50 protein-coding genes (2 of these 50 cut by a window edge) are annotated in these 57671 nt (G+C 43.6%); 27 read left to right on the forward strand and 23 right to left on the reverse strand.

The features are described 5' to 3' along the window. The 3 genes from DDT91_RS03420 to DDT91_RS03430 all read right to left on the reverse strand — a co-directional run. Window positions 1-640, reverse strand: the start of a protein-coding gene (locus DDT91_RS03420; protein ID WP_187174731.1) for a serine hydrolase. The gene continues 1235 nt to the left of window position 1, outside the view; 640 of the gene's 1875 nt are visible here — the first part of the coding sequence; it begins with the start codon at window positions 638-640; the stop codon falls past the left edge of the window. 11 nt (window positions 641-651) lie between these two features. Beyond that, complete coding sequence (locus DDT91_RS03425) at window positions 652-1710, reverse strand: serine hydrolase (RefSeq protein WP_187174732.1); 1059 nt, start codon at window positions 1708-1710, stop codon at window positions 652-654. Between the two features lie 123 nt (window positions 1711-1833). After that, window positions 1834-2403, reverse strand: a complete 570-nt coding sequence (locus DDT91_RS03430) for a Crp/Fnr family transcriptional regulator (protein ID WP_187174733.1) — start codon at window positions 2401-2403, stop codon at window positions 1834-1836. Between the two features lie 434 nt (window positions 2404-2837). Between DDT91_RS03430 and DDT91_RS03435 the strand changes: the two genes are divergently transcribed. The 9 genes from DDT91_RS03435 (at window position 2838) to DDT91_RS03475 (ending at window position 12966) form a co-directional block, all read left to right on the forward strand. Next, window positions 2838-3041: a DUF2281 domain-containing protein gene (locus DDT91_RS03435; RefSeq protein ID WP_187174734.1), complete on the forward strand. Its 204-nt coding sequence runs from the start codon at window positions 2838-2840 to the stop codon at window positions 3039-3041. Continuing rightward, window positions 3041-3427, forward strand: a complete 387-nt coding sequence (locus DDT91_RS03440; RefSeq protein ID WP_187174735.1) for a type II toxin-antitoxin system VapC family toxin — start codon at window positions 3041-3043, stop codon at window positions 3425-3427. Before DDT91_RS03435 ends, DDT91_RS03440 begins: the two co-directional genes overlap by 1 nt. A 494-nt stretch (window positions 3428-3921) precedes the next feature. Next, window positions 3922-6321, forward strand: a complete 2400-nt coding sequence (locus tag DDT91_RS03445; protein ID WP_187174736.1) for an ABC transporter permease — start codon at window positions 3922-3924, stop codon at window positions 6319-6321. A 181-nt stretch (window positions 6322-6502) separates the two neighbouring features. Further along, a complete protein-coding gene (locus tag DDT91_RS03450; RefSeq protein ID WP_187174737.1) occupies window positions 6503-7156 on the forward strand; it encodes a hypothetical protein in 654 nt (217 codons plus the stop codon). An 83-nt stretch (window positions 7157-7239) separates the two neighbouring features. Further along, complete coding sequence (locus DDT91_RS03455; RefSeq protein WP_187174738.1) at window positions 7240-7785, forward strand: VanZ family protein; 546 nt, start codon at window positions 7240-7242, stop codon at window positions 7783-7785. Window positions 7786-8026: 241 nt separating this feature from the next. Then, window positions 8027-9706, forward strand: coding sequence for a hypothetical protein (locus DDT91_RS03460; RefSeq protein ID WP_187174739.1), 1680 nt, complete (start codon window positions 8027-8029; stop codon window positions 9704-9706). 393 nt (window positions 9707-10099) lie between these two features. After that, window positions 10100-11572 (forward strand): sulfatase, encoded by a 1473-nt coding sequence (locus DDT91_RS03465; RefSeq protein WP_187174740.1) that lies wholly within the window; start codon window positions 10100-10102, stop codon window positions 11570-11572. A gap of 105 nt (window positions 11573-11677) precedes the next feature. Further along, window positions 11678-12562, forward strand: a complete 885-nt coding sequence (locus tag DDT91_RS03470) for a pirin family protein (RefSeq protein WP_187174741.1) — start codon at window positions 11678-11680, stop codon at window positions 12560-12562. Between the two features lie 2 nt (window positions 12563-12564). Beyond that, complete coding sequence (locus DDT91_RS03475; RefSeq protein WP_187174742.1) at window positions 12565-12966, forward strand: OsmC family protein; 402 nt, start codon at window positions 12565-12567, stop codon at window positions 12964-12966. A gap of 174 nt (window positions 12967-13140) precedes the next feature. On the opposite strand, the gene katG is transcribed toward DDT91_RS03475, so the two are convergent. The 9 genes from katG to lpxK form a co-directional block, all read right to left on the reverse strand. Continuing rightward, window positions 13141-15345, reverse strand: a complete 2205-nt coding sequence (gene katG, locus DDT91_RS03480) for a catalase/peroxidase HPI (RefSeq protein ID WP_187174743.1) — start codon at window positions 15343-15345, stop codon at window positions 13141-13143. 220 nt (window positions 15346-15565) lie between these two features. Further along, window positions 15566-16138 (reverse strand): hypothetical protein, encoded by a 573-nt coding sequence (locus DDT91_RS03485; RefSeq protein WP_187174744.1) that lies wholly within the window; start codon window positions 16136-16138, stop codon window positions 15566-15568. A gap of 296 nt (window positions 16139-16434) precedes the next feature. Further along, window positions 16435-17508 carry an acyl-CoA dehydrogenase gene (locus DDT91_RS03490; protein WP_187174745.1) on the reverse strand — a complete coding sequence of 358 codons (1074 nt, stop codon included), beginning with the start codon at window positions 17506-17508 and terminating at the stop codon, window positions 16435-16437. A 398-nt stretch (window positions 17509-17906) separates the two neighbouring features. Beyond that, window positions 17907-19202 (reverse strand): prolyl oligopeptidase family serine peptidase, encoded by a 1296-nt coding sequence (locus DDT91_RS03495; RefSeq protein ID WP_187174746.1) that lies wholly within the window; start codon window positions 19200-19202, stop codon window positions 17907-17909. A gap of 198 nt (window positions 19203-19400) precedes the next feature. Then, entirely contained in the window at window positions 19401-21092 is a 1692-nt protein-coding gene (locus DDT91_RS03500) for a GMC oxidoreductase (RefSeq protein WP_187174747.1), read from the reverse strand. Between the two features lie 325 nt (window positions 21093-21417). Further along, window positions 21418-22662, reverse strand: a complete 1245-nt coding sequence (locus DDT91_RS03505; RefSeq protein ID WP_187174748.1) for an ABC transporter permease — start codon at window positions 22660-22662, stop codon at window positions 21418-21420. Window positions 22663-22831: 169 nt separating this feature from the next. Further along, entirely contained in the window at window positions 22832-23443 is a 612-nt protein-coding gene (locus DDT91_RS03510; RefSeq protein WP_187174749.1) for a tRNA-(ms[2]io[6]A)-hydroxylase, read from the reverse strand. A gap of 231 nt (window positions 23444-23674) precedes the next feature. After that, window positions 23675-25621 carry a putative porin gene (locus DDT91_RS03515; protein ID WP_370539285.1) on the reverse strand — a complete coding sequence of 649 codons (1947 nt, stop codon included), beginning with the start codon at window positions 25619-25621 and terminating at the stop codon, window positions 23675-23677. After that, a complete protein-coding gene (gene lpxK / locus DDT91_RS03520; protein ID WP_187174750.1) occupies window positions 25618-26667 on the reverse strand; it encodes a tetraacyldisaccharide 4'-kinase in 1050 nt (349 codons plus the stop codon). Before lpxK ends, DDT91_RS03515 begins: the two co-directional genes overlap by 4 nt. Window positions 26668-26706: 39 nt before the next feature. On the opposite strand from lpxK, the gene DDT91_RS03525 reads away from it, so the two are divergent. From DDT91_RS03525 to DDT91_RS03535, 3 genes are all read left to right on the forward strand, one after another. Continuing rightward, the gene (locus tag DDT91_RS03525; RefSeq protein WP_187174751.1) at window positions 26707-27807 is read left to right on the forward strand and encodes a Nif3-like dinuclear metal center hexameric protein; all 1101 of its coding nucleotides are present in this window, start codon (window positions 26707-26709) and stop codon (window positions 27805-27807) included. 3 nt (window positions 27808-27810) lie between these two features. Continuing rightward, window positions 27811-28581, forward strand: a complete 771-nt coding sequence (locus tag DDT91_RS03530) for a zinc ribbon domain-containing protein (RefSeq protein ID WP_187174752.1) — start codon at window positions 27811-27813, stop codon at window positions 28579-28581. A gap of 98 nt (window positions 28582-28679) precedes the next feature. Further along, complete coding sequence (locus DDT91_RS03535) at window positions 28680-29102, forward strand: hypothetical protein (RefSeq protein ID WP_187174753.1); 423 nt, start codon at window positions 28680-28682, stop codon at window positions 29100-29102. Here DDT91_RS03535 and DDT91_RS03540 read toward each other — a convergent pair. Further along, window positions 29080-29709, reverse strand: coding sequence for a histidine phosphatase family protein (locus tag DDT91_RS03540; RefSeq protein WP_187174754.1), 630 nt, complete (start codon window positions 29707-29709; stop codon window positions 29080-29082). The genes DDT91_RS03535 and DDT91_RS03540 overlap by 23 nt on opposite strands. Window positions 29710-29762: 53 nt before the next feature. Here DDT91_RS03540 and DDT91_RS03545 point away from each other — a divergent pair, with 53 nt between their 5' ends. From DDT91_RS03545 to DDT91_RS03560, 4 genes are read left to right on the forward strand one after another with little or no spacing between them, the layout of a single operon-like run. Further along, the gene (locus DDT91_RS03545; RefSeq protein WP_187174755.1) at window positions 29763-30185 is read left to right on the forward strand and encodes a hotdog fold thioesterase; all 423 of its coding nucleotides are present in this window, start codon (window positions 29763-29765) and stop codon (window positions 30183-30185) included. Then, window positions 30182-31396, forward strand: coding sequence for a chorismate-binding protein (locus DDT91_RS03550; protein ID WP_187174756.1), 1215 nt, complete (start codon window positions 30182-30184; stop codon window positions 31394-31396). The genes DDT91_RS03545 and DDT91_RS03550 overlap by 4 nt, the downstream gene beginning before the upstream one ends. Beyond that, complete coding sequence (gene menD / locus DDT91_RS03555; protein ID WP_187174757.1) at window positions 31393-33081, forward strand: 2-succinyl-5-enolpyruvyl-6-hydroxy-3-cyclohexene-1-carboxylic-acid synthase; 1689 nt, start codon at window positions 31393-31395, stop codon at window positions 33079-33081. The genes DDT91_RS03550 and menD overlap by 4 nt, the downstream gene beginning before the upstream one ends. Continuing rightward, the gene (locus DDT91_RS03560; protein WP_187174758.1) at window positions 33078-33614 is read left to right on the forward strand and encodes a hypothetical protein; all 537 of its coding nucleotides are present in this window, start codon (window positions 33078-33080) and stop codon (window positions 33612-33614) included. The genes menD and DDT91_RS03560 overlap by 4 nt, the downstream gene beginning before the upstream one ends. A gap of 101 nt (window positions 33615-33715) precedes the next feature. Here the strand turns inward: DDT91_RS03560 and DDT91_RS03565 are convergent, their stop codons facing one another. Both DDT91_RS03565 and DDT91_RS03570 read right to left on the reverse strand, forming a co-directional pair. Further along, entirely contained in the window at window positions 33716-34501 is a 786-nt protein-coding gene (locus DDT91_RS03565; RefSeq protein ID WP_187174759.1) for a helix-turn-helix domain-containing protein, read from the reverse strand. Window positions 34502-34643: 142 nt separating this feature from the next. Then, window positions 34644-35510 (reverse strand): LysR family transcriptional regulator, encoded by an 867-nt coding sequence (locus tag DDT91_RS03570; RefSeq protein ID WP_187174760.1) that lies wholly within the window; start codon window positions 35508-35510, stop codon window positions 34644-34646. Window positions 35511-35634: 124 nt separating this feature from the next. Between DDT91_RS03570 and hutH the strand changes: the two genes are divergently transcribed. From hutH to DDT91_RS20780, 5 genes are all read left to right on the forward strand, one after another. Next, a complete protein-coding gene (gene hutH, locus DDT91_RS03575; RefSeq protein ID WP_187174761.1) occupies window positions 35635-37200 on the forward strand; it encodes a histidine ammonia-lyase in 1566 nt (521 codons plus the stop codon). A 102-nt stretch (window positions 37201-37302) separates the two neighbouring features. Further along, complete coding sequence (hutI, locus tag DDT91_RS03580; protein ID WP_187174762.1) at window positions 37303-38535, forward strand: imidazolonepropionase; 1233 nt, start codon at window positions 37303-37305, stop codon at window positions 38533-38535. A 110-nt stretch (window positions 38536-38645) separates the two neighbouring features. Beyond that, window positions 38646-40664, forward strand: coding sequence for a urocanate hydratase (locus DDT91_RS03585; RefSeq protein ID WP_187174763.1), 2019 nt, complete (start codon window positions 38646-38648; stop codon window positions 40662-40664). Between the two features lie 38 nt (window positions 40665-40702). Then, the gene (locus DDT91_RS03590; protein WP_187174764.1) at window positions 40703-40885 is read left to right on the forward strand and encodes a hypothetical protein; all 183 of its coding nucleotides are present in this window, start codon (window positions 40703-40705) and stop codon (window positions 40883-40885) included. 57 nt (window positions 40886-40942) lie between these two features. Further along, window positions 40943-41203, forward strand: a complete 261-nt coding sequence (locus DDT91_RS20780) for a type II toxin-antitoxin system RelE/ParE family toxin (RefSeq protein ID WP_187174798.1) — start codon at window positions 40943-40945, stop codon at window positions 41201-41203. 38 nt (window positions 41204-41241) lie between these two features. On the opposite strand, the gene DDT91_RS03600 is transcribed toward DDT91_RS20780, so the two are convergent. Next, a complete protein-coding gene (locus DDT91_RS03600) occupies window positions 41242-41871 on the reverse strand; it encodes a Uma2 family endonuclease (RefSeq protein ID WP_187174765.1) in 630 nt (209 codons plus the stop codon). Between the two features lie 78 nt (window positions 41872-41949). Between DDT91_RS03600 and hutG the strand changes: the two genes are divergently transcribed. Beyond that, the gene (gene hutG, locus DDT91_RS03605) at window positions 41950-42906 is read left to right on the forward strand and encodes a formimidoylglutamase (RefSeq protein ID WP_187174766.1); all 957 of its coding nucleotides are present in this window, start codon (window positions 41950-41952) and stop codon (window positions 42904-42906) included. Window positions 42907-43135: 229 nt separating this feature from the next. On the opposite strand, the gene DDT91_RS03610 is transcribed toward hutG, so the two are convergent. Beyond that, on the reverse strand, window positions 43136-43972 hold the full coding sequence (locus tag DDT91_RS03610) for a 1,4-dihydroxy-2-naphthoyl-CoA synthase (RefSeq protein WP_187174767.1): 837 nt from the start codon (window positions 43970-43972) through the stop codon (window positions 43136-43138). A gap of 95 nt (window positions 43973-44067) precedes the next feature. On the opposite strand from DDT91_RS03610, the gene DDT91_RS03615 reads away from it, so the two are divergent. Together DDT91_RS03615 and DDT91_RS03620 are read left to right on the forward strand one after the other, a co-directional pair. After that, a complete protein-coding gene (locus tag DDT91_RS03615; protein WP_187174768.1) occupies window positions 44068-45132 on the forward strand; it encodes an AMP-binding protein in 1065 nt (354 codons plus the stop codon). Then, on the forward strand, window positions 45129-45554 hold the full coding sequence (locus tag DDT91_RS03620) for a DUF2141 domain-containing protein (protein ID WP_187174769.1): 426 nt from the start codon (window positions 45129-45131) through the stop codon (window positions 45552-45554). The genes DDT91_RS03615 and DDT91_RS03620 overlap by 4 nt, the downstream gene beginning before the upstream one ends. On the opposite strand, the gene DDT91_RS03625 is transcribed toward DDT91_RS03620, so the two are convergent. Continuing rightward, complete coding sequence (locus DDT91_RS03625; RefSeq protein WP_187174770.1) at window positions 45551-46162, reverse strand: 2OG-Fe(II) oxygenase; 612 nt, start codon at window positions 46160-46162, stop codon at window positions 45551-45553. The two genes, DDT91_RS03620 and DDT91_RS03625, sit on opposite strands and share 4 nt — an antisense overlap. A gap of 71 nt (window positions 46163-46233) precedes the next feature. On the opposite strand from DDT91_RS03625, the gene DDT91_RS03630 reads away from it, so the two are divergent. Beyond that, a complete protein-coding gene (locus tag DDT91_RS03630) occupies window positions 46234-46995 on the forward strand; it encodes a hypothetical protein (RefSeq protein WP_187174771.1) in 762 nt (253 codons plus the stop codon). An 18-nt stretch (window positions 46996-47013) separates the two neighbouring features. Here DDT91_RS03630 and DDT91_RS03635 read toward each other — a convergent pair whose 3' ends face one another. After that, window positions 47014-47787 (reverse strand): LexA family transcriptional regulator, encoded by a 774-nt coding sequence (locus DDT91_RS03635; RefSeq protein ID WP_187174772.1) that lies wholly within the window; start codon window positions 47785-47787, stop codon window positions 47014-47016. Next, a complete protein-coding gene (locus DDT91_RS03640) occupies window positions 47784-48041 on the reverse strand; it encodes a hypothetical protein (RefSeq protein ID WP_187174773.1) in 258 nt (85 codons plus the stop codon). Before DDT91_RS03640 ends, DDT91_RS03635 begins: the two co-directional genes overlap by 4 nt. A gap of 321 nt (window positions 48042-48362) precedes the next feature. Here DDT91_RS03640 and DDT91_RS03645 point away from each other — a divergent pair, with 321 nt between their 5' ends. Next, the gene (locus DDT91_RS03645) at window positions 48363-51128 is read left to right on the forward strand and encodes a TonB-dependent receptor (RefSeq protein ID WP_187174774.1); all 2766 of its coding nucleotides are present in this window, start codon (window positions 48363-48365) and stop codon (window positions 51126-51128) included. Window positions 51129-51159: 31 nt separating this feature from the next. On the opposite strand, the gene DDT91_RS03650 is transcribed toward DDT91_RS03645, so the two are convergent. Together DDT91_RS03650 and DDT91_RS03655 are read right to left on the reverse strand one after the other, a co-directional pair. Beyond that, on the reverse strand, window positions 51160-51756 hold the full coding sequence (locus DDT91_RS03650) for a response regulator (RefSeq protein ID WP_187174775.1): 597 nt from the start codon (window positions 51754-51756) through the stop codon (window positions 51160-51162). Beyond that, a complete protein-coding gene (locus tag DDT91_RS03655) occupies window positions 51731-55072 on the reverse strand; it encodes a PAS domain S-box protein (protein WP_187174776.1) in 3342 nt (1113 codons plus the stop codon). Before DDT91_RS03655 ends, DDT91_RS03650 begins: the two co-directional genes overlap by 26 nt. 128 nt (window positions 55073-55200) lie before the next feature. Between DDT91_RS03655 and DDT91_RS03660 the strand changes: the two genes are divergently transcribed. Then, complete coding sequence (locus DDT91_RS03660; RefSeq protein ID WP_187174777.1) at window positions 55201-55926, forward strand: LytTR family DNA-binding domain-containing protein; 726 nt, start codon at window positions 55201-55203, stop codon at window positions 55924-55926. 289 nt (window positions 55927-56215) lie between these two features. On the opposite strand, the gene DDT91_RS03665 is transcribed toward DDT91_RS03660, so the two are convergent. Beyond that, a protein-coding gene (locus DDT91_RS03665; RefSeq protein WP_187174778.1) for a Tex family protein crosses the window boundary here: on the reverse strand, window positions 56216-57671 show its 3' portion. It continues 788 nt past the right edge of the window; 1456 of the gene's 2244 nt are visible here — the last part of the coding sequence; its start codon lies off the right edge, out of view; the stop codon is at window positions 56216-56218.

A 57671-nucleotide genomic window follows, 5' to 3' on the forward strand; every position in this document is an offset into this window, starting at 1 on the left:
TTTGATTCTTATTTCGGTGTTCAATGAAAGGAAACTGAAACTCTCGACCTGCACTGATACTATTGTAAATATATAGTACTCCAATCTTAGGGTTTTTTCCCAAGGGGAAGGGCAAGTCTTGAATGGGGATTTTAATTTCAATCTGAAAGCCATTCGGGTGGGAGTAAGATTCTGCAAACCAATCAATAGAAAAAGAGTTAGACAGGTCCTTAGCAGCATTCAAGGTGCCATCAAATTGGTTTCCAAATCTATCTACAATAAATGTATAAGCTGTAATCCCATCGTTATAGGTGTCTAAAGATACAGCTACCCATTCATTTGATAAAATAGCCTCGCTGTCTTTTGGGAGCTCCGCTTGGATCATATGATTATTTGGGCTTCCTTCTACACCTATGCCCAAATACAGAAATTCATTGTCATAGGTGAAATGAATAGAGGATTGGGTGTTTTTAAGTTTGGGATTGTCTTTGAAATACAGAAATGAAGATATTTGACTCTTCTTCCAAAATGATTCATCTAGTCTCCCGTCTAAAATTAGTTTATCTAAATTACCAAGTTTGATTCCCTGATACCCCTGTCCCAAAAGGACGTAATGGTTAAAAACAATCAATAATCCGCTGAGGCTTAGTCTGAACATCATGAAATTTTAAATTATTTTTTACTAAGCGCAATATTCAAAAGCTTAATCATCGTTCGGAAAGAAGCATCTGGATATGCTACCTGATTGACCGTACCAGTAAGGTAAATGGTTTTTTCAGGACTATAGTAGGCCAAAGCACCAGATAAACCTGAGTGACCAATGAGGTATGGTATTTTCCCTGTAGGGTTAAAGAACCAAGGGACTTTGAAAAGATGGATACCGACTCCGCTTTTGACTGGAAAAAAAATGCTGTTCCAAATCTGCATTTCTGAAATGTACTCTATTGGGAACAATTTCCCAGAAAAGAATGCCTCTAAAAACACCATTAAATCTGCTGATGTTGACACCATTCCTCCATCTGCACCGAAAGAGGCCATGGCTTTGGGGATTTTAAGATAACTGTGTTTGTATCTCATATCAGCAGGTGTACTATCCTTTGGATCTGTATACAGGTAGGTATTTTTTAATTTTAGAGGTTGTATAAGAAGTAAATCACATGCCTGGGCATAGGAAAGCCCTGTCAGATTTTCAATGATTTTCCCAAGCAGTTGGTAATTGGTGTCCGAATAGTGAGCCTTGTTTTTGGTTCCAGGAGCAAATTTGGGTTTCATTGTTTTTGATCGGGTAATAGCCTCTTCAAAACTCCAACCTTGGTCCACTTCCTTGAAAAGTTGTTCAGAAAGAATTCCCCCATTATCACTTTTATCTTGCAGGTAGTCAGGCAAACCTGAAGTATGAGCCATGAGGTGCCTGATGGTCAGTTCTCGGGAATAGTCTTTCCCTTTCCATCTATGCAATCCGTCTATAATAACTGGAGGCAGATAAGAAGCTATAGGATCGTCCCAGTTTAGTTGATTTTGGTTTTTTAGGTAAAGAATTTGCGCAGTTGTAAATAATTTAGTTGTGCTTGCAATGAAGTACGAACTGTCGATAGAGAGTTCCCCGGAAGCACCATGCCAATAAAAGTCAGGAGATTGAATGGTAAAGGATGTGCCAAAAACTTTTTTTCCATCAATGGACTGATCCAGTATTGCTTGGAGTTGGGAAGAAATTGCTACTTGTTGGCCCATAAGTGACTGAAAGTTGATGTGAAGAAGGAAGCACGCTTACAAAAGCCGCATCTCATGAATTTTTAATTTTTCACGACAAAAATCCCCCCATCTCCGGCGCTCTCTATTACCAAATGGTAAAAATCACTTATCCCGTTTTATTCTACTTAAACTTTGAGGGGTGATGCCTAAGTAAGATGCGATGTGGTGTTGGGCAATCCGGTTTTGAATATTTGGGAATTGTTGGAGCAGCAAATGGTAGCGTTGGCTTGCGGTTTTGGTGAGCAACTCTATTTGCTGCCGTTGCTTATCCACAAAGGATACCTCAGCCGCAACCAACCTAAGAATTTGACCGGTGGGTGTTTTGGTCAATTCGAAGTAATTTTCTTTGCTCATCCGCAATAGCAGGCAATCTTCCAAAGCCATCATGTGTAAAGGCGTAGGTTCACCCGTAAGCAAGGACATATAATCAGAACAAAATTGTCCTTCAAAAGCGAAATCCAAACACACAGGATTGTTTTCTTTCCACAAAAAAAGGCCAACCGCCCCCTTGACTATAAAGTAAAAATAACTCTCAAGTGTATCATGTTCTTTGATGACAGTATCTCTTGGAACGGTAATAGGCTTGCACCTCTGGGCAAAATCTTCCCAATTAGCCAATGGCACTTTAAAAAACGGGTCAAATGAAGATTTGAGCAGTTTAGCGTAATCCATTCAGAAAAAGTGATTCTTACAATAACCTAAAATACAGTCTTTGAATCAAACATACTAAAGCCATTTTGTGTGTATCTAGTATTTAGTTTTATAAATTAATATTTGATTAATCGGGCATTAGAAAAAATTACTTTCCGCTAGGCCTATTATCATTTAAGTATACTTTGAAAACTTGAATTTGAAGCTCAGCTAATGGTGCAACTCACCTAATCGTAGTTTCTATTCACCACATTTGAAGTTCAATTTGGAGTCCCGCCCCCCCTGGGCCTAGTCTACTTCATTTAGGATTGAAGTTCTTTTGTAGCTGGGTGTAATTTGCAATTACACCCTCCTATCCTTTCGAATTTGTAATTCGATCCAGTTCAAAACCCAATTTCAATTCATAAACCAAGCTCATGGTTTGATCAATCGTCCAATTATCCTAAATTTAGACTATGACAGACACCACATTAAAACTGGAAATCAATTCATTGCCCAAGGAAATGAGGGCTGAGGTTGCGGATTTTGTGGCATTTCTCAAAACAAAATCCAAGTCAAAACCCAAACTTAAAGCCCGTGAATTTGGGTTTGCAAAAGGCAAAATCAAATTATCTCCGGATTTTGATGAGCCTTTGGAGGACTTCAACCAATACATGTGATGGCCTATCTGTTGGATACACACACCTTACTTTGGTTTGTAGCTGGTGACAAGCAATTGCCAGAATCATCCAAAGAGATCATAAAAAATGTGAATGAATCCTGCTTTTTAAGTGCCACAAGTCTTTGGGAAATCACCATCAAACATCAATTAAAAAAACTTGAATTAGGAATCTCCCTGGAAGAACTTTTTGAATTTGTGGAGAGGAATCAAATTGAGATTATCCCAATAAACTCCCTTCACCTACTTCAACTTTCCAAATTGCCTTTTTACCATCATGATCCGTTTGACAGAATGATCATTGCTCAAGCCATCTCTGAAAATTTAAAGTTGATCTCCAGAGACCATATTTTCAAAAATTACCCAGTAAGTCTGGTTTGGGAATAAAATAAATGCCCTTCTTGGCCTACCCCCCCTAGGCGTAGTCTCAATTAAACGCCTTTAAATAGCAATTTAGCGCTGGGTGAAGTTTTCCCACCCTGCAATCCGGCCCATGGCTAATTCCGACCACGATCGAAATTCTTCACGCCTTGTCCTGCTATTTTTATCCAAGCCAATTTGTAAGTGGCATCCAACACCTAGCCCTATATCAATCCCTAGAGCTCCCAGAGAAACAGGCCTGGAAAAACAACAAACCTCCTTGTGCCTTGGCGACTTGGTGGCGCCTGACCTTAAAATCGTCCCCATTCGGACAAAAATGTTCAGTATTGCTTACCGATTTTCTTCCAAAACCCCACTAATTGCGCTGTTTAGGCATTTTTTTCCTTGGCACCGCATTCGTATAGCCTACCGTGTCCAGAATCCGGGTGGTCGGCTATCAGCTGAAGTGATCGGATTCGGGAGTAGTTTTCATCCTGATTTGATCTAAACCCTAACCGACTATGTGGAAAAATTACCTGAAAGTAGCCTTCCGAAATCTGATGCGATACAAGATTTTTTCCTTTATCAATGTTTTCGGACTCGGCGTGAGCATGGCTCTCAGCCTGATTGTCATCACACTTGTACTTGATCAGTACAAATACGACCGGCACAACACCCAAAAGGAGCGCATCTTCCGGGTCAATACCCTTTCTGAAAAGTACAAACCCAGCGCTACTACCACTATGGCGCTCAAAGAAGCCATGCTCAACGAAGTGCCCGGAGTAGAAAAAGCCGGACGGATCAAACGGGGCTTCGGCAATATGAGCATGATGGATTTCAAGCAGGATGTGAACATTCCGATCACGGGGTACTTTGCCGATCCGGAAGTCTTGGACATTTTTGAGCTGGAATTCGAATCCGGAAATCCTGCCACCGCCCTGAACGATCCTTATTCGGTCGTCCTGACCCGAGAGGCTGCTGACAAACTGTTCAGTAGCCCCAATCCAATCGGGGAAAGCATCAAAGTGGGCGATCAAGGGGAATACAAGGTCACCGGAATCCTCAAAGACAAACCCGATCAAAAGTCACATGTGATGTTTGAGGGATTGGCCTCCTTTGCGACCCTTAAAAGTCTGAATCCGGTAGATAGCACGGGATTTGATCCCCTTCAATCTTGGAAACAGGATCATCAAGGCTATTTGTACATACTGCTTCAGGAGGAAGCCTCTTCAGAACAAGTCCAGGCACAGCTCCACCAAATCGCCAAAGACCACTATGCTGCCGATGATCCCAACAAGCATGATTTTGCACTGCAAAACCTGGCAGATATCGCGCTCGGCCCGGACATCAACAATCCCATTGGGCCCTTTTTACCCCGAATATTCGTGATTTTTCTCAGTGCCTTGGCGGCCATTGTGATGCTGACCTCCTGCTTCAACTACACCAACCTCTCCATCGCCCGTTCGCTGACTCGCGCCAAAGAGATCGGTATACGCAAAGTCACCGGTGCGGCCCGTTCCCAGATTTTTTTCCAATTTATCGCTGAAGCCATCCTGACTTCTGGACTAGCCTTGGCTTTTTCCTGGATTTTGGTCATCCTGAGCAAGCCGTATCTCCTGAACCTGCGCTTGGTGCAACTCCTGCGTTGGGACTTTTCCACTTCCTTGGAGGTGTATCCTTATCTGATTGGTTTTGCCGTATTGGTGGGGTTGATGGCAGGATTTTTCCCGGCAGTGGTGCTTTCTTCCCTACAGCCGATCCGGGTATTGAAAAACTTCGGCAGCATCCGATTACTTTCCAGGTTTGGGCTTCGCAAAGCCCTGCTCGTGATGCAGTTTGCCATTTCTCTGATGTTTATTGTTTCCGCCATTTTGGTTTATCGGCAGACCGATTTGTTTTTGAACAAAGACCGGGGATTTGCGGTGGATGACAAGGTGCTGATCAAGCTCAACCAAACCAATGGAGAGCAGCTCAAGGCTGAATTGATCCGGTTCAGCAACGTGGAAAGCGTATCCGCTATTTCCCATATTCCCGGCGCCGGAGTGACCATGGGCGATGATTTCAAAGTCGCTCCCGAAGCCGAAGCTTATGAAATGGACTACTTCCATGTGGATGAGGAATACCTTAATAACATGGGATTTAAACTGCTTGCGGGCAGAAATTTCTCCTCTCAAAATCCTGAGTCAAATAAAACCCAAATCCTGATCAATGAATTGGCGGTAGAGAAATTTGGTTTTGGCAGTCCCTCGGAAGCCATTGGCCAGGCCATTTACCGGGGCAGCGATCCCACCCTGTACGAAATCATCGGCGTGGTGCCCAATTACATCCATCGCCACATGCTGATGCAGGATGCGCCCATGGCCTTGATGTACAATCCGGCGGAGTTCAGTCAGCTGCAGGTCAAATACAGCGGAAGTGAAAAAGCAATGCTCTCCACCATTCAGGCTGCCTGGGAAAAGATCAATCCCGAACTGAAAATGAACTATGCATTTTTCGAGGTGGAGATGAATGAAATGTACAATGTATTCTTCGGCGTGCTGGGTAAAGTGGTGGGATTGGTGGCTTTCCTAGCGATCACTATCTCTTGTCTTGGACTGCTGGGTATGGCCACCTACGCGGCTGAGGTGCGAACCAAAGAAGTGGCGATCCGAAAATCCATGGGTGCCTCCGTCCCGGAAATTGCGATCCAACTTTCCATGGGTTTTGTCAAATTGGTAGGCATCGCGATCCTAATCGGACTTCCCTTGGCTTGGATGGTCAATAATCTCTGGTTGCAAAATCTGGCTTATCGGGTATCCATTGGACTCGGCACGATTGGACTTTCCCTTCTATTCATCGCCTTATTGACCCTATTGACTGTAGGATCTCAGGCCTTGAAAGCTGCCTTGCTGAATCCTTCGGATAGCCTCAGAAATGAATGAAAATCATTTTTTTGAAAGCCGATAAAACTTAACACGGCCTTCTAAATCCTGTCTCCCATGAGGCAGGATTTTTTTATGTTTTATCAAACCATTAGGAAAGGGAGGGAATGAATTCTGATAAAAACAAAAAAACAGCTTAAAACCATTATTTTTAACTGACTGATCCTCAAACCCAAACACGTTGAACAAACCCAGCACAGCCCCCTATTCCAAAAGCTATTTTTCATGGATTACCGTGATCCTTTTAGTTCTTGCCCTGATCGCTTTTTCAGACAATCTCATTTACGATATCGGTCAGGAAAGCAACAGTGATCCGAAATTTGTCATTCATGGACTGTTCTTCTTGGCCTGGTTTATCATTTTGGTAGTTCAGACCAATCTGATTCGCAAAGGAGACATTCGAGCCCATCGGAAATGGGGAATGATCGGGATGGGAATCGGCTTGGGTGTAGTAGTCAGTACTTTTTATGTGTTTTATGCGGTTTATGAAGGCTGGGAAGCCATGGAGGGTTTTGTGAGGGCTAATCGGATTTTCACACTAAGTTTCACCATCATGCTTGCTTGGGCATACTGGAAAAGGAATAAGCCAGACTTGCACAAACGGCTCCTAATGGTAGGAACTTGGTTGACGCTGGGGCCGGTAGTTGACCGCGTGGCGGGAAAATTGGGCGGAGAAAGCGATTGGTATTACCTGCTTTTTGAAGTCATCATCTGGAATGGACTTTTTATTTCCCTGATCCTCTTTGACCGCAAAACACTTGGAAAAGTCCATCCCGTCACTTGGATCGGTTTTTTATGGTTTTATGTCGTTTGGATGTATTCTTGGCTCGTATAGTTGATTTTTCTATTAGGCTTAGACAACCTCCCAATACCAAGACTCTTTATCCTGAACAACATTTTCTCCAAAAAACAATCCCAATGCCTCTTACCAATAAACCCAGACTATTGACACTCGCACTTTGTGGGATTTACCTAGTGGTACTCTATTGGACCATCGTCCTGAAGTTTAACCTAAGCGCCTATCATGCCGGCGTGGAACGAAGCATGAATTGGATTCCTTTTCCGGGTCTGTTTGGTCTTCCTGGACAAGGAGATTTGAATGAGTCTCTGCTGAATATTTTTATTTTTATTCCTTTTGGATTGTATGCAGAAATTCTGATTCCAGAATGGCCCTTACAGAAAAAGACACTCCTGTTTTTTCTGAGCAGTTTCTTTTTTGAAATCAGTCAATACCTATTCAAATACGGAGCTTTTGACAGTACCGATCTGATCAACAATACACTTGGAGGAATCCTCGGAATCGGACTTTTCTCTGGATTCGAAAAGGTGCTGAAAAGCCGAATCAAGGCCCAAACACTCGTCAATCTACTCTGTCTGATCGGTACGGTTCTCATTTTATCCATTTTACTTTTCCTCAAACTAAACCATCTCTGGATTTTCAGAATGCAATTGTTGGAGAGGTAAAATAGGCTATAAGAAATAATTTTTTTTCCAATACATTTTCCTGAAATCCAGTCAGCATTCGACTGGTCCTAAAGGTAACGGAATAAGGAACCAAGTTGATTTTTATCAGGTAACTATCTGACTAATAAGCGATAAATACCACATTCCTGAGAGTAGATTTAGTAAGGATTTCTCCAAATGTGGAGTGAGTTTTTAGTGGAGAAATCCCAAAAAAAAAGGATTTCACAAAACTACCTTAAAAATGAAAGATCAACACATCAACCGGATCGCAGTGATGATGGTGGCTTTGAGTTTGGTATTGATTGGTGCCTGCAACTACTACAAACCTGTAACCACCTCACCCAAGTATTCATCCAGCGACAAAACGAAGGAAATAGCCTCTTTGAGCCAAAAGACATTTATTATCCGAAGCAATCGGGGCGATTTTCTGTTGCAAAACCCTGTGGTTTTACTCGATCAGGAAGCTTTGACAGGCACCTTACAACTAGTGCCGGAAGAAAACCAGCTGTACATCAAAGATGACAGTAAAAAGTATGCCTTTAGTGAAAGCAATCCGGCAGTACTTCAGGAATTGCACGTGTATACTTCTCTGGATTCCACGGCAAAAATTGGGGCAAATGTTTCCATTCCGGTATCCGGCATTTCCAAAATGGAACTGATCCAAAAGGACAAATCAAAAAGCTCAACCAACTCCATTATTTTGGCTTCGGGGGTTACCCTCGGGGCACTTGCAGTGGCAGCGATCATTGCCACAGCTGTTGCAGCTGAAGCGATAGACAGTTCGATTCCTTCCGATCCTGAAAGTTCCTGTCCTTTTGTAAACGCTTACGATGGGAAAGAATTTGTTTTCCAGGGAGAGATTTTTGGTGGTGCCTTATTTCCATCTGTAGCCCGACAGGATTTCCTTCCTCTTCCTGCTTTGGCAATTGGTCCCGATCTTCAATTGATGATCAGCAATGAACGCAAGGAAAATCAATACATCGATATGGCAGACTTGCTTTTGGTCGAGCACGATCCGGGGCAAAAAGTATTGGCCGATCCCAAAGGTCCTCTTTTTCTCGTGCAAAACTTGAGTAAACCCACAGAAGCTATTTTAAACGCTAAAATCCCCATGCTGGAAAGAGTCAGCAACTCGGATTTTGTATTCTGCTCTTTCCATGACGTGACCGCCAACTCTTCCCTTAATGAATTGAGGGTAAAGTTTGACAATCCAGGACCAGGCAAGGACTTGGCCTTGTATCTGAATCTGAGAGATTCCCCTTCGCTGGAATTCATTTTTGAAGAGTACATGAGCAATTACGGAGAGGAATACCCGGCATTTGAAAACATGATGGCCTCCAAGCCGGCAGAGGAATTATACCTCTGGCAGGAAATGAACCTCGTTCCCTTAACTATTTCTGTCAAAACAGATCAGGGTTGGAAAGAGGTGTCTCAAACTAGATTCGTCGGTCCGATTATGAACAGGGAAATCGCCATTTCTCTCGAGGGATTAGACCTGAAAGAACCTATCCTCGAATTCTCTTTAAAAACCGGATTTCTCTATTGGGAGATTGATCAACTCGCCTTGGCTACGGTAAAATCTGTTTCTCCCGAATTCATTACAGTGCTAAAACCTGCCAAAGCAGTGGATGAGAACGGAGGAGACAAACTGGCTTTGATTTCTGAATTTGACAGTCAATTTGTCCAACAGCAGAAAACCGGAAACTTAACTTCCCTAAGCTACCGCTTTAAGGTGTATTCGGAGGAAAAAACCTATTCAGCTTTCCTGCATACTTCGGGTTATTACCAACCTAACTTAAACTTTGACGGACCAAAGAACGAGAAGTTCTTTGCCAAGTATGAAAAACCCGGAGGATTGGCAGACTACAGTATGAGAAGGTTTTTGGAAGTTTCGCAATTCGCTTCAAGTTCAGCTAAATAAGTCCAAAATGCAGTGTTATTAAGCCATCCTAATCGGGAAAAGCATCAGGAATATTTCTGAAAAAATTTCCCCACATCCTATACCAAGGCCCCACTCGATTCGCTGGTTTGAAGCAAGAAATCGAGCGGGGCTGTTTTTACGAAGTACCTGACTGTAACCGTTTGAGGGGGATAAAAAACAATTCAAGTTTCACCTTGTACCCAGTGCAACCAAAAGCAGACTACATTTTCCGCTAAATTTCTAAAGCTTAATTTTTTGGGAAAAGGATTTCCTGATTTTAACTTCCACCAAATGATTCCCTTGCTTGATCACGTAGTTTGCCGAAACCACATCCCCAACTTTTCTGGTCATCTTCGGAAAGATTTTATATTTTAATTTCAAACTAATATCCTGATGTCCTTTTCCAGCCACTTGAAACACCTTGCTTTTGCCTTGATTCTTGGATTTGGCCAAAGCCTTTTTACCCAAAGTTCTGCTCTTGCTCAAGAAATCCAACCCAAACAACCCAACATCATCGTCATATTCGCCGATGACCTCGGCTATGGGGATTTGGGTACTTTTGGCACCCCCAACATCCGTACGCCTCACTTGGATCAGATGGCCAATGAGGGTCAAAAATGGACCAATTTCTATGTAGCAGCTTCCGTCTGCACGCCCAGCCGGGCTGGATTGCTCACCGGGCGACTTCCCATTCGCTCCGGCATGACCAGCGATAAGCGTGGGGTTCTATTTCCTGATTCCAAGGGTGGATTGCCTCAGTCCGAATTGACCCTAGCCAGAATGTTGAAACAAGTGGGCTATCAAACCGCCGCTGTCGGTAAGTGGCATTTGGGGCACTTGTCTCCACACTTGCCCACAGACCATGGATTTGACAGCTACTTTGGGATCCCTTACTCCAACGACATGAACCGTACAGAAAATATCGAAGGGAAAAACTGGATCGATGCTCAGATACAATTGGCTGAGGAAGAAAGGTTTCTGGCGTATAATGTCCCACTGATGCGAAATAGGGAAATCATTGAACAGCCCACTGATCAAAGAACACTGACCAAGCGCTACACCGAAGAAACTGTCTCCCAAATCAAACAGATGAAAGAGGGAACATTTTTTATCTACCTAGCCCATTCCCTTCCGCATATTCCTTTGTTTCGATCTGAAGAATTCAAAAATGTATCCAAAGGAGGAATGTATGGAGATGTAGTAGAAGAAATTGACTGGTCGGTCGGAAAGATACTTCAGACCTTGAAAGAAGAGGGGTTGGCTGAAAACACCCTAGTGATTTTCACCTCTGACAATGGTCCATGGCATATTTTCAAAGCACACGGAGGTTCGGCAGGAATGCTACGAGGCGCAAAAGGAGGTACTTTCGAAGGTGGACTGCGTGTACCGACCATTTTCTGGTGGCCGGGAAATTTAAACCAAGGGGTGGTGATGGACATGGCGACGACCTTGGATCTTTTGCCGACCATCAGCAAGTTGACGGGGGCAGAATTGCCAAATGATCGAGAATATGACGGGTATGATATTTCACCCCTGCTTTTCGGAACAGGCAAAAGCCAACGTGAAGTGGTTTTTTACTACCAAGGGGCACAAGTGCATGCACTTAGATGGGGGGATTACAAAGCCCATTTTTACCTCCAAGGTGAGTACGGCACCCAAACTGCTCATCCCACCACCAATCCTCCAACTGAAGTTCCCAGTCAGCGGACTATCCAGGATCCTCCCTTGCTGTTTGATTTGTCTACCGACCCCGGAGAGCGCCACAATATTGCTGAAAACCACCCGGAGATCATCGCTGAAATCCGACGAATTCTTGAGGCGCATTTGGCTACCATCAAGCCTGTGGAAAATCAACTGGAGAAATAGCACTTTGGGAATTGGGAGTAAGATTCCCGGAAAATTTGACCAAAATCTTAGTAGCATTCTTGTCAAAAAAGTCCATTTTAGTCCTCACATCGCTCATTTTTACTTATGTCCAACATCCAACTTATTATCGAAGAGCGCGCCGCCGATATCGGCAAATTCCTCGTAGGCCGTCTGCTTCCCTTCCGCCAAAAGCGAATGATCGGCCCATTTATTTACCTAGACCACATGGGTCCTGTGAAACTCAACGCCCGGGAACAGATGGATATCCGACCCCATCCCCATATCGGGCTTTCTACGCTGACTTTCCTTTTCGAAGGAAGCATCATGCATCGGGACAGCTTGGGGAATGCCGTCGAGATTCAGCCCGGAGCCGTCAATTGGATGACTGCGGGGAAAGGAATCGTTCACTCCGAGCGCACTCCGGAATACCTGAGGGATTCGGAAAAAATCAAGCACGGCTTGCAAATCTGGGTGGCTTTGCCCAAGGACTTGGAGCAAATGGAACCTGAGTTTTTTCATATCGAAGCCCAACAGCTGCCTACCTGGGAGGAGAATAAGCTTCAATTCAAACTGGTAGCAGGAGAAGTGATGGGGCATCGTTCGGCAGTACCGGTCTATAGTCCGCTGTATATGCTGGAGATCAAAAGTAAACAAAGACAAACCGTGGATCTGGAGGGAAAACTGTTTGGGGAAAGCGGCTTGTATATTCTGGAAGGAGGAATCGAAAGTGAAGGAAATCAATTTGGCCCCAAGCAAATCCTTGTAGCCAAGGATACCAGCTTATGTGCATTTACCATCGAGGCCAACAGTACGATTTATATTTTTGGTGGAGAGGCTTTTCCTGAGGAGCGGTTTATTGACTGGAATTTTGTGGCTTCCGACAAGGAACTGATCCGAATAGCGAAAGAAAACTGGAAAGCTCAAGCTTTTGATAAAATTCCTGGAGATGAAGAAGAGTTTGTTCCCTACCCCACCTTTCCCCGCAACTAACCATGGCCAGGATAACTGCAAGTATCAAAAAGGAGCTGTATAAAACAGAGATTCACTCCTCCTCAGGAAATCTCCTGATAGCAGACGAACCCGAAACCGTGGGAGGCAAAAATCAGGGCTTTTCTCCTACCGAACTGTTGGCCTCTTCCCTGGCAGCCTGCACCAGCGCCACACTTCGGATGTATGCCGATCGCAAAGGCTGGGATTTGGAAGAAGTAAAACTGGAGATCATTCTCGAAGTCAATCGAGATGAAAAAAGAACGGAGATTCACCGCAAAATCGAACTGATCGGAAACCTGGATCAAGCCCAACGCGACCGGATGCTTGCCATCGCCAATGCCTGTCCCGTGCATAAAATCCTGAGTGGAACGATTGCTATTCAGACCGAACTGAAGAGAAATTAGAAGTATGAAGTTAGAAATGTGAAAGCTGAAGGTTTCAGCTGTCTGATTTCAGATTTCTGACTTAACTCTCTTTAACTTTTCCTCCGCGCTCTCTGCGCCTCTGCGGTGAAATAAACAAAAAAAGCGGCCCCTTTCGAGACCGCTTTCAGGTGTGATTAGCACTTTTCTATCGGATTACTTCAGATCAAATCGATCCAAGTTCATCACCTTGTTCCAAGCTGCCACGAAGTCTTTTACAAACTTCGCTTTACCGTCTTCGCAACCATAAACCTCAGCATAAGCTCTCAATTCAGAGTTGGAACCGAAGATCAAGTCCGCGCGAGTTGCGGTCCACTTAGGCTCACCGGTTTTTCTGTCGCTACCTACGAATACGTTTTGCTTGTCAGAAGTTGCTCTCCAGGTTGTTCCCATATCCAGCAAGTTCACGAAGAAGTCGTTGGTCAACTTACCAGGAGTAGCGGTGAACACACCATGCTTACCTCCATCCCAGTTGGCACCCAAAGCTCTCATACCACCTACAAGGGCAGTCATTTCAGGAGCAGTAAGCGTCAACAACTGTGCTTTGTCGATCAATGCTTCCTCAGCTTTCACGGTGCAATCAGCTGACATGTAGTTTCTGAAACCATCAGCCCAAGGCTTCAACCACTCGAAAGAATCCACTTCGGTTTCTTCCTGAGAAGCATCGGTACGGCCTGGAGTAAACGGAACAGTGATATCGAAACCAGCTTCTTTAGCAGCCTTCTCTACCGCAGCACAACCGCCCAATACGATCAAGTCAGCCATGGAGATTTTCTTGCCTCCACCTGCAGTGCTATTGAATTCTTCCTGAATGCTTGCCAATACGCCCAATACCTTGTTCAATTGAGCAGGATTGTTGGCTTCCCAGTTTTTCTGAGGCTCCAGACGGATGCGGCCACCATTGGCACCGCCTCTGAAGTCAGAACCGCGGAAAGTTGAAGCAGAAGCCCAAGCAGTAGAGACCAACTCAGCTACGGTCAAGCCGGAAGCCAAGATGTTGGCTTTCAAGCCAGCGATATCCGCTGCATCAGCCAAAGGATGGTTTACAGCAGGGATTGGATCTTGCCAGATCAGATCTTCAGCAGGTACTTCAGGACCTTTGTAACGGGCCTTAGGTCCCATGTCGCGGTGAGTCAGTTTGAACCAAGCTCTTGCGAAGGCGTCTGCAAAGTACTCAGGATCTTCATAGAATTTTCTGGATACCTTTTCATACTCCGGATCAAATCTCATCGACAAGTCGGTAGTCAGCATGAAAGGCTTGTGGAATTTGCCAGGAATGTGTGCGTCAGGAATGATTGCTTCAGCATTCTTAGCTACCCACTGATGTGCTCCAGCAGGGCTCTTGGTCAATTCCCACTCGTATTCAAACAAGAACTTGAAGTAATCATGTCCCCACTTGGCTGGAGTAGAGGTCCAAGCACCTTCCAATCCGGAGGTGATGGTATCTGCGCCGTGGCCAGTGCCATACGTGCTGTTCCAGCCTGTGCTCATTTCTTCGATAGAAGCACCTGCAGGCTCAGCGCCCACATATTTGCCCGGATCAGCAGCACCGTGTGTCTTACCGAATGTGTGTCCACCTGCGATCAACGCGCAAGTTTCCTCATCGTTCATTGCCATACGGCCGAAAGTCTCACGGATTGCCTTCGCAGCCAAAAGTGGATCTGGCACCTTGTTAGGACCTTCTGGGTTCACGTAGATCAAGCCCATTTCGGTAGCTCCCAGTGGATTTTCCAAAGCTTCCGGATTACGGTGAGCAACCCATTCTTTCTCAGAACCCCAATAGATATCCTGCTCAGGCTCCCATACGTCTGCACGACCACCACCGAAACCGAAGGTCTTGAAACCCATGGATTCCAGAGCCACGTTACCGGTCAAGATCATCAAGTCAGCCCAAGAAAGCTTTCTGCCATACTTCTGCTTCACTGGCCAAAGGAGCAAACGCGCCTTGTCCAAGTTGGCGTTATCAGGCCAAGAGTTCAAAGGAGCAAAACGCTGCGTACCTGTTCCGGCACCGCCACGTCCGTCCTGCACGCGGTAAGTACCCGCGCTATGCCAAGCCATACGGATCATGAATGGACCATAGTGACCGTAGTCAGCTGGCCACCAATCCTGAGAAGTAGTCAACACCTTTTCGATGTCTGCCTTCACTTCTGCCAAGTTCAAAGATTCGAATTCCTTCGCATAGTCAAATCCCTCATCCATTGGGTTGGACAAAGAAGAATGCTGACGAAGGATGTTGAGCTTCAGTTGGTTTGGCCACCAATCAATGTTTTGCTGACCCTTGCCTGCTGCTGCAGCCATTGAGCCATTGTGGAAAGGACACTTTGAAATGTCGCCTCCGTTTTTACCGTGTGTATCCATAGTTTATCGTTAAGTTAAATTGAATCGTTTGCGAATTTAGAAAAAGGAAGCCGTATAAAAATTATTTTCCGATTGATAAAAACTATGACTCTTGTCAGGAAATAAAGAAGTTAGGGAGGAAGGAAGTTTGGAGGTTTGGAGGATAGAAAGTTGGGAAGAATGGAAGTGGGAAATTGGAAAAATTCAAAGTTGGGAAACTCCTGGCCACCCGAAAAAGAAGTCAAAATTCATTGGAAAGTGATTCGATGGAGCGCAGCAGTTGAATGATTTCCTGGTGGATTTCTCCATCTGGACTGTGCATGGAAAAGCCTGTAGGTTTTTGGTTTTCTTTACTTAGGGAGAACGAAAAAGAAGTTCCGTCGAGAACAAATCGATTTGGGTTTTTAAGATTTGATTGCTCCACCAAATTATTCCATTGGCTGACTAAAAGATCAATTTCTTCCAGCACTTTTTTATTTGTAATCAACATCGAATCAGAAATGTAGGTCGTCTTGTAATCGACAAATTCCTGTAAAAGAATTCTTTGTTCGTCTGAGGGTTTTTCCAAGACGGTGGTTAGATACAGGCTATCCGCTGCACTCCCTTTCGAGGGGAAAATCTTTTCTTTGACGATCAGAAGCCCTCCTTCATCACTTCGCTGAAGCGTAAAATTTATTTCCTCTTGTGCAGCGCTGGCTTTTTTGGTGATACTGAGTTTGTAACAAGGCGAGGATTGGCTAAAAGCGAAAGTTGCCGAGAAGAGCAAAAAAAACGATAAGAAAGCATTTTTGACCATGGCATAACTTACGAACAATTTAGGATCAAGTTGTCCCCAAAAATCAAATTCTAGAAAACAAACTGACAAATAGGGGAAAGAAGTTTAAGAATTACATGCCAGTCTATTTTCTTAAACCACTATAGTGACATAGTGCCACATAGACTAAAAAGAAGGCTCTTCATCTATGTTCTCTATGTGTCTATTGTGGTTTTTATAAAAAAACCTTGTGGAAGGAAAAATTTTAACCGTTACCACTCTTCTCGCCTTTTCAAAATCCTTTGTGCCATAGAGCCTTTGTGGCGAACAATTTTTAGAACTTTTTAGCAACGCCCTCAAAAAGGAAAAATCAACAACGCATGTTGGCTGACCGTATTGAAATCCCGCCAAACACGGTTGAGCTCGGTGTGGGTTTTGGCAGCTTCCAAACCGGCAAAGGGATGCATTTTGGAATTGATTTCTCGACAGATTTGAGTGAGTTTTCGACTGGATTTGCTGACTGATCTGAGGGATTTGTTGGAGATTTTTCCATTGATCTCCAGTTCTTGCCAGGAAATCTCAACCGCCTCGTAAAACTTCATCCTCGCTATCTCCAGTTTGGACGCACAGGATTTTTCCAGCTTTTGAAAATAACCCAAGTGCTTTTGATCGTACTTTCGGAATTCATGTCGCTTCCAAAACGTATCCGAAATCAGCCTTTGCAAATGTTGCGTAATCCCCAGAATATTAACCGCCAAAGTAGCCTCTGCAAACTGGAGAAAAGGATAGCGGTAAATCGACTCAGTTCTTGTGACTTTTTCTGGAAGGATTTCAAAAACCCGGTTATGAGGCACTTTAAGATTTTCGGTTTTGAAGGCATGACTTCCCGTTGCGATCATACCCATATAGCTCCATCCGTCGAGAATTTCCACTTCTTCTTTTTTCAGAATAAAAGCCTTGACAAGGGGTTTTCCATTCGCATCCAACAGCGCTTTTCCATCCTCCAGCATCTCGCAATTGGCCGTAAAATGCGTCGCATGCAAAGCCCCAGAAGCATAGGTCCAACTGCCGGAAATCTCATAATGATCTCCCTTCCGATTGGCTTTTCCTCCCACAAAACCGCTTCCTGCCAGGCAAACCTTGGGATCAGCAAAAATTTCCCGACTGAGCTTTTCATCCAAAAACCCTACAAACCAGCCCGCCCCGGCACAGAGCGTCACCGTCCAACCCATACTCGCATCGAGCCGTGCAATTTTTTCTTCCAAATACAAGGCGTCGGGTAAGGTCAAACCTAGGCCCCTTAATTCAATTGGAACAAAGAGCTTAAACCATTTTTCATGATAAATCAGATCGAGCATTTCCGGGGTAAGGCTGCCCGTTTTTTCAGCTTTTGGTGCCCAATCGGTATTGATCTGTTCGGTGGAAATCATGAGGCAAGTTTACGAATAAAAAGACCTGCCAGGTTGGCTGCTGTCCTGCTTCTCCAGAAATTGGACCTTCAAGAACAAAAAATCCTGCTTTCGGAAAAGCAGGATAACAGTATCCGCTCGCAAAGCCGGTAAGCCGCAAAGAAGCCAAAAATCTTAGCGGCTTTGGCGGCTTCGCGAGAATAAAACAGGCAAGCTGTCCTGCTTCTCCAGAAGCTGGACTATCTGTAGCTAGAATGTATTGACTTTGCAAAAAAAATCCTGCTTTCGGAAAAGCAGGATAACAGTATCCTCTCGCAAAGCCGGTAAGCCGCAAAGTGGCTTAAACCCTTAGCATCTTATGTGCCTTTGCGAGAAACTAACTTTGTCTCAAAAGGTCTTTTTCTGACTCTTTCCCCAAATCACTTCTTCTTTTTCTGCGCAGCCATCCACTCCATGATGGTCACGGGCCGGCCATTGAGCATTACCGGTGAACCGTCAAAATCGGTTCGGGCAACATTGGCATGGGAATAAATCCAAGACCAGTGGCCATTGTAGCGATAGTCTTTTCCACCGTAGAATCCGGTGATGTCGTACACATTGTCATAGTAGGTGAAAAAGACATTTTTCGCTCCTGCTTGCTTCAATCGGTGGTATAAAGGAACCACGGTTTCATCAGGCTTGGTGGTCATGTCGTCTTTGGCATGCACAAACCACATGGGCACATTCTTGATTTTTTCTACCTGGGCATCTGTGATAAACTCATTGTTGTAAGCCAAGGCAGAGATATATCCTGCTGCAAAATAATCCGGATGCTCGAGGATCAATTTGAGGGACATGTAACCACCATTGGAGCAGCCTCCTACATAGATTCGAGTAGGATCTACCATCGGGTTTTTGGCCACAAAATCCTGAATCAAAGCAAATACGGCAGCATTATAAATGTCATTGGTTTTGCCTCGAGTCATGCCTTCTCCTGCATTCATCCAGAAAGTTGGGGTCTGAGGGGCCAACACAAAAGCGCCTTCGCCAAACAACACCTGAATCTCAGGAGAAGCATAATTGAAGGCTTTATTACCCATTAGGGCTATCGTCGGATCGGTTCCGCCTTCGCCTCCACCGTGAAGCCAGATGATCAATGGAGCTTTTGTTTTCAGATTTTTTGGAGAAAAGGCGCCATAGGTCAAGGTCGTATTCTCATGGGTGAATTTGCCTGTTAGGTCAAACTCATCGACAATGGGACGGATTCGGCCAGCTTCCTCTCCCCAACTTTTTCCTGATTTGGTATGGATTACAGTGACGCCATAATCGATCCAGACATTGGAAGCTCGGTTGCCCATTCTCAGGTATTGGATTCCCGAACCGAGCGGATTGACTGGACTGACGGCAAGGACCAAGGTCAAGTGAGTGCCGTCATCTTTTCGGTTTCCATTTTCGTCGGAAGCATAAGAGTAAACGATGCTACGCTTGCCGGAAGCCTGTGCCGCGGGAATCTCACCCAAGGAAGTCGATCGGGTGACAAAAACCTCAAAATCCGCAGCACTGGTTTCCTTGGTGGGATTGGCATCGTGAAGAATCACCTTGCTGACTGCAGGTCCCCAGTCAAATCCTTCGATCACGAGTTTGTATTTACCCGGTGCAGGAGGGGTATCATTTTTTGCCCAAACCAAAAAAGGAAGGGCAAAAAGGAAGAATAGAACAGGTATGTTTTTTTTCATAAAGGGTAGGTTTGGGTTTGATGGAAATCGAAATGAAATTTCGCAAATGTCAGGAATAGACCTAAGAAAATTACTCGAAAGGTAGAAGTCAAAAACTAAGAAGAAGTTTTTCAGCAAAAAGTATGAAATCTAAATTCAGAAAGCTGAAAAGAGGTTTGCTTTGTCAAAATTTCAGCTTTCTCAATTCATACTTCTGACTTACTTGATATTTCCCTTCTTCAACTCCTTGACCGCATAATCCACCGCACGTGCAGTCAGGGCCATGTAGGTAATGGATGGGTTTTGAGTGCCGGTAGAGGTCATCGCTGCCCCGTCCGTCACAAATACATTGGGCGCCAAGTGCATCTGATTGAAGCCATTCAAAAGTGACGTTTTGGGATCACGTCCCATCCGGACTCCACCCATTTCGTGAATATCTAAACCAGGGGCTTGCTTGCTGTCGTTTTTGTAAATATTGGTCACTCCTGCTTTGGTCAGCATCTCTTCGCCCTGCTCGAGAAAGTCTTTGATGATTTTTTCATCATTATCATCGTAGGCGATATCAATCTGGAGCTGCGGAATACCCCAAGGATCTTTCAAATCCGGACTGAGCGACACCAGATTGGTTTCTTTTGGGATCGTCTCGCCTTGCATCATCATGGATATCCACCAAGGTCCAGGCTCGGAATTAGCCTCTTTGAATTCCGCTCCAAAAGGTACATCTCTAGCTCCGCCCCAGCCTCCACGACCTGCAGAATAAAAAGTCATGTAACCTCGAAGGAAATCCATTTCCTGTTTTTTCACATTTCGGAAATTGGGCAGCATGACCGCAGTGGGCCTACGGCCATAATAGTATTTGTCTTCAAAACCTTCAAATCTGCCTCCCAAGGTGCCACGGTAATTATGGAAAGCAATGTATTTGCCCAAAATCCCGGAATCATTTCCCAATCCATTCGGGAAGCGACTGGAAGTAGAATTGAGCAAAATCAGGTTGGTATTCAGGCAAGCGGCATTCAGAAAAATAACATTTGCGAAGTATTCGGTAGCTTCCTTGGTCACTCGGTCAATCACCCGGACACCGGTGGCTTTACCCTTTTCTTCATCCCAAATCACCGAATGAACCACCGAATCCGGTCGGATGGTCAGGTTTCCTGTTTTAGCAGCAGCCGGCAAGGTGGAGGAGTTGGAACTGAAATAGCCTCCAAAAGGACAGCCCCGATAGCATTGATTTCTGGCCTGGCATTGTCCACGGCCTTGAGCCAGATGAACATCCTTCGGCTGAGTGAGATGAGCACAGCGTCCGATTACAAACTTCCGGTCACCATAGGCTTCCAAAATCCGCTTTTGAACTTCTTTCTCCACACAATTCATCTCCCAAGCAGGAAGAAATTCTCCATCCGGAAGGGTTTCCAATCCGTCATAGTTGCCGCTGATTCCCACAAACCGCTCCACATAACTGTACCAGGGAGCAATGTCTTCATATCGAATCGGCCAATCCACGGCAAAACCATCCCGCCCCGGACCTTCAAAATCATATTTACTCCAGCGCTGCGTTTGGCGCGCCCAAATCAGTGATTTCCCGCCGACCTGATAGCCTCTGATCCAGTCAAAAGGCTTGTTTTGAACATAAGGATGTTCACTGTCTTTTACGAAAAAATGCTGCGTGTCTTCTGCATAAGCATAGCAACGGTTGACCACCGGATTTTCCAGTTCATCTGCCAGGGGAATTCTGTTGCGGTGAGGCATATCCCAGACATTGGCTGTCATGGTTGGGTAATCTTTCAGGTGCTCAACCTGCCTACCCCGTTCAAGCACAAGCGTTTTCAAGCCTTTTTCACAAAGTTCTTTGGCAGCCCAGCCTCCTGAAATACCAGAACCCACTACTATCGCGTCGTATTGATGAGAATTCATAATTGAAAAATAGGACTTTCGCTCTAAACTTTTTGAAAATTTTTGTCTTTGTGGAAGTTGGTAGGTAAGGGAGTTGGGAAGTTAGGGCGTTTGGAAGCTGGGAAATGAATTGAAAAACAGAAACCCCAATCCGGTTCAAAGTTTCCGAATTGGGGCAAATCTTCTTATCTAATGCTTAATCCTCAAAAACTCCGTTCTTAACTAGTTGAGGTTTTGTGTAAAGGCGAAATTCAAGTTTAAGATTTCTTCGATCTTCGGTCTTCCTGCCCAAATTCAGAAGTTAAGAACCAAAAGCCATAACCAGAAAATCTGTCCTAGAAAATAATTACTCGTATCTCAAAGACTCGATCGGATCCAATTTACTTGCTTTGAAAGCAGGAATATATCCGGCAATCAGGCCAACCACGATACAGATAATAAAGGAAACGATCATCCAAAGCCAAGGTACCAAAAAACCTCCCGGACCAATAAAGTTGGCTATGATATTACCGATGCCAATTCCCAGCATCATACCAAATATCCCCCCTATCACACAGATCGTAATGGCTTCGATCAAAAACTGCTGCCTGATTCTAAGTGGTGTAGCCCCAAGAGCTTTTCGGATTCCGATTTCCCGGGTTCTTTCCGTCACTGAAACGAGCATGATATTCATCAAACCAATCGATGCACCTAAAAGCGTGATAAAGCCTATGCCAAAACCCCCAATCCGAAGATATCCGGCCACTTCCTCCAAACTTTCTGCTACGGATTGACTCTTGGCCAGTTCGAAGGAATCTTCCTGAGCGACTCTATCCTGACGAATTTTTCTCATCATTCCTGTAGCCTGTCCCATTTCATAATCTATCTTTCCGGGGTCGGAGGCTACACCTGTAATCCGGTAATTAAAAGTACCTCGGGTATCAAGTCTAGCTGCATTTTCTATCGGAATCAAAATCTGCCGATCCGCTCCTTGATCTTGCCCTACTCCTCCCTGCTTATCCAATACCCCGATGATGGTGTAAGGCTTTCCAAGAAATGTAATTTTTTGATTGAGCGGATCTTCACCGCTTTCAAAGAGGGTTTCTTCCAATTCTTTCCCGATGATCGCCACACTATTGCCATACCTGACTTCCATTTGGCTAAAATTTCTTCCCTTAGCCAATTTGATTGCTTTGATGGACAAATAGTTTTCATCTCCGCCTCTGATTCGAGTGTTTGGATTGGTCTTTTTCGAACCGCGTTTGATTTCGGCTGCACCTGTTACAGAAGTAAAGACCGTTGATATTCCTATGGAAGCATACTGTTCCTTGAAACTTTGGGCTTCTCGAAAAGTGATCGGAGGGTAAGTTTTTTCGGTCTTCCCTTCCTGAACTACCCTTCCCCCACTTGCTCCTTTATTTCGGATGTCAAATGAATTTGCCCCAAGTCCGGCGAAACTTTCTGCAATCTGTGCCTTAATTCCATCTATGGCGGTTAACATCCCTACCAAAGAGGATATCCCAATGGCTATGATGGCTCCCGTCAAAACAGTTCGAAGCAGGTGAACTTTCACCGAATTCAAGGCTTCGCGGACATTTTCGATCAAATTCATGGTTTGTTCGTTTTGGAACAGGTTTTTAAAAATTTTTGAAAAGCAAAGATTAATATTAGGTAAAATGGACTGAAATCAAGCAAAGGAGCGCTTTTTTTAACTTTTTTCAAGGCTTCACCAGCCCGTTGCTAATGCAATTTTACGAAAGCAAATTTTCAGGACTTCCAAATTAATGCATCCGATCTCCCCGAAGCTCCATGTTTTTCAACACCTCGGCTTCATACGTCAGCCACTCCTGCCAACGCTTGTTTACTTTTTCCGGGTCATGGTACATTCGGGCCATCTCGATAAACGTCACATAGTGACCGGCTTCTGAAATCATAAGCTCATAATAAAACTTCTGAAGATCTTCATCCTGAATATTTTTTGACAGGAGTTTAAACCTCTCACAGCTTCTAGCTTCAATCAGGGCATTCATAAGCAGGTACTCGGTGAGTTGCTGCATACGACTCCCCCCTTTTTTTACAAACTCATTGAGCTTGGCTACATACTCATCTTTGCGCTGCTTGCCAAACTTCAACCCACGCTTCTTTAGCTGTTCCATCACACGCTCGAAATGGCCCCATTCTTCGGCAACGATCGGTGTCAGCGTCTCCACCAAATAATCCAAATCATTATACCTTACAATCAGGCTAATACATGAAGAAGCAGCTTTTTGCTCGCAGTAGGCATGATCTACCAAGATATCCTCTATCTGCATCTGAGCGATGTCCACCCATCTCGGATCTGTGGGTAGTTTGAGGTGAAGCATCTTTTGACGGGTGGTTTCTTCCCAACTCATATTTAATTAACCTTTACAAATAGTCATTCTTACACTTCAACATTCATCATTCGGCGTTCGAAATTCGACATTTTTCACTGTTAAATGTAAGGCGTTAACGGTTCAGCGTTAATTTCTTCTTCGTTCAGATCTGGAGGTTCGAAGTTCAGAGTTAGAGATTGTTCTAATGCTGAATACCGAATGATGAATATCGAAAGTCGAAGATTGGTAATCCTTAATTCAACCTACTTTTCAATCAAACAAATACCAAGAAATTCCCAAATCAAGGAAAGACCGATATCCTGTGTAATCCGGAGTCACAAAATACCCCTCTCTGGATAACAAACCCGCATTGAGGTGATTGTACTTTAGCAAAACCCTTGTTCTGTTGATGCGGAAATCCAAAAAGAAATCCAAAACAGGATAGGCATATACATCGAAGGTGTTTTGAAGATGGAATTGCTGATAAGATGGGTTGTAGGCTTCGGCAAAATAGGACGACTTAAACCTAAAGTCTACTCCCGTTTGGACAACTACATTTCCATTAAACATGGGGCCGTCAAAATAAAGCCGGGTATTATTATACCATTCTGGAATTCTGAAATTATCCGCCGCATCCCCTGTGATTTTCGTAAAGATTACTTCGGTATCCAACCGGATTTTTTTACCAAGTTTGAGATTGGCCAGCAATCCCGGCATAATCATAAATGCCTCTCCACTGGCTTGGGCGACTTGCAGATCTTCACCGAAATACACGTAATTATTGATCCTGTTGAGCGTGAGATTTGGTCTGATCTTGATATTTTCCAAATCGACTTTGACCGTACCTTTGATTTGATCTACCCCGATATCAGAAAAGTCATTTTCCCATTGAAAATGATTTCCGTAATAGATCTGTTGCATGGAGGTAGGCTTATACAGAGCCTTGGTGTATTCCAAATCCAGCCATGGTGAAATAAAAATCCCATGGATTTTAAAATTGCCCGGGATCAAATATTCGCCGTCTGCACTGACCTCCCACTTTTCCGAAAGCTTGCCGATCAATTCCGCTCCAATATAAAATTCATTGAAAGACTCTCTTTTGTCTGGGAAGAATGGGCTTTCCATTCGCCCGTTCCTGAGCTTTACATAAGAATTGTAATAGAATCCTTTGAATGTCCCTTTGATCCCCAACTCATTTCTCCACTCCGCAAAATCACTTTTGTTTTGGGTAGTATCGGGATGGTTGAATCTGTTTTTATTAAAAAAAGCCGAATCAGAAGAGGTCAAGGGAGATTCAAAAACCAGATTTTGATTCTTTCTATCCAAGACATGATAAAACTGGAGTCCATTACCCAGTTTGTATTCCTGATAGGTATGAATATCCTGCCTCAAGTCTCTTGCCCTTGAATTTTGCAACCAAACTTTTGCATCCTCATAGGTAAAATACAGGGAGGTAGGATCTACTTCAGGAGGTATGATCCCTCCAATCTCGTTTACCACATGTTTCATTCTGGAAAACGCACCTAGAATCCAATACCTTCCATTTTCCGATCGGTAATTGGTATGAAGGCCGTACGCATTGTGAAAAGTCATGTGATCATCCCTCTGAGCTGGATTGAGTGTCTTTCGAATACGCATGGTATTGAAATCAAGCCCTATATTCCAGCGTGGGTTTACATTCCTGGCAAAAGCAATATCGAGCATGTTGCGATTGCCTCCACCGAAAAAAGCTGCCATTTCAGTAAATGGGGATTTGGTGTCAAAAAATCTCCGTTTTGCAGGATCTCGGTAATACAGATCATAGGCATGAAACCCGGAGGTCAAGCCGATCAACTCAGGGACTGTGTAATAAACAGGCTTTGCAGCACTGCCTATGTTTCCCAGATCCTGGTATTTCCAGCCTGACTTGGCGACAGGATCATAATTGTGAAAGTTATCCAACAAGGTATCCTGCTCATACAATTTCAGGCTATTTCTCTTGATGGCTTTTTCATAAAAAAAAAGAGAGGTCTTTGGTCCGTACACCTGCTTGGTGCTGTCGTCCAACAGCGTACGACGCCCCTCCGTATCCTGATCTTCCGGATTGGCCAATTGCCTACCTTGACGAGCCCCTTGATTGCCTCCTGTATTGATTTGAGGGAAAGGCCGCTGAGCAAAAAGTGACTGAAAAGCCAGCAGAATGAAGAAAAAAACTGGGACTAATGCTCTTCTGATCACTTTTCAATGAATTTTTCTCGGATGATGCTGAGCAACATTTCCTGCTCGCTTGGTTCAAATTTTACCTCAATAGGAAGCGCAAAAATCGGAATTTCCTCCAAAAATCCCTGTTTGGCTAGGGATTTAAGTTTTTCGGCATCTTTTTCTGTGGTAAGTAAAACGACCTTGGCATCCTGATGTTTTTTAACAAGACCCACAAGAGTGGTGGCATCTTCCCTTCTATACTCATAGTGGTCCGGAAATGATACGCTATCCACCACTTCAAATGTATTTTTACAAAATTCCAAGAACAGGGAATCATCTGCCAAGCCAGAAACCACTACGACCTTGGGGATAAATTCAGATTTATTCCCCCAAACCAGATAAGGAGCCCCATATCCTATTCCTGAAAAGAAAATTTCAGCACTTGAGGAGGAATACTTCCTGATTTGATCCCCGTACCTTTCTTTTTCCTTAAGGCTCAACCCTGAAGGGCACTTCGTCACGATGATCACATGGGCACGCCTGGCTCCCTTCCTCGACTCTCTGAGCCTGCCTGCCGGCAAAAGAAAATCCCTGAAGAAAGGTTTTGAAAAAGAGGTAAGTATGATACTGAAATCAGGTTTCAATTTGCGGTGCTGAAATGCATCATCCAAAATCACACCTTGGATGGTAGAGTTGAGTTTGGCCATTTTTTTTAATGCCTCCACTCGGTCCTCTCCCACAAATACGGGAACATTACTTTTAAATTTTTGAAAAATTTGAAGGGGTTCATCCCCAATTTCTTTGGGAGAACTATTCGAATTCGCCATCAAAAATCCTTGGGTCTTTCTACCATATCCCCTGCTTAGGGAAGCTAAATGTATTTTTCCCTTCAAAGAATGGATCAAAAATTCAACCATAGGTGTCTTTCCTGTCCCCCCCACTGACAAATTCCCCACTACCAAAGTCTTGATGGGGGATTTATGGCTTTTTAATAGCTCATGATCATACAGGAAGTTTCTGACCTCTGTGATCAAACGAAAAATAAAAGCGAATGGAAGAAGGAAAAATCCGTACCAAGGCATTGGGCAGAATTGCTAATTTTGATCAAAGAAAAGAAAAATATGGGATACCGAATCCAGGATGTGCTATCCTTTCTTGAGCAATTTGCTCCTCCGGCCTATCAGGAAAGTTACGACAACGCTACCTTAATATGCGGGAATCGCAATTCTAAACTCACCGGAATCCTTTGTGCCTTAGACTGCACAGAGCAGGTCGTTGAAGAGGCCATAGAATTAGGAGCTAACCTGATCGTCGCACACCATCCCATAGTATTTAAAGGCCTAAAAAGCCTTACCGGAAAAAATTATGTAGAAAGAACGGTCATCAAGGCTATCAAACATGATATAGCTATCTATGCTATTCACACCAACCTGGACCATGTTTCTTCCGGAGTAAACAAAAGAATCAGTGATCGGATTGGATTGACCGATACCCGAATACTGCAACCCAAAAAGCAAATTTTAAACAAGCTTGTTTTTTTTGTTCCCAGTGACAATAAAGACCAAGTATTGAAGGCCATATTTGAAGCTGGTGCGGGACAAATCGGCGAGTATAAAGACTGTTCCTTTCAATTGGAAGGAATGGGCACCTACACTCCTTCTGAGAAAGCCAATCCTTTTATTGGGGAGAGAGGCATACCCCAATATGAGCGTGAAACACGCGTGGAAGTAATTTTACCTGGGTATCTCAGTGGAAAAATAGTCTCAGAAATGAAAAAAAACCACCCCTATGAAGAGGTGGCTTATTACCTTTCTGTATTGGAAAATGAAAATCAGGAAGTAGGTGCAGGTATGATCGGTACATTGGAACACCCTATGTCCGAGGATGAATTTTTGGATTTTTTAAAAGAGAGAATGAATCTACGAATCATCAAACATACTTCCCTGAGAAACAAACCGGTCAAAAAGGTGGCCGTTTGTGGGGGTGCAGGCATTTTCCTGCTTTCAGATGCCAAAAAAGCAGGAGCTGATGCCTTTGTCACTTCAGATATCAAATACCATGAATTTTTTGATGCTGAGGGACAGCTGATCCTATGTGATATCGGCCATTATGAAAGCGAAATTTTTACAAAAGATTTACTGGCCGAACTATTGTCACAAAATTTTCCTAATATTGCACTCTATTTGACAAAAGTAGTTACTAATCCCACATCCTACCGATAGTACATGGAAAGTACAGTAGCACAGAAACTCGAAGCTATCTACAACCTTCAACTTATAGATTCAAGACTAGATGCCATCGTAAAAGTAAGAGGAGCACTTCCTGAAGAAGTCCAAGACCTCGAAGACGAGATAGCAGGCTACGAAACCCGACTCGAAAAATTCAAAAGAGACATCGAAGGATTCGAAGAAGACATCAAGCGGTACAAAGAAAACATCAAAGACTCTGAAAAACTGATCAAAAAGTATCAGGAACAGCAGATGAATGTTAGAAATAACCGTGAGTACGACGCGATCACCAAAGAACTTGAACTTCAGGATCTTGAAATTCAGGTATCCAAGAAAAAGATTGCAGAAGCAGGGGTTAAAATCGACAACAAGAAGGCGGACCTTGAGGAGTTGAGCAACTTGATGAAGGACCGTCAAAAAGACTTGGATCTTAAAAAAGAGGAGCTTTCAACCATTGTCTCTGAGAGTGAGGCTGAAGAATCCAAACTGATTGCAGAAAGAGAAAAAGCCAGCAAAAAGGTTGAAGAGCGATTGGTAAAGTCTTACACCAAAATTCGCGCGAATGCCAAAAACGGATTAGCCGTAGTCATGGTAAAAAGAGGTGCTTGCGGTGGTTGTTTCAATACCGTTCCTCCACAAAGACAGGCAGATATTCGGGAAAAGAAAAAGTTGATTGTTTGTGAGCATTGCGGAAGAATTTTAGCAGGTGTTGAGGATGAGGTGGAAGATGACAGCGCAAAAGCAAAACGAAGAACAGCTAAAGCTTAATTATTCATAAGATTTTTGAAAATCTCCGAGAACTCGGAGATTTTTTTTTGCCAAAACATTTTTAACTATTTATGGCTTTTATTTTTAAATTGCTTGTCATGAAAAAGTTGGCAATACTTTTATTCATTTTCATCTTTAGTTCTTCGGGATTTGCAAAAGATCCCGAGTCGAAGACGTTTTTAGCCCTCTTTAAGTCCAAAGAATTAAAAGATTATAAAACCAATCTCAAGGACATTGAATCTCAGTTTTCCTCCTTTTTCTCTACAAAAACTTACGATGGAAATTCAGAATTAGCTCTTTTGATTGAAATTCCCTCCTGCGATTTTGATGAATGCTTTCTTGGCGAATTCTTGGTAAATCTTGGCGATGGGTCCAAAATTCAACTCCAAAATCTAGCGTTTAGACTTTTTGATTTGACAGAGAACAAGTCATTACACCAAACCTACCAAGCTATGTACGAAGCAAGCATGGCACAAAAAAAGAAAATTCAAAAATCTGCTAAATCGGCATCACTCCCTTAAGGTGAGTTTGATCGTTGAATTTTCTAACCACGAAGGAATCATCCGGTAGCTGTTCCAAGAGATAAAGGCACAAGTTGTTGTGTTCGAATTGATCCATGTATCTCAGGTCATAATTTAAAATGAGGCTGAGAAATATACGCATCGCCCGACCGTGCATACAGACCAAGATGGTCTCTCCCGGACCATTTAAAATAATATCAATTCCCCGCTTCATCCTGACTGCAACGGTATTTGGACTTTCACCGCCCGCAATAGCATAATCCAGATTTCCCTGTTGCCACTGATGGAGCATGTGCCGGTAGTACTCGCCTTCCTCAGGCGTCATTGGTGTCCCTTCGTAATCTCCCCATGAAATCTCATTAAGCTCCGCTAATGCTCTTGTACGTATTCCCAAATCAATAAACCCCTGAATTGACTGTTTGGTCCGGATCAAGGCCGTATGATAAATTTGATCAAAGGGCACATTTCTGTAGGACTCAAAAAATGCTTGAGCTTGGGCCCTTCCCGTGGCATTGATGGGAGCATCAATACCGCTTCCTTGTACCACGCCTTGAAGGTTGAAATCAGTCTGCCCGTGTCGGACGAGGTAAATTTTTTTTCGGTTCAAGTTTCTTTATTTTTGTCCAAAGCCCAAATAAACTTCATTTAGCCCAGATTTTAATGGTTTTTATTTCCAAACCCACCCTCAATCAGCTAAATAATCCCAAGCTCCCATCTATGGTGGATCACCTTGGCATCGAATACACCGCTATAGGTGAGGATTCCTTGGAAGCTACTATGCCAGTGGACCATCGAACCATACAGCCTTATGGCTTGTTACACGGTGGAGCAAGCGTTGCATTGGCGGAGACTTTGGGAAGTGTGGCTTCATCACTGACCTTGGACCTTGAAAAGCAAATCTGTGTAGGCTTGGAAATCAACGCCAATCACCTGAAATCTGTAAGAGAAGGAAAGGTAAAAGGGATAGCCAAACCTGTTCACTTGGGTAAATCCACTCAAGTCTGGGAAATAAAAATCTACAACGAAGCCGATCAATTGTGCTGCATCAGCCGCATTACGATGGCGATTTTGGATAAAAAATGAATTTGACAGAATCGATCACTTCGATCACTCAGGAAGAAGCAATCCATCTGCTTTTCCTCCAAGGACTACAGTCCGGAGGATCCTTTGCTCTTTGGAGAAAACCACGGACACAAACCCTGGAATTTATTCTGGACGAAAAACAGGAGCCAAATCGTGTCGGGTTGAATCTGGAAGAATTACCACCCGGCTTTGTGATTCACCCATTCGCAGATCAGGAGGACAAAAAGGCATTCTATATCCAAGCCAATCAGTATTTCAAATTTAATCTGACAGAATCCATCGCGGCAGAAGAACTTCCCGCTTGGCTACAATCAAGTCTGGGGCAGACTAAAAGCAAAGCCAACGAGATCGAAAAGCTTCTTCGAGCTAATACCTTTGTCTCCAGCAGAAAGCAGGTTCAAGGTTCTGAAAAAGAATCGTTTATTCATTTGGTGAACCAAGGCATTGGAGCCATTGCCTCTGGGTTGATGGAGAAAATCGTTCCAGCCCGTACCAAAGTATTAGAACTACCAAAGGGATTTGATTTGGGAAAAACCTTTCTTCAACTCATTTACTCTTATCCCAATTCTTTTGTCAATTTCTTCCATATTCCCCAGGTTGGTACCTGGATGGGTGCGACTCCAGAAGTGCTGATCGAGACCAAAGGCGACATTTTCTACACTATGGCTTTGGCGGGTACCCAAGCGGCAAAAGGAGACAACCCATTAAAATCTGCTGCTTGGACACAAAAAGAAATCGAAGAGCAAGCGTTGGTTAGTCGATACATCGTGGATTGCTTTAAGAAAATCCGTCTTAGGGAGTACGAAGAACATGGTCCCAAAACCGTAATGGCTGGCAATCTGCTTCACTTGAGATCTGACTTTAAGGTAAATATGAAAGCCACAGGTTTTCCTCAGCTTGGTTCGGTGATGTTGGACTTGCTTCACCCCACCTCTGCTGTTTGTGGCATGCCAAGACGTGAGGCTCATGAATTTTTGCAAGAAAATGAAAGCTTTGACCGAAGCTTCTTTGCAGGTTTTCTGGGTCCGGTCAATATTGAGTCCGAAACTTCCATTTACGTTAATCTTCGCACGGCTAACTTCCAAAAAAACCAGGTTGTCCTCTTTGCAGGCGCAGGGGTGACGGAAGATTCCGACCCTGAAAAGGAGTGGGAGGAAACCGAAATGAAGTGTGAAATCATCGGCAAATTCATTAAACATCCAAGCGCTTGATCATTCAGCCTATTCTCGATCTGGTGGCCATTTGTGCCCAAAAAGGCATCCAAAACGCCATCCTTTCCCCGGGTTCACGCTGTGCACCTTTGACTCTGGCCTTTGCCAGGCATCCGGAGATCCATTCTCGTACCATTTCAGATGAGCGATCGGCTGCTTTTATTGCCTTGGGAATGGCGCAGCAGTTGGGTCAGCCTGTGGTGTTGGTCTGCACCTCAGGGTCGGCGGCTTTAAATTATTTTCCAGCGATTTCAGAAGCTTTTTTCCAGCAGATCCCTTTGGTGATACTCACCGCTGACAGACCGGCTGAATGGATAGATCAATGGGATGGACAGACGATTTTTCAGGAGGAAGTCTATGGCAAGCATGTAAAAAAGACCTTCCGCTTTCCGGATTCCTTTGAGCAAAAAGATCAGGTTTGGCATGCCAGTAGAATCGTCAATGAAGCCATCAACTTAAGCAGGCAATTTCCTGCTGGACCTGTCCACATCAACATTCCACTTCGAGAGCCATTTTATCCTTCAGAGGGAGAAAAGTTTGAATATCCAGAGATTCCGAGGGAATTCACCACAGTTTCCAGCCAAAGCCAACTCAGCGAAGAAAGCCTCAGGCACATCAAAAATCGCCTTCAGGAAGTCAAGCGACTGATGATTGTCCCTGGTCAGCAAAAACCAAATCCTCAACTTCAAACTTTGCTGGATCACCTTGCCAAAAACCAAAACGTGGTGGTCGTAGCCGATACCATTTCCAACCTTCAGGGAGAGCAAAGCATTTCCCTTCATGATCATTGGTTGGGGCATGAAAACCTCCACGGAGATCTTGCACCCGATTTGGTAATTTCCTTTGGAAAATCAGTCATTTCAAAGTCACTCAAACAGTTTCTTCGAAAACAAAAAATTTCACATTGGCATATTCAGCCCGATGGTCAGGCGAAGGACACCTATCAGCACTTAACCCGGGTTTTAGCTTGTTTGCCCATAGGCTTTTTCACTTGGCTGTCGCAAAACCTACCTACTCAGGAAAGTGAGTTTGCACAAGCTTGGATGAATTTGGAAAAAAAGGTTCTGGCTGTGTTGCCTGAAGCTTTTGAATCGGTGGAATTTGGAGAATATCCAGCTTTGCACACGCTCCTGAAAAAAATCCCTCCGTTTTCCAAAATTCACCTGGCCAATTCCATGGCAGTGCGGTATGTGAATTTTCTTGGGAAACGAAATCAGGAAATCATCTGCAACCGGGGCACGAGCGGAATAGACGGGAGCAACAGTACAGCCGTTGGATGCACTTTTACCACTAAAGAACCGGTTACCTTGATCACCGGCGACATGGCATTTTTCTATGACAGAAATGCCTTTTGGCACAACTACGCTATGCCTAACCTGCGGATTGTGATTCTGAACAATCATGCTGGAGGGATTTTCCGACTGATCGACGGTCCAGCCAAGCAGCCGGAATTGGAGGAGTTTTTTGAAACCAGGCAAAAACTCAATGCTTTCCATTTAGCGGCAGAGTTTGGTTTTGAATACCAGTTGATAAAAAATCAGGAGGAATTGGAAAAAGCCCTGACTAACTTCTACGAACCAAGCCTAAAACCTAAAATCCTGGAAATTGAATCCTCTAGTCCTAAGAATGCCGAGATATTGAAGCAGGTGAAGGAAAAGATTAAAAGGGCGATTGAAGGAAAATGAGACTCCTACTCATAACACTGACGGTCTTAGTAATTAGCTGCACCACTAGAGACAAGGAAAATGGACTATTTGATAACTTAGTCGACAAAGAAACGGCTGTTGTCTACCTGGGTCAGTATAATCTTGATAGTGTCCCCAGCGAAATTGGCAAATTGAAAAAAGTAATGTCCTTGTATATCACAAAGGACAGCACGGGAGGCTGGGCAATTTATCCCTCATCGAGCGAGCTAGAGCAAATGACGGAAGTTCCTCCCTTTCGACAGTTACCAAAAGAACTTGGAGAACTGACGAATCTCCAAAATCTCGGTCTAGTAGGGCTTGATTTAAAAGAATTGCCAGACAATTTTGGGCAACTTCAAAATCTGGACAGTTTGAATTTGATGATGAACAAACTGACTATTTCTGAAGAGATTGGCAAACTAAAAGAACTGAAGAACCTAAAGTATTTAGCTCTTTTTGGAAACAAAGTGGACTCAACCGATGTAAGTGAGCTTAAAAAAGCAAATCCAAACCTAGTAATAGCTTTTGACTAATTTTTCAGGCTAACATGTCTTTTTTATCTTCTATTCAGGTGAAATTCTGAAATAACCAGGGTACCAAAAAACTTGGCAAAAGTGCAGTTGATAAGAATACTTTAAAAACTATCGGGAGAAGTGCTTCTCCCGATTTTTTGTATGAAGTAAATCATTAATCCCAACTGACCGATTTCGAAAAAAGTCATCGGTACGAGGCCAAATACCACTCCAAATCCTGAAAAAATCAGAATCCCTGCGATCAAACCCAAGGCACCAATTACCTGCCCAAGTCCATATTTCAAATTTTTATACCCAAAATAACTTGCTCCCAGAAAAGCATAGCCCAAGCCAAATGCTTCAAACTTAATCCAGTAATAATCCTCGATACTGAATAAGGCCGTATAAAGAGCAATCATATCTGCTGAATACATGAACAGATTAAAGCCGATCATGACCCAGAGAGCGATTTTCAAATACTTGTTTGGATAAAATCGCTCTAATCCGAGCAATCCGAGCAAAAAGCCAACATAGCTGAAAAAGGTGATCAATTTCACTCCGGTAAAGCCTGTTTTATTGGATACAAAACCATCTTCTATCCATTCATATTCCCAACCGATCTCAAAAAAAGCAATGAAAAAATAGAGTAAGCCCGACGCGAAAGCAACGTACAGATAGGCTGGCACTTTTCTCTCCTCATCCTTAAAGCTACTTTTCTCTTCTTCCCATTGAAAATCCAAGGCTTCAAAAAGCGCCTTGACCGTGTAACTTCTCGGAGTCACTTCTCCTGCTTCGATCCTCTGAATGGTACGGACATTCAGGTTGCATTTTTCGACGAGCTCCTCTTGTGTGAGCCCTTTGGCTTTTCTCAGTTCCGAGATTTTCTTGCCCAATTCTGGTTGCTTCATTGTGAATTGTGTTTGTGATTTAACCATGGCAAGATCTCAGATTAGATTTTTTGAAAGGCCGAAACACGGGCGGAATTGACCCGACATTAAGCCGACATTTACTCAAAAATAGGTTTTTAGGCTTCTATTAAGTCTTTTTCTTTCAAATCATCCCAAATACCTTCCCTAAAACAGGGTTCCGATTTTCGGGCTTCCAAATCACCGATAGCTCCGTAAACTGCGAGATTCCCGGAATCTCCATAAAACGAACCTTCAAATCATAACCTTCCTTTAGGGAAGTTGGTACAATGGCGACTCCCAATCCATTTTCCACCAATCGGAAAATCGTCAAGGCATGCACGGATTTGTGCTTGATCTTCGGCATAAATCCCGCATCCCGACAAATCCCCATGATCTGCTCGTAGTAATAATTGGAGTAATCGGACGAAAAAAGGATAAACGGCTCTGCGGCAAATTGGCCTACACTTTTGAAATCCTTGGACTGAATGGGATGATCTGCGGGAACCACCAAAGAAAACGTATCCCGAAAAACCGGTTTCATTTCCAAGTCCTCAGGTACAGATGCCAATCGAACAAAGCCCAAGTCCAATTTGTCCTTTTGGATCATTTCGACTTGAATTTGGTTGCTGAGTTCTTCGAGGCTTGTGGTGATTTTTGGAAAATTCAGACTGAGTTTTTTAAGTAAATCCGGAAGTACTTGATTGGAAGCCGAACCTAAAAAACCCACCCTCAACTCCCCTTCTCTGCCCTCAGCAATTTCCAACAACTGCTGCTTCGTGCTCTCCAAATGGTTCAAGACAAAATCCACTTCTCCTTTTAGGAAAGCTCCTGCAGCTGTCAGCTCCACATGTTTTTTATCCCGCTCAAATAGCTGCACACCCAATTCCTCCTCCAGCTGCTTAATCTGCCTACTGAGTCCGGGTTGAGAGATAAACAACCGCTCGGCCGCTTTTCGATAGTTCAATTCCTCCGCCACCGCTTGAAAATAACTCAAATGTCTCAGTTCCATTGATGCTTATCAGTTATCATTTAGTGACAATAATAGTATCAAAAAGCATCAAAAGGAAGAGGTAATTTTACTGTTCCAGACCTGTCAGGTTTTGAAAACCTGACAGGTCTTACATCAAAATACCATGAATATCTTCCGCTACGGACAAGACACACTCACCGCTTCACTTGCACTTGGATTGGCAAGAAAAGAGATCAAAGGAATACTTAGTCCTGAAACCATTCGAAAAATCCAAGATTCTGCCGAAGCTGTAGAAAAAATCGCCCTAGGCGAAACTATCGTCTATGGGATCAATACGGGCTTTGGACCACTCTGCACCACCAAAATCTCAGCAGCAGACACCAAAACCCTGCAGGAAAATCTCCTGAAAAGCCATGCAGTCGGAGTAGGCGAACCAGTCGATCTGGAAATCTCCAAACTGATGTTGGTACTGAAAATCCACGCCTTGGCACAAGGTTTTTCAGGAATCCGTTTGGAGACCATAGAACGGATTATCTGGATGCTGGAAAATGATATTGTTCCGGTGGTTCCGATTCAGGGTTCCGTAGGTGCGTCTGGAGATTTGGCTCCTCTTTCTCATTTGTTTTTGCCCTTGATCGGTTTGGGTAAAGTCCATTACCAGGAAAAAATAGAGCGGACCGATACAGTTTTGGCTCAATTCGACAAAAAACCGCTCCACCTAGGACCCAAGGAAGGTTTGGCTTTAATAAACGGAACCCAATTTATGGCTGCTCATGGAGTAAAAGTGGTGGAGCGACTGCACAACCTTCTAACTCATTCGAGCATCACGGGTGCGATGATGATCGAAGGGTTGATGGGTTCAGTAAAACCTTTTTCCTCCGAACTCCATCAACTCCGGCCCTATTCAGGCAACAAACACGTGGCACAGACCATCCTGAATCTATTGAAAGACTCAGAAATCGTTGCTTCGCATCTGCATTGTGCGCGAGTTCAGGATCCTTATTCCCTCCGATGCATGCCACAGGTTCATGGGGCAAGTTGGAATGCATATCTCCATCTGAAGGAAACTCTCGAAATCGAAATCAATTCAGTGACGGACAATCCAGTAGTTTTTGATGAAACGCACACCATTTCCGGAGGCCACTTTCACGGACAGCCCATTGCATTACCCTTGGACTATGCTTGCCTAGCTGCATCCGAAATCGGAAATATTGCCGATCGCAGAATCTACCTTTCCATCGAAGGGGACACCCCGGGAGTTCCAAAACTTTTGCTCAAAGAAACCGGCCTCAACTCAGGATTGATGATCCCTCAGTACACCACAGCGGCTTTGGCTTCGGAAAATAAAGGCCTTTGTTTTCCTGCTTCGGCAGATTCTATTCCCACTTCACTGGGACAGGAAGATCATGTCAGCATGGGAAGTATCAGTGCCAGAAAGGCCCTTCGTGTGATCGAAAACGTGGAAAAAATCCTCGGAATCGAATTATTCTACGCCGCACAGGCAATGGACTACCACGCACCATTGAAGTCTGGTAAAATCATGACCGCCATTTACGAGCGGGTAAGAAGGGCTATTGATCCGGTGTTTTCTGATCGGATCTTGTACGAAGATATGGAGACAGCCATTGAGTTGGTGAAAAGCGGAGAGTTGGTAAGTCTAGCCAAAAAGGTGGCTGATCGGGAAGGATTGGCTTTCGAAACGGAATGGAGTAAGATTTTTAACTATTAAAATTTCCCACAGATTGGCACAGAAAAAGCCACAGATCTTCACGGATTTTAAATCTGTGGCTATCTGTGATTTTTTCTAAGAAAATCTGTGGGAAACAATAACATGAAAAAGCTAAAACTAATCGGCCCAATCACCCAAGTTTTGACCTTGGACCATCTCCCCCTCAAAGGAGCGCTGAAAGACGATCAATTGGAAATCATCGAGCAGGCAGGAATCCTGATCGAGGGTGAAAAAATCCTACAAGTTGGAAACTGGAAAACACTTCGCCCACAATTTCCAGAAGCGGAAATTTTTGGGTTGGAAGGTGACTATGTGGCCATGCCAGGAATGGTAGATTGCCACACCCACATCTGCTTTGGAGGATCGAGGGCCAAGGATTTTGCGATGCGAAATGCCGGAAAATCCTATCTCGAGATCGCCCAAGCCGGAGGAGGAATCTGGGATACGGTGACCCAAAGCCGAAAACTCAGCCCATCCGAATTGGCTAAAATCACTGCTAATCATGCCAATCGACACCTTTCCGAAGGAGTGACAACCATCGAAGTGAAAAGTGGGTATGGACTTTCTATCGAGGAAGAACTGAAAATGCTTCGGGCGATTCAAGAGGCAAATCGATCCACTTCAGCCGATTTGGTCTCTACTTGCCTCGCTGCGCACATGAAGCCAAAGGATTTTTCAGGTTCGAATTCGGAGTATTTGTCAATGATTTCAAACGAGCTTTTCCCCATTCTGAAAAAAGAAAAGCTGACCAACCGAATTGATGCCTTCGTGGAGAAAAGCGCTTTTTCCCCTGAAGAAATCGCGCCGTATTTCCAACATGCAAAAGAGCTAGGCTTTGACCTCACAGTTCATGCAGATCAATTTTCAAAAGGTGGATCAAAAGTTGCCGTTGAATTTGGTGCTCGGTCGGCTGATCACTTGGAAGCCTCCGGAGACGAAGAAATCAAACTTTTAGCCCAATCAAACACCATTGCTGTCGCTCTTCCGGGTGCTTCCATCGGTTTGGGTTGTGCTTTTACTCCTGCTAGAAAACTCCTGGACCAAGGAGCCGCATTGGCCATTGCCTCCGACTGGAATCCGGGTTCGGCCCCGATGGGAGACTTGCTGGCGCAGGCTTCCATTTTGGCCACATTCGAAAAACTCAGCACCGCAGAGGTCTTGGCAGGAATTACTTTCCGAGCAGCGGCTGCCTTGGGATTGAATGATCGAGGAAAATTAAGCACTGGTCAATTGGCTGATTTTATCCTTTTTCCTACTTCGGATTATAGGGAGATTTTGTACCAGCAAGGGAAGATGAAGCCAGTAGAAGTGTGGAAGAATGGCCAAAGACAATAGACATTAGACACAAGACTTAAGACCTGAAATCAGGCATTATAAAGTAGTTCATCTTCGTTAACCTGTACTGAGCGTAGTCGAAGTATCAAAAATCGTAATTGGTAAATACCATGTCTTTTCAAGATCAAATCATACAAGGAATCCCTTCAGCGTTACCTCCAAAAAAACTGCGAAATACCGCTATTTCTCATGCGCCGAAGCGGAAGGATATTCTTTCTCCGGAGGAGAAAAAACTGGCTCTTCGAAATGCATTACGCTATTTCCCTAAAGAATGGCATCAGGAACTGGCTGTTGAATTTTTAGAAGAATTGAAGGAATACGGACGAATCTACATGTATCGCTTCATGCCGGATTACCCCATGTATGCCCGGCCGATTTCCGAGTATCCTGCCAAATCCAAACAGGCCGCAGCGATCATGCTGATGATCCAAAACAACCTAGACCCAACAGTTGCGCAGCATCCCGAGGAGCTAATCACTTACGGAGGAAACGGAGCCGTATTTCAGAATTGGGCGCAATACCTCCTGACCATGAAATACCTCGCGGAGATGACTGATGAGCAAACGCTCCATATGTATTCAGGGCATCCCATGGGACTTTTCCCTTCCTCTCCCGAGGCACCACGGGTCATTGTCACCAATGGCATGATGATCCCAAACTACTCCAAACCGGATGATTGGGAGCGATTCAACGCCCTCGGAGTCACCCAATATGGTCAGATGACGGCGGGTTCATACATGTATATCGGTCCTCAGGGAATCGTTCATGGCACCACAATCACAGTCATGAATGCCTTTCGCAAAAAATTGGGACCCGGTCAATCGTCCAAAGGAAAGCTTTTCCTCACAGCCGGGCTGGGTGGCATGAGTGGCGCGCAGCCCAAAGCAGGGAATATTGCGGGTTGCGTGACCGTATGTGCGGAGGTCAATCCCGCTGCTGCCCGAAAACGATTCGAACAAGGTTGGGTAGATGAATTGATCGAAGACTTGGATCAATTGGTAGATCGGGTAAAAAAGGCAAAATCAGAGGTAGAAGTGGTTTCCATCGCCTTTTTGGGCAATGTGGTAGAGGTTTGGGAGCGATTTGATTCCGAAAGTATCTTTGTTGAACTCGGGTCAGATCAGACTTCTCTTCATAATCCATGGGCAGGTGGCTACTACCCTGTTGAGCTTACTTTCGAAGAATCTAATCAACTGATGGCAGAAAATCCGGGAGCTTTCAAAGCAAAAGTTCAGGAATCTCTTCGTAGACAGGCCGCTGCGATCAATCGGCACGCAGCCAAAGGAACTTACTTTTTTGATTATGGCAATGCCTTTTTGCTCGAAGCCTCAAGGGCCGGTGCTGAGGTCATGGCTGAAAATGGAATCGACTTTCGATACCCTAGCTATGTGCAGGATATCTTGGGACCGATGTGCTTTGATTATGGATTCGGGCCATTCCGCTGGGTTTGTACTTCTGGAAAGACCGAAGACCTACAAAAAACCGATCTGATTGCTGCTTCAGTTTTGAAGGAACTTATGATAAATGCCCCTGCATCCATTTCCCAACAAATGCAGGATAACCTCACCTGGATTGAGGAAGCCGAGAAAAACAAATTGGTGGTGGGTTCACAGGCGAGAATTCTCTATGCCGATGCGGAAGGTCGGGCGAAAATCGCAGATGCTTTCAATCAAGCCATTGCATCCGGTGAAATCTCAGCCCCGATTGTCTTGGGCAGAGATCATCATGACGTGAGCGGAACCGATTCCCCCTATCGGGAAACGAGCAATATCTATGATGGGAGTCGATTTACGGCCGATATGGCCATCCACAATGTGATTGGAGACTCCTTCCGGGGCGCCACTTGGGTATCCATCCACAACGGTGGCGGAGTCGGCTGGGGTGAGGTGATCAATGGTGGATTTGGGCTGGTTTTGGACGGAAGTCAAGAGGCTGAAAGAAGGCTAAAATCCATGCTTTTCTATGATGTGAACAATGGAATTGCCCGAAGAGCCTGGGCGAGAAATTCAGGTTCGATGGAAGCGATTCAGCGAGAAATGGACCGGACTCCGGGATTGAAAGTGACTGTGCCTGAATTGGTGGATGATGAAATTCTTTCCAAAATGCAATTCAAAGGAAACAAAAATTGAAAAGGTTAAATCGATATATTTGATTAAACATCAATCCTATGTTGACAAAAGCCAAAGTTGTCAAACAACTTGAAAAATTACCTGAAGAATTCACTTTGGATCAATTGGTTGACCAATTAATCCTGATTCAAAAAATTGAAAAAGGGCTAAAAGACTCAGAAGAGGGGAAGGTCATATCTGAAGAAGAATTAGACAGTGAAATAGAAAAATGGTTCAAATAAAATGGACTGATCAAGCTGTTTTAGATTTGAAAGCAATCGCCCTATACATCAGTAGGGATTCAAAAAAAATATGCGAAAATTCAAGTTCAAAAAATCAAAGAAAGAACCCAAATTCTCAAGAGATACCCTTATTCTGGCCAAATAGTTACATTTTTCAATCTTAAAGATATCCGGCAACTCGTGGTTGGGTCATACATCATCATATACAAAATAATCAATGAAACTCAGATTGATATTTTGACTATTCATCATAGTTCAAGAGACCTTGGCTCGAGAGAAATAGAGATCCAAAATCTTAAAACCGGTTTAGTTGCCTAAAACTTTTCAACAATTTTAAACTTAGGTCTACCTAGAAATCAACTTTCCTCAAAAACCTCCTCCAAAGCCAGTTCAAATCCGGGAAGTACAGTGGATGTTACTTTTTGACCTGTAGTAAAAAGCCGCGAAGGCTGATAGACCCCATTCACCAACACATTGATCTGAAGGGTATTTTCTACAGGGTGAATAATCCAATATTCCTTCACTCCAAACTCCTGATAGAGCTCGTATTTTTCCTGTAATTCCGTTGTATTATTTCCTTTCGATAAAATTTCGATAATCAAATCCGGAGAGCCAAAACATCCCCTTTCATCAAGTTTAATTGGGTCCAAAATCAAACAAATATCCGGCTGAACAACCGTAACTATTTTTCCATCTTCATTCGCTCCGCCAAATCGAACATCGAAAGGAGCATAGTAAAGTTCACCTGTCCCTTTGGTAAGCGATTTATTGATCTGTAAAAAAAATTTTAACAGAATTTCTTGATGCCTAGTTCCTGGAAATGGTGGTTTGACGAAAACCCTTCCTTTTATCAACTCCACAATTTCCTCAAAATCCCATGTCAAATAATCAGCATAGCTGTATCCAGGAAAGGAAGAATCAGGCAGCTTAAACCTTGTCAAGTCAATTTTTTCCTTTTGTGGAATTCGGTTGTATTTTACCTCCATACTGAGTTGATGTCAAAGAAATTAACAACAAGTTTCCTTAAGTTAGAGTAAAAACCACAAGACTCAAATCGAAAACCTATGAACCTTCACCAAAACCCTTCTCCCTATCACTGGTCCGGTCGAAAATCCGATCAACTCGACTATTGGCATCAAGCGGTGCAAACCATCTCCAACTTGAACCTTGTTCAAACCACGGAAAAGAAAGTGGGAATACTTGGCTATGCAGGTGAAGAAGGTGTGATCCGAAATCAAGGCCGTCTCGGAACCTTAGAAGGTCCTGCCGCTATCCGTAAAATGCTGGGTTCGGTGGCCTATCACCTTCCCGAAAATCTACCGCTTCTGGATTACGGAGATATTTTCACCATTAATCAAGATTTGGAGGCCTCACATGTGGCTATCTCTCAAATCACCCTTGATCTGCTTAAAAGCCATCACTTCCCTGTCCTGATTGGAGGCGGTCATGACTTAGCCTATGCCCATGGCCGAGGAGTGCAGCAATACATTTCTGAAAAAGGCGAAAAACTCGGAATCATCAATTTGGATGCACACTTTGACCTGAGACCCTTGGCAGATGGCAAAGCCCACTCCGGTTCGCCTTTCCTTCAATTGGCCCAAGAATTTCCGAATAACTTCCATTACCTGGCCTTGGGTATTCAGCGGGCAGCCAACCCCAAATCACTCTTCCAGACAGCTGAAAAACTAAACGCCCGATACCTAGTCATGGAAGACTTTCGACTCAACAATTGGGAGTACATCGAGGAACAAATCATCTGGTTTTTAGACTCGGTCAACAAGGTGTATCTGAGCATTGACCTGGATGGATTTTCTTCCGCTTTTGCACCCGGAGTGTCTGCCCCATCCCCCATGGGTTTTAATCCTCAGATCGCTTTCAAGGTCTTTGAACTGATCGCCAAAAGCAAAAAATTGATCAGCTTGGATGTGGTCGAACTCAACCCTAAATACGATCAGGACAATGCGACGGCAAGGCTCGCGGCAAGGGCAATTGAGTATATTTTGAGGAAGGTTTTTGGGTGAAAACTTTGGTTGTGCTGCTTCTCCAGAAGCAGCATTTTTTGATTTGAAGTGCAAGTCCTGCTTTCGGAAAAGCAGGATAGCAAACGGGAAAAATGAGAGTCCTGCTTTAAGAAAGGGAGAACAAATAGGAAAAATTAAGGGTCCTAATTCTGGAGAAGCAGGACATCACAAACGGAGAAAAAAGAGGCTGAATTTTTCGAATTCAGCCTCTTTTTTTACTTGAAATAGATTATGGTATCCATTTGATATTCTTGAAGTTTGGCTTTCTCTTTTCAAGAAATGCATTACGCCCTTCTTTAGCCTCCTCGGTCATGTATGCAAGGCGAGTTGCCTCTCCTGCAAAGACCTGTTGACCGACCATTCCATCGTCGGTTAGGTTCATCGCGAACTTGAGCATTTTAATCGAAGTAGGTGACTTGGCAAGGATCTCTTGAGCCCATTCATAGGCGGTATCTTCCAATTCGGCATGTGGTATCACGGCATTGACCATTCCCATATCGAAGGCATCCTGGGCAGAATAATTTCGGCCCAAAAAGAAGATCTCTCTCGCCTTTTTCTGTCCGACCATTTTGGCCAAATAAGCCGAACCATACCCCCCGTCAAAGCTAGTCACATCGGCATCCGTCTGCTTGAAAATCGCATGCTCTTTACTCGCCAAAGTCAGGTCACACACCACATGCAAACTGTGCCCACCTCCTACTGCCCAGCCTGGAACTACGGCGATTACCACCTTTGGCATGAAGCGAATCAGACGCTGAACCTCTAGGATATTCAATCGATGATAGCCATCCTCACCCACGTAGCCTTGATGACCTCTAGCACGCTGATCTCCTCCGGAACAAAATGCCCAACCCCCATCTTTCGGAGAAGGTCCTTCCCCGGACAGCAAAACCACTCCGATAGAAGTATCTTCTTGCGCATCGTAAAAGGCATCATAAAGTTCGGCAGTGGTTTTTGGACGAAAGGCATTTCGGACTTCGGGGCGATTGAAGGCGATTCTAGCCACGCCATTGCATTTTTTGTAGGTGATATCTTCGTATTCTTTGGCAGTAATCCAGTTGATCATGATCGTTTGGTTTAAAAATCACATTTTTGTGCAAGTTAACCCTCTCCTGCGGAATTTGTTACTTGGATAAACGCTTTCTAACCGCTTCCCAAACTATGTTTCGACTCCATTTTGAGAATCAAGTCTATTTGAAAGCACAAGATTTTGAGGTAAATCCATATGATTTGCCGGAGTTTGCCAAGTCAGCATTTTCCTTTTGCAAAAGCTGGTTGGAAGGAGAAAAAACCTTTACCCAATTCACTTCCGGTTCTACAGGAACCCCCAAGCAAATCAGCATTTCCCGGTTTCAAATGGAGGAAAGCGCCAAAGCAACCGGAGCTTTTTTCAAAACTGACTCAAATTCAAAACTTCTTTGTTGCCTGAATCCTGCTTACATCGCAGGAAAAATGATGCTGGTGAGAGCGATGGTTTGGAACAGCGAAATCCACTTGGTGGAGCCAAGTTCCAACCCGCTGAGCGGAGTCGACGGAGATTTTGATTTTGTAGCAATGGTTCCCTTACAAGTACAGGCATCCTTGGAAGATGAACAGAGCCTTCAAAAACTCAAATCCATCCAACATCTGATCATCGGTGGCGCTCCAATTTCCTCGAAGTTGAAAGCCAATTTGGTGGAAAACGGAATCAAAGCGTGGCAGACCTTCGGAATGACCGAGACAGTATCTCACATCGCACTAGCTGAAATCGGAAATAAAGAACTGCTTTATCAAACTCTTCCCGGAGTAGAAATAGGCCAAGATTCCCGAGGTGCGCTTTGGATCAAATCGGAAATGAGTGGCCCTGATCCTATTCAAACCAACGACCTGATTGAACTTCGGTCAGAAACATCGTTTGTTTGGCTGGGGAGGGTAGATTTTGTGGTCAATTCGGGGGGAATCAAGCTTTTCCCTGAACTGATCGAGCAAAAAGCTGAGGAAGTAATCGAAGAGATTTTTCCTGGAATTCCTTATTTCTTCTTTGGGGAAAAAGATGAACTACTCGGAGAAAAACTGGTGCTGTTTTTGGAAACACAAGAAAGCAGCAGTCGGGTAAAGATTTTGAAAGAAAGGTTAAAAGATGTTTTGGGAAAATATGAATTGCCCAAGAAAATCTATTTCAGCCCGAAATTTGCCAGAACCGAAAGCGGAAAAATAAACCGTTTGGCAACCTTTAATACGCTATGATTCCTCTCATTCAAGTCCTTTTCTTTTCGCTTTCTGTATTAGTTCTGAATCCGGACAATCCCAAGCTGGAAATTCAAATCAATCAGGCCAAATCCGATAAAGGAATGATCAGAGTGTTGATTTTTTCAAAGGAAACCGGTTTTCCGGACCAACCTACTAAAGCACTCAAAAGCCTTTCCATTTCACCTAAAAACAAGTCCGGCCTCCTTTCTGTAACCGACCTTCCTCCGGGAAGATATGCCGTTTCGGTGATTCACGATGAGGACAACGACGGCAAACTCACCACCAATGCCGTAGGATACCCTACGGAGAAATTCGGCTTCTCCAATAATCCCAAAGTGTATTTCAGTCCTCCAAGCTTTGAAAAAGCAGCTTTTGAACTTCAGTCAGAATCAAAAAGAATTGAGATCAATCTTCGCTAATCAATATTTCTCAACCATCCTGTGATAGAAATTCTTTCTTTTTTGGTAGGTAAGACTTCATGAGGGATCTCTGCACTTAAGAATACCACCAATCTACCACCTAGAGGAAGTACATCCTCGATACGCTCGCTACCGTCTTCAAGAGGAAAGTACATTCGAAGAGCTCCCTCGTCCTCTGTTGACCAAGAGTCATTTAAATATAAAATTATGGTCACAACCCGATGAGGTACTGCATGAAACTGGTCCAAGTGCTTTTTGTAAAATGATCCAATGGGATATCGGGCAAAATGTCCTTCAAACGAGCGCAATCCTAAAAAGCATCTCTGATTGAGTACTTGGCGGATTTGCTCGATTTTTTCCCAATAGGCAGCCTGAAGTGGACTGAGATTATCCTGATCCATCCATAGTACTTCATCGCTTCGGATTTCGGTCCGGACCTGCTTTTGTCCGCCTTTCCCCACCGCTGCATGGCGAAACATTCCTTTTTCTAGCAACTCCGTCTGCTCTTTTAGCAGGGCTTTTCTGAACTCCTCATCCACAAAATCATCGATGATCACATAGGAATTTTGGTAAATCTCTACGCTGATCCGATCCAGTACTTCTTCCATATAGGGTGCTTTGGTTTGCAAAATAACCACTTAATTACCCGAAAAACCATACTTTTGCGACTGCTATGAAAATGAATTCTTCCAAAACCTCCCTTACCGGAATCATCCTTGAATACGATTCAGGAATTATCCCTCCCCCCTACAGTCATGTGTTCAGACTTGCCCTCGACTGGGGAAAGGGAAATTTGGAGGTTAAACTAGACCTGCATTATACCGAACGGGAAGAGCTCAGTGAGCAGGAAATCCTCGATGAGGGTTTTACCTTAAATGATGATTACAGCTATAACGGAAAGTTAAACTCGGTTTGGATCCAGCCTATTCAGTATCTCTTTGCCACCACCCGCTGGACCAACAAGGATATTGATGAAGGCGGAATTACGGTCACTCCTCTTGAAAAAGGCAAAGATGAAGGAGTGAAGATTCCAATGAATCAAGAGGAATGGCAGCTGATGGCTCAAGACCTGATTCAGGCGATCTATGAGACGGTCAAAAAAGAGCTTCCGCTCACGGTACACTATCGCTTGGTCGAAAATGATCAGACCACAGATTGTAGCCTGACTGTTCACTTTTCCAACCGTGAGGTGATATTCGAAAAAGGAGGAAGTAGCCGGACGATCCATTGGGAATACGCCATTCAACTGATGAAAATGGTGTTTACCCCAGACTACCATTACGAGCTAGCCAAAGAAGAGCCGGGGAAAAAACGCGGCGCTTACATCGATTGTGGAGACGGATTTTGGCACGAACTGGGAAAAGGAGTAGTCAATATTGACCCTTCCTTTGATGCAGTGAATAAAATCCGGTCGGGATTTAATACTTTGATAGAAGAATAGAATTTGTTTGAAAAGGGGTCACCTCTTGATTCTTCTCAAATCTTCCTGAATATCTTTGATCATTTCCCCTAAGTCTTCCAGAGTTAGGGGTTTCTTTTTGTCTCCTGGGTTGGGGAAGTCGGTGCTGATAAAGGCTTTGGCCTCCCAAACCTCCAAGACATCTTCTCCCCTTACCTCGTAGGGCTTGTAATGCTCATTGTCAGAAGCCAAAAAAAGCTTCCCATTTTCTTCCAGGTAGTTGAATACCCTTTTGTAAACGACTCCTTCTGTCTGAGTCACGAGGATATAGGTCCTCCCGCTTTTGATTTGCTTAAGTTGCTCCACATAGGCCCCAATAACGATTGTGCCCGGGATAAGCGGAAGCATGGAATCACCCGCAAGCTCAAAGGCTCTGTAAGTAGTCTGTCGGGAAAGATTGGGAAGGTGAAACTGGGGCAAGGTCTCCATATACTCCGGATCTGCAAAACCATTGAGATAGCCTGCTGAAGCCTTTTGCCCTACCAGTGTGATATTTTCTTTGTCTGAGTCATCCGCAGCAATGGTCAAAATATTGATTCCACGGTTTTGGATTGCCTTACGGCCCATGTTCTCAATATCATGCTCCAAAAGTTCTTCCAGCCCCACCTCCAAAATCTCGCAAAGCTTTTTCAGTGTGGTCAGCTTAGGCTCTGATCTTCCATCTTCATAGGCAGAAATCATGGTCCGCTGCACATCCAATTGATCTGCTAAATCATTTTGGGTTATTCCCTTATGCTTTCGCAAAAACTTAAGATTAGAGGCTAAGTAACTCATGCTGAAAACAAATAAAATTTGTGATCTTCTTCGACTGGAGGCAACGGAAAAAAGGGATTCAAATTCATCATTTCTTCTCTTCTGCGTTCCAATCTGCTTTTGATTTCCTCAATGATATCTCCAACCGGCTTGGCTTCGGTCATCAACAAATATCCATATTGAGGTTTACGCTCATCCTCAATAAAAAATTTCACCTGACAATTTCCAGAAGAAAGCGTTTTGGTAGTGATACTGATTTTTTCTGTAGTCTCCATATCGTCTCTGTTAACGCCAGCTAAGTTAAAAATGTTATTTTTTTTAACATGCTAAAGATTAAAAAATCAACATTTTTATCTGACAAAAACTGTCAGACATTCCAAAGGCTTGATAATTCTCTAGTATTCAGGATAGTACAGGACAGGAAAGGCCTGACAATTTTATCATTCCATGAATGGAAGCTGCTCATTGGATATATCTACCGCTCACCCAAAAAGTTGATGATTTGGAAACATTTGAGGATTTTCTTTGTAAGAATATTGACTATCCTACTCCATTTCAATTAGTAGGCAGGCACAAGTACAGCTCCAAACTATCCAATGAAATATCTAGTATTGTTTCTTTTTGCATTAGTGACTTTGTTTAACGCCAATGCCCAAACTTTCAGCGTTAAAGGGAAGGTTTTCGAATTCGGAAAAGACGATCCAATTCCCTATGCCAACGTACTTTTGTTATCAGTATCTGACTCTTCTCAGGTAGCAGGATCAATTACCGAAATGGACGGAGAATTCGAAATTTCCGGAATCAGAGAAGGTCAGTATCTATTCAAGATCCAATACCTCGGGTATCAGTCGTTTTTTAAAACCCTTTTGATTGAGTCCAACCAAGACTTGGGCAAAATCAGTCTAAAGGAGGAAGCAACGGCCCTAAGTGAGGTGGTTGTCGCAGCCAGGAGGGCTACGGGTTCACAGAAAAGTGATACCACCATGTACAATGCAGACGCTTTCAAAACCATGAAAGACGCCAGTGCACAGGTATTGATCGAGAAATTGCCGGGTGTCGTCTCCGAAGGCGGAGTACTTCAAGCCCAAGGAGAGGCAATTGCCCAGATCCTGGTAGACGGAAAGCCATTTTTCGGAACAGATGTACAGGCTGCCTTACAAAACCTACCTGCTGAGGTAATTCAGAGCATCGAGATCTTCGATCAGAAGAGTGAAAAGGCTCAACTGAGCGGTTTTGATGATGGAGTAAGGTTGAAAACCATCAATATCATCACCAAGCCCAACCGAAGAAAGGGCCAATTTGGAAAGACTACGGCAGGCTATGGTACAGATGACCGTTATCTCGTGGGAGCCAGTATCAATGCATTTAATGAAGATCAAAGGTTGACCATCACCGGATTGGCAAATAACGTCAACATGTTGAATTACTCCAGTGATGCCAATTCTCAGGCCGATGGAAGGCCTCAAGAAGGCATTGTCTCAACCAATATTTTGGGGATGAATTATTCTGATCTTATTGGAAAAAAAATAAAACTAACCGGAAGCTACACTTATACCAATCGTGAAAATGTGGGGATCGTTAATCGTGTCAGGGATTTTGTAACTACTGACGAATCCAGTCAAACCTATACTGAAACGTCCAGAGATGTCAGAATCAATCATCAGCACCAGGCCGATCTTAGGTTTGAATACAATCCAAACGAAAAGCACAGAATCCTCTACATCCCCAGATTCTCAGCCCGGTTTGAAAATGAAAACTCAGGATTTTTTGGAGAAACCAACGACGGCCCCACCCCGATCAACAAGGTGGAAAACCAAAGATTGGGGGATTATCAGGACTATGATTTTTTCAACAGATTCATTTATAGTTACAAATTTGACAAGCCTGGAAGAACCATCACCTGGAGGTCTATCCTCCACAATGGATGGAACATTGACGAATCTGACCGAAAAGCCAGAAATCTTTATTATGAAACCGGTGGAGAGCGAATCGAACGGATCGACCAACGAACCACCCGAGAACGTCAGGGGCTCCGTTGGGAAACCGGTGTTTCACTAACCGAAAAAATCGGGGAAAAAGGACAGGTCGAATTGGAATATGAGATCGGAAACCGGGCAAATGATTCAGATCAGAGAGTTTTCAATGTCGAAGGTGGAGATTTTGAGGGAGGCACGATGATATTGGACACCACTCTTACCAACGTTTTCAAAAGTGATTACCTCACCCAAGAATTCGAGTTTGGCTACCAGTTTACGGCAGAAAATTTCAAATTCCAGACTGAGGTACAATATCAAAATGCCAAACTGGATAATCTTCAGGAATTTCCTCAACCCTTTGAACTTCAAAGAAGGTTCACCGCCGTATTACCCACTATGAGGATGGAGTATAAATTCTCCCCCAATACCAATATCCAGATTGATTACGACACCCGAACTGCAGAGCCGCAAATCCGGCAGTTGCAGCCGGTAATTGACAACTCTAATCCTCTTCAATTGCGGACAGGGAATCCGGATCTGGATCAGTCGTATGGACATGAAGTAAGGGTGAGATTCCGAAGTCAAAACCCCGACTCCGATAAAAGCTGGTTTTTGTTTACCAGTTCCTCCCTAGTCAATAATTTCATCAGCAACAGTACATTCATTGCCAGCGAAGCCACTGAAATCCAAGATGGAATAGTTTTGGAAAAAGGTTCCCAACTCAATAGACCGGTAAACTTGGATGGGTATTGGGATCTGAGATCGTGGCTAAGCTACGGTATGCCAATGGATTTTATCAAATCCAAACTCAACCTGAATATGGGAGGAGGAGTCACGCGTCGTCCCGGACAAGTCAATGACCTAATCGGATTCAACAATTCCCAACGAATCAATACAGGATTTTCGATCAACAGCAGCATCAGTGATCAAATCGACTTTAACATTTGGTCCCGGTCCTCTTTCAACAGAGTGGAAAACACGCTTAATCCCAACCTAAATGACAAATTTTTCCAACAGCGTTTCCGAATCAATTTCAATTGGATCATCTGGGAAGGGATTGTGTATCGTTTGGACTTAAATCATCAAATCAATTCAGGTTTGAATGAAGGATTTGACAATAACTTCTCTTTGATCATTATGAGTTTGGGGAAAAAGATTTTCAACAATCAGCGGGGAGAAGTCAGTATTATGGTCTACGACCTATTGGGGCAAAATGCAAATGTCCGCAGAAACATTTCCGAAACCTTTATCGAAGACATTCAGACCAATGTTCTTCAACAATATTTCATGGTCTCCTTCACCTATAACCTCCGACGCTTCAGCAAAGGAATGGATGAGGAAAAGTACAATGAACTTTATCAGGATGACAGGAATAATCGACCCTAAGAAAAATACCTAAAAAGCTCAAAAGGAGGCCTTATGCTTTTATTTTCATAAAGAAAGCACTAAGCTCTTCTGCGCATTTTCTTGCCAGCTCATTATGCTTCATGACCTCCTCCCAATTCTTTTTGGAGATCGCTTCTACTTGCATTTCCAGGTGGCTAACCAGCTTTTGTAGGCTTTCTTCTTCTGTGTTTTTTTTCAAGACACTCCTGGTGTCGGTGTCCTTGATTTTGACACTCTCGTTTTTTTGTTCTTTTGCTTTCTTCTTTTCCAAAACGGAAAAGACCGAATTCAATAGTAATCTTGCAGAAATCGGCTTGGTCAGGTAATCATCTGCCCCCATCGCAATTCCTTTTTCTTGATCATCTTTTCGGGCCTTGGCACTGAGAAAGATAAAGGGGATGGAAGTAAACTTTTCCTGAGAACGGATGTATTCCAAAACCTCAAACCCGTCCATTAAGGGCATCATGATGTCACAGATAACCAGATCAATTTCATAATTCTCCAGTTTCACTACAGCTTCCTGACCATGGTCAGCCGTGAGGAGTTTGAATCCACTATACTCCAGAATTTCTTTGAGATTTTGCTGGAGTTCGATCTCATCTTCAATCAGCAATATTGTTTCTTTCATAAGGAAGGGTGATGGTAAATGTGGAGCCTTTGCTTTCTTCAGAATCGCAACTCAGTTTTCCTCCCAGCTTTTTAACCAAATCATTGACTATACTTAGTCCCAGGCCTGTTCCCTTGATATTTTTCACATTGGAAGCTCGGAAGAAGGTATCGAAAATAAACTTCATCTCTTCTTTAGGTATTCCAATGCCAAAGTCTTTTACTTCGACCTCGACTTTTTTGGCCTTGGGGATGAGTTTCAGAATTGGCTTTGGAGCATCTTCCGGGGAATATTTGATTGCATTCTCGATCAGATTCCGAAAGACATGAAAGAGTAAATCGGGATCGGACTTGATCATCAGCGGCTTTTCTCCCAGATCCAGGTGGATTTTAGCCTCGTTTTCTCCTTGAGCAAACTGATTAAAAACCAACTGGATTATCATAGCCCTAAGATCTAAGTCAGTTTGATTAAACTGCAGCTTCCCTTCATTATTCTTCTCGAAGAGCATCACATCAGAGATGATCTGAGTCAGCCGACCTAGTTGAATGTGGATTTTTCTGATTTGCTTAACCAATCCTTCGTAAGCCTTGGGGTCTTGCACCGAATCTGTAAAGATTTCCATTAAATCCGCAGAGCTCTGTATAGTAGCAAGTGGAGTGCGCAACTCATGGGAAGTCATGGAAATAAACTTGGATTTCAATTGATTGAGCTCTATTTCTTTTTCCAGCGTTTTCTTAAGCTCTTCGAGGACAAGTTCGCGTTCGGTCACATCTCTGGATGCGGCCAAATAAGAGCTTAACTCTCCTTTCTCAGTGTAAATGGGCTTCCATAGCATTTCAAGCCTGATTTCCTTTCCGGAGGTGGAATGCTTGAGAGGAATAATAAATCTCGGAAACTTGGAAAAATCCGCCCCATCATAAGGCTTAAAATCAAAAAAACTAAAAAAGTCTTGCCCTAGAAACTGTTCTGCTTTATACCCTGTCACCTTCTCTATCGAAGGGGAGGCATAGACTGTTTTCAATTCCAGGTCATGCAGAGTGACGATATCATCTATATTTTCAGATAGCAATCGGTACAGACTTTCCGACTGTTTTTGGCGCATTTCTGCATTTCTCTTCTCTCTGTTTACATTGAGAGAAGCTATCAAATTAGCATAGCTAGACAAAAAAGGCTTCAAAAAGTCCACATCCTCTTGCGCATAGGGTTTTTCCTTGTTGGCCAGTCCTACCATTCCCACAAACTTGTCTCCTTTGAAAATGGGTATCCCCAAAAAACGGCGAAGCGTAGGATGACCGGGAGGAGTAGAGTGAGGGCTTCTTCTTGGATCTTGTTCGACCTCATTACAGATCATCGTTTCCTTATTCACCAAAACCCATCCAAAAAGGGAATTGAGGTTTCTAAATTCCATTCCCACCCGGAAGTTTTTCTGGTAATAATCCTCGGTTTCCTGATTCCAGGAGATATTGCTGATTGCATTTGACTTTAAGTAGGGCAAGCCATTTTCGTCGTATAAGACTTCTCCCAGAAAACCGAAAGAACTATCCGTAAAGCCAATGAGATTCTCCAACAACATATAAAAGGTATCCTGAATCTCATTATCCATCGAAAAATCCATCTGAGTCTGATTAATGGCCTGAATCACATCATTCATCCTAATCAGCTCCAATTCACTCAGCTTTCGCTTATTGATGTTGTAAAAAACGAGGGCCCTAGCCACCCCATTTTTATAGGGTATCAACTGACTGCTGATACTATACCACTGGACACCTTCTTTGGCGTTGATTTGTGCTTCATAGTTGGAAAAATTAGCATTCAACTGGAAAAAGTTGAGAAACGATTCCCTTGAATCGGGTGAGACTACCTGATTGATCCAGAAATTTCCAAAATCCCCCCCTTCAAAATTATTGCTTTGGAAGTTTTCATAGAAGGCAAAATTGTAATAGAGAAGTTTGAAATCATCATCCCTACAGAGGATAAATGGAAAAGGAAGGTTCTCGGTGATAATCCTAAATCTGTTTTCGGTCTGTTCCAATTGAACTTCCTTGTTCTTTTTTTCCGTGATGTCTGATATTCTTCCATGTATTCGGACAGCTTTATGGTCGGCATTGTATTCAATACCCGACTTATCGTAGACCCATGCAATACTTCCATCCGGCTTCCGAATACGGTATTCCATTTCAAAAAGCGGAAGCTTTTTCTCTACAAACTCTGTAAAAGTACGCTTGACATTTGGACGATCCTCGGGCACTATCTGAATCCACCAAAACTGTGGATCGGAGAGAAAATCCTCTCTTTTAAAACCAAACCTCTCAATTTTCTCGGAAATAATCAGAAGTCTTCCGGTTTTGGCATCCAAAGAATAGAGAACGTCCTCCACAGTTTCGAAAAGTGCTTTAAACTTCGATTCGCTTTCCTTAAGTAGATCAAAATTGATCTGGCTTTGATGGACATCATTGATGGTTCCAAAAAATTCAACCCGCTCCCCTTTTTGGTTTTTTTTCAGATTGACACGGATAAAGTATAAGGTTCCGTCCAATTTTCGAAAAGCAGTCCGAATCGACACATTCCGATCTCCATTGGCATCCATAAGGGCCAATTCTGATGTCAACTTTCTAGCCCCCTCTTCTACAAAAAAACCGCTGAGAGGTTTTCCAACACAATCCAGAATACTACGGTCTGTCATTTTGGACCATGCCCCATTCAAATAGGTGATATTCCACTTTTCGTCCAACTTGAATACCACATCTTGAATATTTGAAATAATCTGCTTGTATTTTAGCTGATTCCGGACTGCCTTTTTAAGACTTCTTTTTGCAAAAATCAAATTACCCAAGGTGGTGGCAAAGGCATGTAAAGCACTGGCTTGCTCTGTGGTGAAAAGCTCTTCTCTGGTACAGTTGTCAAACCCAATAAATCCCCAAAACTCATTGTGTACCAAAATCGGAATAAAGAGATAAGCTACTATATCTTGCTGAGCCATGACCTCTCTGAAAAGCGCATTGGAAGAATCCTTGACCAGCTTATTCTGAACTCTGTTATTTCTCAGTTCAATTTCCAATTCGGGAAAAATGCTCCAGGGCACCCCAAACAGATTTTCATTATCCATCTGAACGCTTACCCCCGCTCTGCACCATTCATCGAGATAGGTAAGACAAAACTCTCCCTCGGGATTGTAGTAATTCCGAAATACATAAACCCGGTCAACCGATGAAGCCTCACCAAGTTTTGGCAGAATCCTGTTGATCGCTTTTTTCAGATTCTTAGACCCTTCCAAGAGGGCATAAGACTCACCAATTGCTGATAATATTTTTACACTTAAATGGGTTTTTTCGATCATTTTGGATGAATTGTAAAAAAAGTAAATATATAAGGCCTCAAATTCGCGATCTGACACTTCATATATATTTTTAGTCAATTCACTTCAACACTGTGTAATCCTCAAGATAAAAAGGTTCAAATTTAGCCATGAGTTTGAAAGTGTTGATTATAGAAGACGAGCTAGACTTAGCTGAAAACATTTCCGAATACCTAATCCAGCATGGATACGAAGTGCTAGGCATTATTCCAGAGGCTGAGGAAGTACTGGCATTCTTGGAAAACCATCAAGTTGATCTGTTTTTGGTGGACATTATGCTCAAAGGCAATGTAAAAGGAATAGAAATAGCCAGCCTTATCAGAAAAAAAAATCCAAAAAGCGGGATCTTGTTTACGACAGCGTTGTCAGCAAAGAACGTCTTGGACAAAATATCCGACACGCTTTACGATGGATATTTGTTAAAGCCTTTTAGCTTGAAGTCGTTGGAATCAACCCTTTATCTGATTTCCAAAAAACTTGAAAAACCTGAAGTAGCTGAAAAATCCGGTCAAAAAAGAAACCTCCTGCCAATACGTGATAAGGGAAAAATCATTCTAATCGATGAAAACGATATCCAGTTTATCAAAGCCGAAGGATTGTATTTAAGAATATTCACCGAAAACAAAACCTATTTGATCCGGGAATTACTCAAGACATTTTTACCCAAACTCAGTCAGGAAAAATTCCTCAGAATACATAAATCCTTTGTGGTGAATCTCAATAAAGTAAAAGACCTAAATTCAAAAGAGTGCACGGTTCAAAATCAACAGATCCCAATCCGAAGAGGGTTTTACAAGGACTTCCTTTCAATTTTACAGCAAAACAGAATCCATTAAAAGCCAGTCCATTTAATAAAAAAACCCCGGATCTACGGGGTTTTTCAAACAAACAAACAATTTAATTTTGGGGTGATTCAACTTTTCTGCTACGCTACTTTTACTAATTCTTTTTTAAAGGTTCCCGCGCTGGGATCTACGAATCAAAGGTAGCAAACAAACCATGATCTACAGAATAAATGTATATGAAGAACGTGTTTTTAGATATGAACTGCTTTTAGAACATATTTACCCAACTTAAAAGGTTTCCTTTTGATGAGAACAGTATCTTTTGGAATACAGCATTGGACTATTTACCGAATTGGGCCTTAAGCATCGCCAACTTGTCCGCCATACTTCCTTCCTCCTGTTTTTTTACGGCTTTGGATTCAGACTTCTCCAATTTTTTTCCTCGCTCTGCAAAAGGATCTGATTTCATACTTAGACCAATTCGCTTTCTGGCACTATCTACCTCCATCACGGTTACCTGAACTTTTTGAGCCACGCTTACCACTTCATTGGGATCTTTGACAAAACGGTCCGCAAGGTGGCTGAGGTGTACCAATCCATCCTGATGCACTCCTATGTCCACAAAAGCCCCAAATGCGGTAATGTTGGTAATGATACCCGGAAGCTTCATTCCCACTTTCAGGTCAGCCATGGAATTGACCCCATCTTGAAACTGGAAGACCTCAAAGGTCTCCCGAGGATCACGTCCAGGTTTGGCTAATTCCTCTAGGATATCCTGAAGTGTGGGAAGTCCTACCGTTTCCGAGACATAGTTCTTCAGCACAATTCGGTTACGAAGGTCCTCCGAACTCATCAAATCCTGCACAGAGGCTTGTAGGTCTTGAGCCATCTTTTCAACCAGCTCATACCGCTCAGGATGTACCGCTGACCGATCCAATGGATGCTTAGCATTGCGGATTCTTAAAAAGCCGGCTGCTTGCTCAAAGGCCTTTTCTCCCAATCTAGGCACTTTTTTCAATTGTGTTCGGCTGATGAATGGTCCGTTTTCCTTACGGAAATCCACAATATTTTGAGCCAATACCGGCCCTAATCCGGAAACATAGGTCAGAAGTTCTTTGGAAGCGGTATTCACCTCCACTCCCACTCCGTTTACCGCAGACATGACCGTGTCATCGAGGGCATTTTTGAGTGAATTTTGATCCACATCGTGTTGATACTGGCCCACGCCAATGGATTTAGGATCGATTTTTACGAGTTCGGCCAAGGGGTCCATCAGTCTTCTACCAATCGATACCGCACCTCTGACTGTCAAATCCAATTCAGGGAATTCATTTCTTGCCACTTCGGAAGCGGAATAAATCGATGCTCCGGCTTCATTGACCATGGTCACTATCACTGATTTGGGAAGGCCTAGGGATTTGACAAATGCTTCTGTCTCACGTCCGGCAGTACCATTTCCAATTGCGATCGCCTGAATGCCAAATTTCTCCACCAATCCTCTGACGGTCATTCCTGCAGCGGCCGTCTGCCGTTGAGGTTCATGTGGGAAAATAGCCTCATAATGCAGCAATTGTCCCTGTGGACCGAGGCAAACCAACTTACAGCCGGTTCGGAAGCCCGGATCTATGGCCATGACGGACTTTTCGCCGAGGGGAGCTCCAAGCAATAATTGGCGGAGATTCTCAGCGAATACCCTAATCGCTTCTTCATCTGCCTTTTTCTTGGTCAAAAGCCGGATTTCTGTCTCCATGCTTGGCTTGAGCAGTCGCTTATAGCAGTCTTTGATTGCCATTTTC

The organism is Algoriphagus sp. AK58 (assembly GCF_014324365.1).
Lineage (GTDB): Bacteria > Bacteroidota > Bacteroidia > Cytophagales > Cyclobacteriaceae > Algoriphagus.

Excerpts from the sequence above, each read along its gene's own strand:
- DDT91_RS03425 (WP_187174732.1), bottom strand. The coding sequence starts at position 1,710 with ATGGGCCAACAAGTAGCAATTTCTTCCCAACTCCAAGCAATACTGGAT.
- DDT91_RS03430 (WP_187174733.1), bottom strand. The coding sequence starts at position 2,403 with ATGGATTACGCTAAACTGCTCAAATCTTCATTTGACCCGTTTTTTAAA.
- DDT91_RS03435 (WP_187174734.1), top strand. The coding sequence starts at position 2,838 with ATGACAGACACCACATTAAAACTGGAAATCAATTCATTGCCCAAGGAA.
- DDT91_RS03440 (WP_187174735.1), top strand. The coding sequence starts at position 3,041 with ATGGCCTATCTGTTGGATACACACACCTTACTTTGGTTTGTAGCTGGT.
- DDT91_RS03445 (WP_187174736.1), top strand. The coding sequence starts at position 3,922 with ATGTGGAAAAATTACCTGAAAGTAGCCTTCCGAAATCTGATGCGATAC.
- DDT91_RS03455 (WP_187174738.1), top strand. The coding sequence starts at position 7,240 with ATGCCTCTTACCAATAAACCCAGACTATTGACACTCGCACTTTGTGGG.
- DDT91_RS03460 (WP_187174739.1), top strand. The coding sequence starts at position 8,027 with ATGAAAGATCAACACATCAACCGGATCGCAGTGATGATGGTGGCTTTG.
- DDT91_RS03465 (WP_187174740.1), top strand. The coding sequence starts at position 10,100 with ATGTCCTTTTCCAGCCACTTGAAACACCTTGCTTTTGCCTTGATTCTT.
- DDT91_RS03470 (WP_187174741.1), top strand. The coding sequence starts at position 11,678 with ATGTCCAACATCCAACTTATTATCGAAGAGCGCGCCGCCGATATCGGC.
- DDT91_RS03475 (WP_187174742.1), top strand. The coding sequence starts at position 12,565 with ATGGCCAGGATAACTGCAAGTATCAAAAAGGAGCTGTATAAAACAGAG.
- katG (WP_187174743.1), bottom strand. The coding sequence starts at position 15,345 with ATGGATACACACGGTAAAAACGGAGGCGACATTTCAAAGTGTCCTTTC.
- DDT91_RS03490 (WP_187174745.1), bottom strand. The coding sequence starts at position 17,508 with ATGATTTCCACCGAACAGATCAATACCGATTGGGCACCAAAAGCTGAA.
- DDT91_RS03495 (WP_187174746.1), bottom strand. The coding sequence starts at position 19,202 with ATGAAAAAAAACATACCTGTTCTATTCTTCCTTTTTGCCCTTCCTTTT.
- DDT91_RS03500 (WP_187174747.1), bottom strand. The coding sequence starts at position 21,092 with ATGAATTCTCATCAATACGACGCGATAGTAGTGGGTTCTGGTATTTCA.
- DDT91_RS03505 (WP_187174748.1), bottom strand. The coding sequence starts at position 22,662 with ATGAATTTGATCGAAAATGTCCGCGAAGCCTTGAATTCGGTGAAAGTT.
- DDT91_RS03510 (WP_187174749.1), bottom strand. The coding sequence starts at position 23,443 with ATGAGTTGGGAAGAAACCACCCGTCAAAAGATGCTTCACCTCAAACTA.
- lpxK (WP_187174750.1), bottom strand. The coding sequence starts at position 26,667 with ATGCCTTGGTACGGATTTTTCCTTCTTCCATTCGCTTTTATTTTTCGT.
- DDT91_RS03525 (WP_187174751.1), top strand. The coding sequence starts at position 26,707 with ATGGGATACCGAATCCAGGATGTGCTATCCTTTCTTGAGCAATTTGCT.
- DDT91_RS03530 (WP_187174752.1), top strand. The coding sequence starts at position 27,811 with ATGGAAAGTACAGTAGCACAGAAACTCGAAGCTATCTACAACCTTCAA.
- DDT91_RS03535 (WP_187174753.1), top strand. The coding sequence starts at position 28,680 with ATGAAAAAGTTGGCAATACTTTTATTCATTTTCATCTTTAGTTCTTCG.
- DDT91_RS03545 (WP_187174755.1), top strand. The coding sequence starts at position 29,763 with ATGGTTTTTATTTCCAAACCCACCCTCAATCAGCTAAATAATCCCAAG.
- DDT91_RS03550 (WP_187174756.1), top strand. The coding sequence starts at position 30,182 with ATGAATTTGACAGAATCGATCACTTCGATCACTCAGGAAGAAGCAATC.
- DDT91_RS03560 (WP_187174758.1), top strand. The coding sequence starts at position 33,078 with ATGAGACTCCTACTCATAACACTGACGGTCTTAGTAATTAGCTGCACC.
- DDT91_RS03565 (WP_187174759.1), bottom strand. The coding sequence starts at position 34,501 with ATGAAGCAACCAGAATTGGGCAAGAAAATCTCGGAACTGAGAAAAGCC.
- DDT91_RS03570 (WP_187174760.1), bottom strand. The coding sequence starts at position 35,510 with ATGGAACTGAGACATTTGAGTTATTTTCAAGCGGTGGCGGAGGAATTG.
- hutH (WP_187174761.1), top strand. The coding sequence starts at position 35,635 with ATGAATATCTTCCGCTACGGACAAGACACACTCACCGCTTCACTTGCA.
- hutI (WP_187174762.1), top strand. The coding sequence starts at position 37,303 with ATGAAAAAGCTAAAACTAATCGGCCCAATCACCCAAGTTTTGACCTTG.
- DDT91_RS03585 (WP_187174763.1), top strand. The coding sequence starts at position 38,646 with ATGTCTTTTCAAGATCAAATCATACAAGGAATCCCTTCAGCGTTACCT.
- DDT91_RS03590 (WP_187174764.1), top strand. The coding sequence starts at position 40,703 with ATGTTGACAAAAGCCAAAGTTGTCAAACAACTTGAAAAATTACCTGAA.
- DDT91_RS03600 (WP_187174765.1), bottom strand. The coding sequence starts at position 41,871 with ATGGAGGTAAAATACAACCGAATTCCACAAAAGGAAAAAATTGACTTG.
- hutG (WP_187174766.1), top strand. The coding sequence starts at position 41,950 with ATGAACCTTCACCAAAACCCTTCTCCCTATCACTGGTCCGGTCGAAAA.
- DDT91_RS03610 (WP_187174767.1), bottom strand. The coding sequence starts at position 43,972 with ATGATCAACTGGATTACTGCCAAAGAATACGAAGATATCACCTACAAA.
- DDT91_RS03615 (WP_187174768.1), top strand. The coding sequence starts at position 44,068 with ATGTTTCGACTCCATTTTGAGAATCAAGTCTATTTGAAAGCACAAGAT.
- DDT91_RS03620 (WP_187174769.1), top strand. The coding sequence starts at position 45,129 with ATGATTCCTCTCATTCAAGTCCTTTTCTTTTCGCTTTCTGTATTAGTT.
- DDT91_RS03625 (WP_187174770.1), bottom strand. The coding sequence starts at position 46,162 with ATGGAAGAAGTACTGGATCGGATCAGCGTAGAGATTTACCAAAATTCC.
- DDT91_RS03630 (WP_187174771.1), top strand. The coding sequence starts at position 46,234 with ATGAATTCTTCCAAAACCTCCCTTACCGGAATCATCCTTGAATACGAT.
- DDT91_RS03635 (WP_187174772.1), bottom strand. The coding sequence starts at position 47,787 with ATGAGTTACTTAGCCTCTAATCTTAAGTTTTTGCGAAAGCATAAGGGA.
- DDT91_RS03640 (WP_187174773.1), bottom strand. The coding sequence starts at position 48,041 with ATGGAGACTACAGAAAAAATCAGTATCACTACCAAAACGCTTTCTTCT.
- DDT91_RS03645 (WP_187174774.1), top strand. The coding sequence starts at position 48,363 with ATGAAATATCTAGTATTGTTTCTTTTTGCATTAGTGACTTTGTTTAAC.
- DDT91_RS03650 (WP_187174775.1), bottom strand. The coding sequence starts at position 51,756 with ATGAAAGAAACAATATTGCTGATTGAAGATGAGATCGAACTCCAGCAA.
- DDT91_RS03655 (WP_187174776.1), bottom strand. The coding sequence starts at position 55,072 with ATGATCGAAAAAACCCATTTAAGTGTAAAAATATTATCAGCAATTGGT.
- DDT91_RS03660 (WP_187174777.1), top strand. The coding sequence starts at position 55,201 with ATGAGTTTGAAAGTGTTGATTATAGAAGACGAGCTAGACTTAGCTGAA.